General features: G+C 67.6%; 58 protein-coding genes (2 of these 58 cut by a window edge). 27 read left to right on the forward strand and 31 right to left on the reverse strand.

Annotation, left to right across the window (positions count from 1 at the left end; translation table 11 throughout):
* Positions 1-165: the 3' portion of a TerD family protein gene (locus tag BR07_RS0107310; RefSeq protein WP_027504869.1), read on the forward strand. The gene continues 1,581 nt to the left of window position 1, outside the view; only the last 165 of its 1,746 coding nucleotides appear in the window; its start codon lies off the left edge, out of view; its stop codon occupies positions 163-165.
* Between the two features lie 81 nt (positions 166-246).
* Here BR07_RS0107310 and BR07_RS0107315 read toward each other — a convergent pair whose 3' ends face one another.
* From BR07_RS0107315 to BR07_RS0107350, 8 genes are all read right to left on the reverse strand, one after another.
* Positions 247-954 (reverse strand): HD domain-containing protein, encoded by a 708-nt coding sequence (locus BR07_RS0107315; protein ID WP_037184856.1) that lies wholly within the window; start codon positions 952-954, stop codon positions 247-249.
* A gap of 20 nt (positions 955-974) precedes the next feature.
* On the reverse strand, positions 975-2,315 hold the full coding sequence (locus BR07_RS27570) for a hypothetical protein (RefSeq protein WP_231476234.1): 1,341 nt from the start codon (positions 2,313-2,315) through the stop codon (positions 975-977).
* 76 nt (positions 2,316-2,391) lie between these two features.
* On the reverse strand, positions 2,392-3,264 hold the full coding sequence (locus tag BR07_RS23730) for an HpcH/HpaI aldolase/citrate lyase family protein (protein WP_081821145.1): 873 nt from the start codon (positions 3,262-3,264) through the stop codon (positions 2,392-2,394).
* On the reverse strand, positions 3,261-4,424 hold the full coding sequence (locus tag BR07_RS0107330; RefSeq protein ID WP_027504872.1) for an acyl-CoA dehydrogenase family protein: 1,164 nt from the start codon (positions 4,422-4,424) through the stop codon (positions 3,261-3,263). Before BR07_RS0107330 ends, BR07_RS23730 begins: the two co-directional genes overlap by 4 nt.
* 26 nt (positions 4,425-4,450) lie before the next feature.
* Positions 4,451-5,821: an MmgE/PrpD family protein gene (locus tag BR07_RS0107335; protein WP_051613139.1), complete on the reverse strand. Its 1,371-nt coding sequence runs from the start codon at positions 5,819-5,821 to the stop codon at positions 4,451-4,453.
* Positions 5,818-7,032 carry a CaiB/BaiF CoA transferase family protein gene (locus BR07_RS0107340; protein ID WP_027504874.1) on the reverse strand — a complete coding sequence of 405 codons (1,215 nt, stop codon included), beginning with the start codon at positions 7,030-7,032 and terminating at the stop codon, positions 5,818-5,820. Before BR07_RS0107340 ends, BR07_RS0107335 begins: the two co-directional genes overlap by 4 nt.
* Positions 7,029-7,580: a MaoC family dehydratase gene (locus BR07_RS0107345; RefSeq protein WP_027504875.1), complete on the reverse strand. Its 552-nt coding sequence runs from the start codon at positions 7,578-7,580 to the stop codon at positions 7,029-7,031. The genes BR07_RS0107340 and BR07_RS0107345 overlap by 4 nt, the downstream gene beginning before the upstream one ends.
* Before the next feature lie 136 nt (positions 7,581-7,716).
* On the reverse strand, positions 7,717-8,451 hold the full coding sequence (locus tag BR07_RS0107350) for a FadR/GntR family transcriptional regulator (RefSeq protein WP_027504876.1): 735 nt from the start codon (positions 8,449-8,451) through the stop codon (positions 7,717-7,719).
* Between the two features lie 370 nt (positions 8,452-8,821).
* Between BR07_RS0107350 and BR07_RS0107360 the strand changes: the two genes are divergently transcribed.
* The 7 genes from BR07_RS0107360 (at position 8,822) to BR07_RS0107390 (ending at position 17,628) form a co-directional block, all read left to right on the forward strand.
* A complete protein-coding gene (locus BR07_RS0107360; RefSeq protein ID WP_027504877.1) occupies positions 8,822-10,903 on the forward strand; it encodes a hydantoinase/oxoprolinase family protein in 2,082 nt (693 codons plus the stop codon).
* The gene (locus BR07_RS0107365; protein WP_027504878.1) at positions 10,900-12,717 is read left to right on the forward strand and encodes a hydantoinase B/oxoprolinase family protein; all 1,818 of its coding nucleotides are present in this window, start codon (positions 10,900-10,902) and stop codon (positions 12,715-12,717) included. Before BR07_RS0107360 ends, BR07_RS0107365 begins: the two co-directional genes overlap by 4 nt.
* Positions 12,663-13,982 carry an amidase gene (locus BR07_RS23735; protein ID WP_231476236.1) on the forward strand — a complete coding sequence of 440 codons (1,320 nt, stop codon included), beginning with the start codon at positions 12,663-12,665 and terminating at the stop codon, positions 13,980-13,982. The genes BR07_RS0107365 and BR07_RS23735 overlap by 55 nt, the downstream gene beginning before the upstream one ends.
* A gap of 165 nt (positions 13,983-14,147) precedes the next feature.
* Positions 14,148-15,164, forward strand: coding sequence for an ABC transporter substrate-binding protein (locus tag BR07_RS0107375; protein ID WP_027504879.1), 1,017 nt, complete (start codon positions 14,148-14,150; stop codon positions 15,162-15,164).
* Positions 15,165-15,191: 27 nt separating this feature from the next.
* Entirely contained in the window at positions 15,192-16,001 is an 810-nt protein-coding gene (locus tag BR07_RS0107380; RefSeq protein ID WP_037184864.1) for an ABC transporter ATP-binding protein, read from the forward strand.
* A complete protein-coding gene (locus tag BR07_RS0107385; protein WP_027504881.1) occupies positions 15,998-16,810 on the forward strand; it encodes an ABC transporter permease in 813 nt (270 codons plus the stop codon). The genes BR07_RS0107380 and BR07_RS0107385 overlap by 4 nt, the downstream gene beginning before the upstream one ends.
* An 11-nt stretch (positions 16,811-16,821) precedes the next feature.
* Complete coding sequence (locus BR07_RS0107390) at positions 16,822-17,628, forward strand: ABC transporter permease (protein WP_231476238.1); 807 nt, start codon at positions 16,822-16,824, stop codon at positions 17,626-17,628.
* A gap of 16 nt (positions 17,629-17,644) precedes the next feature.
* On the opposite strand, the gene BR07_RS0107395 is transcribed toward BR07_RS0107390, so the two are convergent.
* From BR07_RS0107395 to BR07_RS0107435, 9 genes are all read right to left on the reverse strand, one after another.
* The gene (locus tag BR07_RS0107395; protein WP_027504883.1) at positions 17,645-18,028 is read right to left on the reverse strand and encodes a DUF1801 domain-containing protein; all 384 of its coding nucleotides are present in this window, start codon (positions 18,026-18,028) and stop codon (positions 17,645-17,647) included.
* Positions 18,029-18,101: 73 nt separating this feature from the next.
* Positions 18,102-18,566 carry a hypothetical protein gene (locus BR07_RS0107400; protein ID WP_027504884.1) on the reverse strand — a complete coding sequence of 155 codons (465 nt, stop codon included), beginning with the start codon at positions 18,564-18,566 and terminating at the stop codon, positions 18,102-18,104.
* Positions 18,567-18,761: 195 nt separating this feature from the next.
* Entirely contained in the window at positions 18,762-19,187 is a 426-nt protein-coding gene (locus tag BR07_RS23740; protein WP_056695792.1) for a DUF4262 domain-containing protein, read from the reverse strand.
* Between the two features lie 202 nt (positions 19,188-19,389).
* Complete coding sequence (locus BR07_RS0107410; protein WP_027504885.1) at positions 19,390-20,151, reverse strand: HpcH/HpaI aldolase family protein; 762 nt, start codon at positions 20,149-20,151, stop codon at positions 19,390-19,392.
* Between the two features lie 10 nt (positions 20,152-20,161).
* Positions 20,162-21,124: an aldo/keto reductase gene (locus BR07_RS0107415; RefSeq protein ID WP_231476240.1), complete on the reverse strand. Its 963-nt coding sequence runs from the start codon at positions 21,122-21,124 to the stop codon at positions 20,162-20,164.
* The gene (locus BR07_RS23745) at positions 21,121-21,954 is read right to left on the reverse strand and encodes an ATP-binding cassette domain-containing protein (protein WP_051613141.1); all 834 of its coding nucleotides are present in this window, start codon (positions 21,952-21,954) and stop codon (positions 21,121-21,123) included. Before BR07_RS23745 ends, BR07_RS0107415 begins: the two co-directional genes overlap by 4 nt.
* Positions 21,951-22,778, reverse strand: a complete 828-nt coding sequence (locus BR07_RS23750; protein WP_051613142.1) for an ABC transporter ATP-binding protein — start codon at positions 22,776-22,778, stop codon at positions 21,951-21,953. The genes BR07_RS23745 and BR07_RS23750 overlap by 4 nt, the downstream gene beginning before the upstream one ends.
* Position 22,779: 1 nt before the next feature.
* Positions 22,780-23,721 carry an ABC transporter permease gene (locus BR07_RS0107430; protein WP_027504887.1) on the reverse strand — a complete coding sequence of 314 codons (942 nt, stop codon included), beginning with the start codon at positions 23,719-23,721 and terminating at the stop codon, positions 22,780-22,782.
* Positions 23,722-24,756: an ABC transporter permease gene (locus BR07_RS0107435; protein WP_231476242.1), complete on the reverse strand. Its 1,035-nt coding sequence runs from the start codon at positions 24,754-24,756 to the stop codon at positions 23,722-23,724.
* 242 nt (positions 24,757-24,998) lie between these two features.
* Here BR07_RS0107435 and BR07_RS0107440 point away from each other — a divergent pair, with 242 nt between their 5' ends.
* From BR07_RS0107440 to BR07_RS0107460, 5 genes are all read left to right on the forward strand, one after another.
* Positions 24,999-26,576 (forward strand): ABC transporter substrate-binding protein, encoded by a 1,578-nt coding sequence (locus BR07_RS0107440; protein WP_027504889.1) that lies wholly within the window; start codon positions 24,999-25,001, stop codon positions 26,574-26,576.
* A 14-nt stretch (positions 26,577-26,590) separates the two neighbouring features.
* Positions 26,591-27,772, forward strand: a complete 1,182-nt coding sequence (locus BR07_RS0107445) for a sialidase family protein (protein ID WP_027504890.1) — start codon at positions 26,591-26,593, stop codon at positions 27,770-27,772.
* On the forward strand, positions 27,760-28,443 hold the full coding sequence (locus BR07_RS0107450; RefSeq protein ID WP_027504891.1) for an SDR family NAD(P)-dependent oxidoreductase: 684 nt from the start codon (positions 27,760-27,762) through the stop codon (positions 28,441-28,443). The genes BR07_RS0107445 and BR07_RS0107450 overlap by 13 nt, the downstream gene beginning before the upstream one ends.
* A gap of 76 nt (positions 28,444-28,519) precedes the next feature.
* Positions 28,520-30,685, forward strand: a complete 2,166-nt coding sequence (gene pdxA / locus BR07_RS0107455; RefSeq protein ID WP_027504892.1) for a 4-hydroxythreonine-4-phosphate dehydrogenase PdxA — start codon at positions 28,520-28,522, stop codon at positions 30,683-30,685.
* A gap of 9 nt (positions 30,686-30,694) precedes the next feature.
* Positions 30,695-31,462: a DeoR/GlpR family DNA-binding transcription regulator gene (locus BR07_RS0107460; RefSeq protein ID WP_027504893.1), complete on the forward strand. Its 768-nt coding sequence runs from the start codon at positions 30,695-30,697 to the stop codon at positions 31,460-31,462.
* Between the two features lie 85 nt (positions 31,463-31,547).
* Here the strand turns inward: BR07_RS0107460 and BR07_RS27575 are convergent, their stop codons facing one another.
* The 6 genes from BR07_RS27575 to BR07_RS0107490 all read right to left on the reverse strand — a co-directional run bounded on the left by BR07_RS27575 (position 31,548) and on the right by BR07_RS0107490 (position 37,807).
* Positions 31,548-31,796: a LuxR C-terminal-related transcriptional regulator gene (locus BR07_RS27575; protein WP_027504894.1), complete on the reverse strand. Its 249-nt coding sequence runs from the start codon at positions 31,794-31,796 to the stop codon at positions 31,548-31,550.
* 214 nt (positions 31,797-32,010) lie between these two features.
* Complete coding sequence (locus BR07_RS0107470; protein ID WP_027504895.1) at positions 32,011-32,820, reverse strand: alpha/beta fold hydrolase; 810 nt, start codon at positions 32,818-32,820, stop codon at positions 32,011-32,013.
* Between the two features lie 5 nt (positions 32,821-32,825).
* The gene (locus tag BR07_RS0107475) at positions 32,826-34,265 is read right to left on the reverse strand and encodes a GntP family permease (protein ID WP_027504896.1); all 1,440 of its coding nucleotides are present in this window, start codon (positions 34,263-34,265) and stop codon (positions 32,826-32,828) included.
* 28 nt (positions 34,266-34,293) lie between these two features.
* Entirely contained in the window at positions 34,294-34,926 is a 633-nt protein-coding gene (locus BR07_RS0107480) for a bifunctional 4-hydroxy-2-oxoglutarate aldolase/2-dehydro-3-deoxy-phosphogluconate aldolase (RefSeq protein ID WP_037184881.1), read from the reverse strand.
* Positions 34,923-36,533: an N-acyl-D-amino-acid deacylase family protein gene (locus BR07_RS0107485; protein ID WP_027504898.1), complete on the reverse strand. Its 1,611-nt coding sequence runs from the start codon at positions 36,531-36,533 to the stop codon at positions 34,923-34,925. Before BR07_RS0107485 ends, BR07_RS0107480 begins: the two co-directional genes overlap by 4 nt.
* 2 nt (positions 36,534-36,535) lie before the next feature.
* Positions 36,536-37,807 carry an alanine racemase gene (locus BR07_RS0107490; protein WP_027504899.1) on the reverse strand — a complete coding sequence of 424 codons (1,272 nt, stop codon included), beginning with the start codon at positions 37,805-37,807 and terminating at the stop codon, positions 36,536-36,538.
* A 127-nt stretch (positions 37,808-37,934) separates the two neighbouring features.
* Here BR07_RS0107490 and BR07_RS23755 point away from each other — a divergent pair, with 127 nt between their 5' ends.
* From BR07_RS23755 to BR07_RS23765, 5 genes are read left to right on the forward strand one after another with little or no spacing between them, the layout of a single operon-like run.
* On the forward strand, positions 37,935-38,951 hold the full coding sequence (locus BR07_RS23755; RefSeq protein ID WP_231476243.1) for a sugar kinase: 1,017 nt from the start codon (positions 37,935-37,937) through the stop codon (positions 38,949-38,951).
* Positions 38,948-39,712, forward strand: a complete 765-nt coding sequence (locus tag BR07_RS0107500; protein ID WP_027504900.1) for an IclR family transcriptional regulator — start codon at positions 38,948-38,950, stop codon at positions 39,710-39,712. The genes BR07_RS23755 and BR07_RS0107500 overlap by 4 nt, the downstream gene beginning before the upstream one ends.
* Complete coding sequence (locus BR07_RS0107505; RefSeq protein ID WP_027504901.1) at positions 39,709-40,110, forward strand: RidA family protein; 402 nt, start codon at positions 39,709-39,711, stop codon at positions 40,108-40,110. Before BR07_RS0107500 ends, BR07_RS0107505 begins: the two co-directional genes overlap by 4 nt.
* 33 nt (positions 40,111-40,143) lie before the next feature.
* Complete coding sequence (locus BR07_RS23760; protein ID WP_051613143.1) at positions 40,144-41,487, forward strand: DUF2254 domain-containing protein; 1,344 nt, start codon at positions 40,144-40,146, stop codon at positions 41,485-41,487.
* 21 nt (positions 41,488-41,508) lie between these two features.
* Positions 41,509-42,189 (forward strand): DUF998 domain-containing protein, encoded by a 681-nt coding sequence (locus BR07_RS23765; protein WP_037184888.1) that lies wholly within the window; start codon positions 41,509-41,511, stop codon positions 42,187-42,189.
* Here the strand turns inward: BR07_RS23765 and BR07_RS23770 are convergent.
* Genes BR07_RS23770 through BR07_RS0107530 form a run of 3 tightly spaced genes read right to left on the reverse strand, consistent with a single transcriptional unit; the run spans position 42,151 to position 45,380 of the window.
* Positions 42,151-43,839 carry an alpha/beta hydrolase gene (locus tag BR07_RS23770; protein WP_051613145.1) on the reverse strand — a complete coding sequence of 563 codons (1,689 nt, stop codon included), beginning with the start codon at positions 43,837-43,839 and terminating at the stop codon, positions 42,151-42,153. The two genes, BR07_RS23765 and BR07_RS23770, sit on opposite strands and share 39 nt — an antisense overlap.
* 9 nt (positions 43,840-43,848) lie before the next feature.
* Positions 43,849-44,298 (reverse strand): SRPBCC family protein, encoded by a 450-nt coding sequence (locus tag BR07_RS0107525; protein WP_051613146.1) that lies wholly within the window; start codon positions 44,296-44,298, stop codon positions 43,849-43,851.
* A gap of 41 nt (positions 44,299-44,339) precedes the next feature.
* On the reverse strand, positions 44,340-45,380 hold the full coding sequence (locus BR07_RS0107530; protein ID WP_231476244.1) for a ferredoxin--NADP reductase: 1,041 nt from the start codon (positions 45,378-45,380) through the stop codon (positions 44,340-44,342).
* 113 nt (positions 45,381-45,493) lie between these two features.
* On the opposite strand from BR07_RS0107530, the gene BR07_RS23775 reads away from it, so the two are divergent.
* The 6 genes from BR07_RS23775 to BR07_RS0107560 are packed head-to-tail and all read left to right on the forward strand — an operon-like array spanning position 45,494 to position 51,734.
* The gene (locus tag BR07_RS23775; protein ID WP_051613147.1) at positions 45,494-46,564 is read left to right on the forward strand and encodes an alpha/beta hydrolase fold domain-containing protein; all 1,071 of its coding nucleotides are present in this window, start codon (positions 45,494-45,496) and stop codon (positions 46,562-46,564) included.
* A complete protein-coding gene (locus BR07_RS0107540) occupies positions 46,564-47,433 on the forward strand; it encodes an SDR family NAD(P)-dependent oxidoreductase (RefSeq protein ID WP_037184892.1) in 870 nt (289 codons plus the stop codon). Before BR07_RS23775 ends, BR07_RS0107540 begins: the two co-directional genes overlap by 1 nt.
* A 2-nt stretch (positions 47,434-47,435) precedes the next feature.
* Positions 47,436-48,356 carry a hypothetical protein gene (locus BR07_RS0107545; protein ID WP_027504905.1) on the forward strand — a complete coding sequence of 307 codons (921 nt, stop codon included), beginning with the start codon at positions 47,436-47,438 and terminating at the stop codon, positions 48,354-48,356.
* A complete protein-coding gene (locus BR07_RS0107550; RefSeq protein ID WP_027504906.1) occupies positions 48,353-49,846 on the forward strand; it encodes a flavin-containing monooxygenase in 1,494 nt (497 codons plus the stop codon). Before BR07_RS0107545 ends, BR07_RS0107550 begins: the two co-directional genes overlap by 4 nt.
* 44 nt (positions 49,847-49,890) lie before the next feature.
* Positions 49,891-50,649, forward strand: a complete 759-nt coding sequence (locus BR07_RS0107555) for a MerR family transcriptional regulator (RefSeq protein ID WP_027504907.1) — start codon at positions 49,891-49,893, stop codon at positions 50,647-50,649.
* Between the two features lie 35 nt (positions 50,650-50,684).
* Positions 50,685-51,734, forward strand: coding sequence for an SMP-30/gluconolactonase/LRE family protein (locus BR07_RS0107560; RefSeq protein ID WP_027504908.1), 1,050 nt, complete (start codon positions 50,685-50,687; stop codon positions 51,732-51,734).
* A gap of 172 nt (positions 51,735-51,906) precedes the next feature.
* On the opposite strand, the gene BR07_RS0107565 is transcribed toward BR07_RS0107560, so the two are convergent.
* Positions 51,907-52,233: a hypothetical protein gene (locus tag BR07_RS0107565; RefSeq protein WP_027504909.1), complete on the reverse strand. Its 327-nt coding sequence runs from the start codon at positions 52,231-52,233 to the stop codon at positions 51,907-51,909.
* Positions 52,234-52,245: 12 nt separating this feature from the next.
* Entirely contained in the window at positions 52,246-52,692 is a 447-nt protein-coding gene (locus BR07_RS23780) for a DUF3558 domain-containing protein (protein WP_051613148.1), read from the reverse strand.
* Positions 52,693-52,943: 251 nt separating this feature from the next.
* On the opposite strand from BR07_RS23780, the gene BR07_RS0107575 reads away from it, so the two are divergent.
* The gene (locus BR07_RS0107575; protein WP_155956962.1) at positions 52,944-53,378 is read left to right on the forward strand and encodes a hypothetical protein; all 435 of its coding nucleotides are present in this window, start codon (positions 52,944-52,946) and stop codon (positions 53,376-53,378) included.
* A gap of 1 nt (position 53,379) precedes the next feature.
* Here BR07_RS0107575 and BR07_RS0107580 read toward each other — a convergent pair whose 3' ends face one another.
* On the reverse strand, positions 53,380-54,033 hold the full coding sequence (locus tag BR07_RS0107580; RefSeq protein ID WP_037184900.1) for an NUDIX hydrolase: 654 nt from the start codon (positions 54,031-54,033) through the stop codon (positions 53,380-53,382).
* Between the two features lie 61 nt (positions 54,034-54,094).
* Here BR07_RS0107580 and BR07_RS0107585 point away from each other — a divergent pair, with 61 nt between their 5' ends.
* Both BR07_RS0107585 and BR07_RS0107590 read left to right on the forward strand, forming a co-directional pair.
* The gene (locus tag BR07_RS0107585; RefSeq protein ID WP_027504912.1) at positions 54,095-55,018 is read left to right on the forward strand and encodes an ADP-ribosylglycohydrolase family protein; all 924 of its coding nucleotides are present in this window, start codon (positions 54,095-54,097) and stop codon (positions 55,016-55,018) included.
* Positions 55,015-55,524 carry an O-acetyl-ADP-ribose deacetylase gene (locus tag BR07_RS0107590; RefSeq protein ID WP_027504913.1) on the forward strand — a complete coding sequence of 170 codons (510 nt, stop codon included), beginning with the start codon at positions 55,015-55,017 and terminating at the stop codon, positions 55,522-55,524. Before BR07_RS0107585 ends, BR07_RS0107590 begins: the two co-directional genes overlap by 4 nt.
* A 4-nt stretch (positions 55,525-55,528) precedes the next feature.
* Here BR07_RS0107590 and BR07_RS0107595 read toward each other — a convergent pair whose 3' ends face one another.
* Entirely contained in the window at positions 55,529-55,954 is a 426-nt protein-coding gene (locus BR07_RS0107595) for a DoxX family protein (protein WP_027504914.1), read from the reverse strand.
* A 10-nt stretch (positions 55,955-55,964) separates the two neighbouring features.
* Positions 55,965-56,126: the 3' portion of a hypothetical protein gene (locus BR07_RS0107600; protein WP_027504915.1), read on the reverse strand. 84 nt of this gene lie beyond the right edge of the window; the window shows 162 of its 246 coding nt (coding positions 85-246); the start codon falls outside the window, past its right edge; the stop codon is at positions 55,965-55,967.

A 56,126-nucleotide genomic window follows, 5' to 3' on the forward strand; every position in this document is an offset into this window, starting at 1 on the left:
CGCGTCGCCACTGCAGTGTTGGACGCCGCGACCACCGAGCGGAGCCTCATTCTGACCGAGATCTACCGACGGGGCACCGCATGGAGGTGTCGAGCAGTGGGGCAGGGGTACGACGACGGCCTCGCGGATCTGGCGACTCGGTACGGGGTCGTCGTCGACGACTGATTCGCGCCCGCACCAGCCGTCCGCGCGCGGCGCAACCCTCGCGGCTGACCGGAAGTCGAGCGGATCGGGCGGGGCGGGACGTCAGCCCGCCGTCTGTTCCTTGATGGACGCCAGGTGATCGCGCAGATCTGCCATCCCATCGGCTGTGAGTCCGAGTGCCTCGCCGTGCTCGGTGGCGGCCGCCTCGAAGACGGTCACGAGGGGTGCGTACTTGCGAAGCAGCTTCGTCCGCTTCGCTTCGTCGACCAGATACTTCAGGCTGCCGGCGTTGTCGACGAAGTCGGACACCTTCACCAGAAACACCTTCGGATCGCGGATCACCGCCGTCACGTGTTCGACGTACTGCGCGGCACGGTCCTCGCCGGTGCGCGGCGGGGTGGTGACAGCCACGACGAGGCGTGCGACCTCCGCACCGAAGTGTGCCTCGAGTGCGCCGAGAGCCTGGCTCCCGCCGAGTAGATCGACGATGCGGTCGGACTGATCCTCGACGGTGTCGTGCAGGGCCGTGGCCACGAGTACGTCGAGATCAGCACATCCGTACCTCATGAGACGCAGCACGTTTCGAGACGGGTGCGTGATGTACGGATCGTTGATCTGATCGCCGCGAGTGGTGCGGCGCTGCATCAGATGGGCGTAGGACGCCACGGCGAGAGCATCCTCGAGCGGTGAGGTCTCCAGTCCTCGACCGCGCTCCTCGTACCGGATGGCGTGGGCGAGCAGTGACGGGTCCATCTCCTTCAACGGCACGTCATTCAGTGCGCGAGTGAGGGCGTCGGACGTCGATGTCATGGGGTCCTCTCGTGGGACTGTCAGGAGGTGCGGGGGAGTTCGTCGACGAACTCGTAGGAGCAGCCCAGCGCACTGCGCTCGTCGGTCACGCCGTTCTGCCGGAACCACGCGACGCACGCGTTGGCGATGAGCTGGGTATCGCGGCTGAACAGATAACCGTCCGTGCAGTCGTCGAAGTGGTCGTCGTGATGCCAGTGGTCCAGCTCCAACCCCTCGACACCATGGTCGACCAGTCGGAGTCGCTGGAGAACGGCTCGCGATCGGCGCACCATGTACACGCCGTCGTCGAGGACGTGGATCTGCGCGTTGAACACGTCCCCCTCGTCGTCGGGGTCGTAGTCGCTGGGACCGAGTTCGATGATCAGGCCGGCGGGCTTGTCGAACATCGATTCCATCAACCATGCTGCGGTGCCCTCGGAGTCGTCGACGGGCAGAACTCGGCCGTATCCGTCGGTGATGTTGTCGAGGAGTCCACCGCGGGGCAGGGGAGCGATCCATGCGTCGATGGCGTCGCCGTTCCTCCGAAGGTTCGCAACGCCGTCGTCGGTCAACCAGGCGGGGCCGTGGAAGAACTGCTCGACGCCCGACATGCCGTCGGAGTTGGTGTACTTCGCGTACCAGTTGTCCAGGTCGACATCCTTGTCGGTGACGACGACGCATCTGGTGCCGTCGATGCGGAGTGCGTACTGCCACTGCGGGATTGCCGTCGGCCGATTGTCGACGCGCGGACGAGAGTGCTCTCGTTTCCATACCGCGGTCTCGACCGTCCTGATGCGTGTGATGGACCACGCGTTGCTGATGACATGGAGGGATTTGGCGGTGAGTTGGCAGGCCCAGGAGACGTCCCAGTCGCGCCTCGACACGATGATGTGCCGACGCCCGTTGTCGGCGACGACGACGTCCGCGCGTTCCCTGGACCGGAAGTAGTCGGACAGCTCCACGTCATCGACGAGCTCGTCGTACGGCTCGATTTCGATGATGACGGTGTACCGCGTGCCCTCACTCGCCGGCAGTCGGCGAGTGCGGGGGAGGCGACTGTCGGCCATGTGAGGGCTGGTGGACCAGAGGTCCGACCGGCTCGTCTCGACACCGAGGACGCTCCACTCCTCTGCGAGCCTGTCGACAGCATGGAGAGCAGCATGTCCGGAGACCCACCATCCGCTGCCGGGTACGTCGAGGACGACGCGTGCATGACCGAGTAGGGATCGGTCGATCCTGGCCGCGTCGTCACCGACCTGGTGCAGCAGCTGGAGGTACTCGTCCGGTTCGATCTGGTCGAAGGGCCGGTCGATCTCGACGGCGACGGTGAATCCGGGGTTGCCGGCGGGGATACCGCCAAAGCCGCGACTGTCGTGGTCCATGGGGTTCTCGATTCTGTGCGAACAGCTAGCTCGACGTCGGAGAACCGAGCGTCGGTGGCAGGAATCATCCGTCTGCCTACTCACTGCTTACAGCAGGGCACCGACATGTTTCGGGCCCGACCCCACTTGCCCTATACGCGCGCTCCATCACCCGTCGTGCCCGCTTCGCGACTGCCTCGTCGATGAGGTGACCGTCCTGGTCGACCCCGGCCCCACCGGACTCGAGGGCGGAGAGCACGGCGCGTGCTCGGGTGACGTCCTCGGGCGTGGGCTCGAACACCGCGCGCGCCGCCGGGACCTGGGCCGGGTGGATGCACGCGCGGCCCACGAAGCCGAGACGCGACAGCGACTGCGTGTCCGCGGTGAACGCGTCGAGGTCGCGGAAGTTGCGGGACACGGCCCCCAGCGGGGGGAGGAGGCCTGCGGCGGCGCTGGCCGCGACCACCTGTGACCGCGCGAACAGCAGCGCGCTGGGGTCCGATTCGCCGTCGATACCGAGGTCGACGGCGAGATCGGCCTCACCGATCTGCAGGAAGCGCACGCGGGGTCCTTGCGCGATGGCGAGCGCGTCGAACAGCGCCGCACCCGTCTCGAGCAACGGCGACACCGCGGCGTGTGGACACACGTCGGCGAGCACCCGATCGGCGATCGCGATCTCCTCGGGTGACCCCACCTTGGGGAGCCACACCCCGGTCAGCCGGGCATGCGCCACCGCGCGAATGTCGGCCTCCTGCAGCGGGCCCGGGTTGACGCGCACCCACACCTCGACGTCACCGGGCTCGCACGTAGCGACCCAGGCGGCGACCTCCGCGCGTGCGGAGTCCTTGTCCCGCAGAGCGACTGCATCCTCGAGATCGAGCACGACGGCGTCCGCACCCGAGGCGAGCGCCTTGTCGAAGCGGGCCGGCATGTCGCCGGGGACGTAGAGGTAGGTGAGCGCCCCACTCACCCGATCACGCTCGATCCCGCGACCAACGACTTCGCGATGACGGTGCGCATGATGTCGTTGGTTCCCTCGCCGATGGCCATGAGCGGCGCGTCGCGGTAGAGACGCTCGACGACGAACTCGGTCGAGTAGCCGTAGCCGCCGTGAATGCGCATGGCCTCGAGGCTGGCGGTGATGGCGGCCTCCGACGCGAAGTACTTGGCCATGCCCGCCTCCATGTCGACGCGCTTGCCCGAATCTGCCTGCGATGCAGCCCAGTAGGTCATGAGTCGGGCCGCCTGCAGCTGCGTGGCGATGTCGGCGATCTTCAACTGGATCGCCTGGAACTCGGCGATGGGCTGCCCGAAGGCGGTGCGCTCCTTCGCGTACTGCAGCGCGGCGTCGTAGGCCGCCTGCGCGATTCCCACACTGCGACCCGCGATGTTGAGTCGACCGATCTCGAGTCCGGACAACGCCTGCTGCAGTCCACGGCCCTCGACGCCGCCGAGGAGTGCGTCGACCGGCACCCGAACGTTGTCGAAGCTGATCTCACACGACTCGGTGCCCTTGTAACCGAGCTTGCCCATGTCACGCTGGACCTCGAAACCCTCACTGGTGGTGTCGATGAGCAGCAGGCTCATGCCCTTGTGGGGAGGGGTGGCGGAGGTGTCGGTCTTCACCAGCACGGGCAGGACGTTCGCATGCCGCGCGTTGGTGATCCACGTCTTCGCGCCGTTCACGACGTAGTGGTCGCCGTCGCGCTTGGCGGTGGTCTTGATGCCCTGCAGGTCCGTGCCCGCACCTGGCTCGGTGAGGCCGACGCCGGTGCGCCACTCACCCGTGGCCAGCTTCGGGAGGAGAGACTGCTTCTGCTCGTCCGTGCCGTGCTTGGCGATCATCCAGCACGAGAGGTTGTGGCTGCCGACGATGCCGGCAATGCCCATCCATCCACGCGCCAACTCCTCGTAGACGAGAGTGAAGGAGACCTTGTCGAGTTCGAGGCCGCCGTACTCCTCCGGCGTCGTGATCCCGAACAGGCCCATTGCCTTCATGTGGTCGACGATCTCCGTGGGGTAGCGGCCGGTCTTCTCCCATTCGTTCGCGACCGGGACGATCTCCTTGTCCACGAAGGTGCGCAATGCCTTACGGAACGCCGTCTGCTGTTCGTCGTACGTGAAATCCATGGTGGTGTCCTTCTTCCAGGCGAGGGTCAGGGGGCGGGCGCGATGGCCGCGGCGAGATCGAGCACGGCGGAGAGGTCGTGTTCGTCGGCGAGTCCGAGAACGCGATCGGCGAGTTCGTCCGCACGAGCGTCGTGGCCGCAGTTGCCGAGAAACTTCTCCCGCAGTGCCGCGTCGTCGAGTGGGAATGCGGCACTGCCGCGACTTCCGCCGACGTCTCCCACGAGCACACGGCCGTCGGCGAGGGTGATGGTGGCGTGTCCGGGAGCGGCGGCCGCGGGCCCGTCGGTGGGACGTTCGACGACGCGGACCGTGCGCGCCGTTGTCAGCACGTCGGCTCGGGCGATCGACGCGTCGGTGTAGGTGGATACGTCGACTGCCCCGTCGCGCAGCAACGCGGCCACGCTCCACGGCAGATCGAACTTGCCGTCGTACGTGCTGCGCGGGGAGGCGACGCCCGTGTTGGGTCCGCACACGAACGGGGTGGAGTCCGGGTGGACCAGCACCTCGATGTCACGGATGTCGTCGACGTGGACGTCGTGGCCCGCGACAGCGGCGGACACCGCGTCGAGGGTGACGTGCATCAGCTGGCAACTGGGGTACGGCTTGATGCCGATCCCCAGTGCTTCCCAGCGGGTTCCGAATCCGTCGGTCAGAACGGTCAGGTCGACGGGTCGATCGGTGAGTGCCGCATAGATGCCCCGTCGCCCTTCCAACACGGAGCCCGGTCCGGTGGCGCCGGCGGCTGCGAGGCGGGTGGCCAGGATGCCGTTGAAGCTGGCCGTGCCGGGGTGCAGCGCTTTCGTGTCGGCATCGGTGTCGAGGAACTCGAGGAGACCGGAGCTCGACGATCCAGCGATGCCGAGCGCATGGACCAGGGTCTCACTGTCGAACTTTCCGAGCCGCCCGGCGACGACGGCCGCGGCGAACGGGCCCACCGCCGCGGTCGCGTGGATCCCCCGAGCGTGGAACCCGTGGGGACTGACAGCGCCCAGTCGGCAGGCCGTCTCGAGGCCGAGTGTCGCGGCTGTGAGTACCTCGGCACCGGTGGCGTGGGTCTGCTGGCCGACGGCGAAGGCTGCCGGCAGGGTGACGGCGGTGGCGTGGACGAGCGCGCCGGCGTGCGTGTCGTCGAAGTCGAGCGCGTGCACCAGAACGCCGGTGGCCAGGGCGGCGGCGGGTGCGGACAGTGCTCGGTTCCCCGTCAACGGGCGGGCCTCGGGAGGGCCGCCCAGACCGTCGGCGACGGTCCAGGCGGCGCGTCCGTGGCCCAGACGCTGCGCGGCCACCGCGGTACCCACCGAATCGAGCAGGTGACGAGCGGTCGCGTGCCGCACGGCCGGCGGCACATCGTCGAGTGTCACCCCCGTCGCCCACTCGGACAGCACGGTGGAGGTCACGCGTGTGCCTCGGCCGACACCTCGCCGAAGGCGCCGCTACGGCGCAGGGTGGCGATGGTCTCCTCGTCGTAGCCGAGTTCGGCCACGATCTCCTCGAGGTTCTCCCCGCGCTGCGGTGCACGTCGGTATTCAGGACGCTGCGGCCCGAAGTTGACGGGGGAGGCGAGTTGGCGCACCGTGTCGTACACCGGGTGCTCGGTCTCGACGATGAGATTGCGTGCGAGCGTGTGGGGTTCGGTGAGCGCGTGCGCCACGTCGTTGATCGGTCCGGACGGAACGCCTGCCGGGCCCAGCAGCGACAACCAATGTGCGACGGTGTCGGTGGCGAACACGTCCTCCAACATCGGCAGCAGAACGTCCTTGTTCTGCCCCCGCAGGGAAAAGCTCGCGAAGCGAGGATCGGCACCGAGATCGGGTCGGCCGATGGCGACGACGAGCCGTTCCCAGAACTTCTCCTTGGCGCAGCCGACGATGAGCCAGCCGTCCGTGGCCTCGAAGGCCTGGAACGGGACCAGCGACGGGTGGGCCGAATTCTTGGTTCGCACCGGCTCGAAACCCGCGTTCAGATGCCACGTCGCGGGATATGTCAACAGCGACATCGCGGTGTCGTACAGCGACACGTCGCAGTCCCCGCCGACACCGTCGCGCCGCGCGGCGTGCAGACCGGAGAGCAGGCTGATCGCGGCGACGAACCCGCCCGAGTAGTCCACCAGCGAGAGACCGGATTTGGTGGGTGGGCCGTCGGGATCACCGGTGACGCTCATCCAGCCCGCGAGTCCCTGCAGGATGTAGTCGTAGCCGGGTTCCTTCGCGCGCGGACCGGTCATACCGAACCCGGTCAGGCTGCAGCAGACGATGGCCGGGTTGAGGTGTTTGAGATCGTCGTACGTGATGCCGATCTTGGCGGGTACGTCACCGCGCAGGTTCGAATAGACTGCGTCGCTAGATTTCACGAGGTCCTCGAAGACAGAGCGCCCGGCGGGTGTGGAGAGATCGAGCGACAGACTGCGCTTGTTGCGGTTGAACGTCTCGAAGAAGAGCGAGTCCTCGCCCTCGTTGAACGGCGGCACGTACCGGCCGACGTCACCGCCGACGTTGGGGTCCTCGATCTTGATGACGTCGGCACCGAGATCAGCGAGGTGAAGACTGCCGAACGGGCCTGCGCCGTACTGTTCCAGCGAGATGATGCGGACATCCTCGAGTGGTTTCATCGTGCGTCGCCTTTCGTGTCGGACGGCAGCTGCAGCGGACCGCTCTGCGCCTCCGGGAAGTAGTTCTGGCCGATGCCGCTCTCACGCGTCGCCACCATGACGGAGCGCTTCCACGAGATCACCTCCACGCCATCCTGATTGAGGCCACGGGTGATCATCGAGACGATGCCGGCATAGGGGCGGGACTCGGAGAGTCGCAGGCCCGTGCAGATGCTCTCTGCGTACAGCGTGTCGCCCTCGTACACGGGGTGAGACATCTTGATGTCGGTGAACGCGAGATTGGAGATCGCGTTCTGGCTCATGTCGAGTACGGAGATGCCGAGAATCACCGCAACCGTGAAGCCCGAGTTCACGATGACGCGCCCCTCGGTGATCGGGTTCTGCGCCGCGAGATGTGCGTTGAAATGGTTCTGGTTCGTGTTCATCGACAGCAGCGTGATCCAAGTGTTGTCGGCCTGCGAGACGGTGCGTCCCAGAGGGTGTTGGTAGACGTCACCCACCACGTAATCCTCGAAGAAGCGCCCTAGAACGGCCGGATGGACTGCCACGGTGTCTCCCTGTGTCGGTCGGCGAAGCCTGCACCTGAACCATAAACATCAGATGATTAGACCGTCAAGGGGGAGTTCTGACCGGATCTGCGAGAACCGATGCGGTCGATTCTCACGAAAGAGCAGATGTTTGGTGCTACTGAGTGCGCAGCTTGTCCATCTGTCGGTAGGAGCCGCCCAGATGGTCGAGGTGGCGACGCATCATGTCCATCGCGGACATCGAGTCGCCCGCGGCGACGACGTCGAGAATCGCCCGATGGTCGTGGTCGACGCACTGCCAGAAGCCCTCCGGCGCGTGATCGCGACCGAAACGCTTCGACAGCACCCGGAACACCGGTGCCGTGATGAGTTCGAGCAGGGGATTCTGCGCAGCGCGCAGCAGGACGAGGTGGAACTCCTGGTTCTTGACGAAGGTCTCCGGCCCCTGGGCGTCGGTGGGATCGAAGATCGAGGCGCGCAGTTGATCGAGGTGGTCCTCGGTGCGGCGGAAGGCGGCCATGCCCGCCGCAGGCACCTCCATGAGGTTGCGTACCTCCATCAGCTGGTCGACAGTGACGGCATCGGCCGTGGTCATGAGCGCGACACCGGTTTCGAGGTGCTCGCTGATATGGCCGACGCTGGGCACCGCCACGAAGCTGCCGCCCGTGACGCCGCGAGTGGTGAGGATCAAATTCTGGCTAGCCAACGACCGTAGGGCTTCGCGGATGGTGCTCCGGCCGACGCCGAACTCCGCCGTCAGTTCCGTGTCGCTGGGGAGGCGCTCACCCGGCTGCAGTTCGCCCGACAGGATGCGGTCGCGCAGTCGTGTCGCGAGTGCGGCGTAGGCCGGCGTGCTCTTGGCGCTCGGATCGGCGGTCGAGGATTCGGGCACTGAGGCGGGCCTCTCGGTCGGTCGTCCGGCTCGTGACGACGGGCGATCACGTGGGGCGACGGTGGCGGAACAGCACGAGCGTAGCGCGAGCGACTGCGGCGAGCAGCGGCATCCGAAGATCGGGCACCATGGCAATACATCGGCTGTTTAGGGTGTCGAATACCGTCGAGTGGGACTGAAGGGCACCTGACGAGGCGTCACCTGCCCAAAACATCAGAGGTATTGCATTCGGGCACAGGGTGGCGCACTATGACTCGGGTCACCTTCGCAGGGTGCACAGAGACCCCGCACGGACTCCCGGACTGCAGCGACGCGTCCCGGTCGTCCCACTCCTGCTCCCCACGTGAGAGCCGACAGAATTGGATGGCACATGAAACGAATCGGAGTCGACGTCGGTGGAACCTTCACCGACCTCGTGTTGTGGGACGACGACGGCACCGTGGTGGTGCACAAGACGCCGTCGACCAACCACGATCCCTCGATCGGCACGATGGACGGCATCGCTGTCCTGGCCGAGCGGGCGGGAATCGACCCGGCCGAGATCGACATGTTCTTCCACGGCACGACGGTGGCCACCAACATCGTCCTCGAGCACAACGGGTGCGACGTCGGAATGATCACGACGGAGGGGTTCCGCGACCTCCTGCACATCGCGCGCAAGAAGCGACCCCTGAACTACTCCAACTACCAGGATCTGCCGTGGCAGAAGTGGCAACTGGTACCGCGGCGGAACCGGCGCGTCGTTCCGGAGCGTATCGACGCCTCCGGCGCCGTCCTGACACCCCTGGACGAAGATGCTGTGCGGGAACAGGTTCGGCTCCTGCGCGAGCGAGGTGTCGACGCCATCGCCGTCGCTTTTCTGCACTCCTACCGCAACCCGACCCACGAGCAGCGGGTCAAGGCGATCATCGCCGAGGAGTTCCCCGGCGTCTTCGTGTCGCTGTCCAGTGAGGTCGCTCCGCAGTACCGCGAGTACGAGCGCTTCTCCACCGCCGCGCTCAATGCGTTCATCGGGCCCAAGACGTCGCAGTACATCGAGAACCTCGCACAGAAGGCGAGCGCGGCACAAGTCGGCGAGGACGTGCACCTCATGACCTCCGCCGGCGGACTGGTCACCTCCCGGAGCGCCAGTGAGATTCCCGTGTCACTGCTGACCAGCGGTGTGGTCGCCGGTCTCCTCGGCGGCTGCGCCATCGGCAAGGCGTCGGGCTTCCCCAGCGTCATCACCCTCGACGTCGGCGGCACCTCGGCGGACGTGGGAGTGGCGCCCGACGGCGCACTGCGGATGAAGCACCTCCTGGACACCCGCATCGGCGACTACCACGCGATGGTGCCGATGGCGGAGGTCGACACCATCGGCGCCGGCGGTGGCTCCATCGCGGTGGTCGACGACGGCGGCATGTTCCGCGTCGGACCGCGCAGCGCCGGTGCCGTTCCCGGACCTGCGTGCTACGGCCACGGCGGTACCGAGCCGACCTCGACCGACGCGATGGTCATGATGGGGTGGCTGCGCGAGAACAGTTTCCTGTCCGGCACCATGCGGGTTCAGCCGGAACTCGCCCGCACCGCCATCCAGACCCACATCGCCGACAAGCTGGACGCGCCTCTCGACGAGGCGGCGATGGGCATCTTCAAGATCCTCGCGCACTCCATGACGGAAGCCATCAGCCTGCACTCGGTGCGCAAGGGGTACGACCCCCGCGACTTCTCCCTCATCGCGGAAGGTGGAGCAGGGCCGCTGTTCGCGTGGCAGATCGCCGATCAGCTCGGTATCCCGCGCGTAATCGTGCCCGGCCACCCCGGCATCACGTCCGCGGTCGGTCTGCTCACCACCGACATCCGCTACGAGGAGCCCACCACGGTGTGGACCTCGTCGGCCGACCCGGACATCGAGCTGCTGCGTCAGCAGGTCGAGCGGCTGTCCGAGCAGGCAGTGGCCCAGTTGCGGGCGGACGGGGTTGCACCGGAGAACATCTCGCTCGAGCGCAGCGTCGACTGCCGATACGTGGGGCAAGGGTACGAGCTCCGCGTGCAGGCACCCGACGGCGAGATCGACGACGTCTGGGTTAAGACGACGGCCGAGGCCTTCCACGAGGCGCACGGGCGCACGTACTCCCAGCGCTTCGACGACAAACCCGTGCAGCTGATCAACGTCCGTGTCACGGGCGTCGGTGCGGTGCCTCACGTGCGCATCGCCGACATCGAGAAGGGCACCGCCGACGCTTCCGCCGCGATCAAGACCACGGCCCGCGCGCTCTTCTGGAAGGACGACACCGCGAAGCCCGAATGGGTCGAGACCCCGGTGTACGAGCGATCGCTCCTGCTGGCGGGCAACAGGTTCGACGGACCCGCGATCGTCGAGCAGTTCGACTCGACCACCATCGTCGGAATGAATCAGCATGCCACCGTCGACGCCGTCGGCCACATCATCATCGAGAGGAACCTCGCATGAGCAAGACGCTGATGCCCATCACCGGAGTCTCGTTGGCGGGTGACTCCACGCGCACGTGGAACGACGTGGAGGTCGATCCGATCACGCTCCGGGTGATCGGCGGTGCTCTGCAGTCGATGGCCAAGGAGATGGCTCAGGTGCTCTACCGGATGGCGTACTCGAGCCTCATCCGCGAGTCGGAGGACCTCGGCGCCGGCATCTTCGACATCAACGGTCGTGAGCTGTGCGAGTCGGATTCCACACCGATGCACTGCGGTTCGATCCCCGCCTACATCCGGGGTGTCAACCGTAGGCTCGCGGGAACGTACGAGCCGGGTGACGTGATCCTGCACAACCATCCGTACCACGGCGCCGCACACTCGCCGGACTACGGCGTCATCATTCCGATCTTCTGGCAGGGCGAACACATCGGCTTCGCGGGCTGCACCGGCCACGTCTCCGACGTGGGCGGCAACTTCCCCGGACTGTGCATGGACGTCGTCGACGTGTGGGCCGAGGGCAAGCTCATGGACTCGATGAAGATCTACCAGGCGGGCGTCCGCAACGACTACCTCATCCAGCACATTCTCGACAACGTCCGCACCCCCGAGCAGAACCGTGGCGACCTCGAGGCCCTCATCGCGTGCTCGCGGATCGGCGAGAAGCGCTTCACGGAGCTGCTCGAGAAGTACGGTCTCGACACCGTCATGAGTGCGGGCGAACGGTGGATGGACTACTCGGAGTCCATGCTGCGTGCCAAGATCCGCGAGATCCCCGACGGCAGCTACGAGGCACCGATCGGCTACCTCGACGACGACGGCAAAAACCGCGACGAGCCGCTGAAGGTGGCCGTACGCGTGCAGGTCGAGGGAGAGGACATCCTGATCGACCTCACCGGCTCGAACAGTCAGGTCCCCACCGCGTTCAACGTCCCCTTCGAGGGGTCGGTCCTCCCGGTCGCGGTCTCGGCCATCCGTACCATCCTCTTGGACGAGGACCTCACCGAGGACTTCGTTCCGCAGAACGACGGCTGCTTCCGACCCGTCAAGGCCTATGCACCCGAGGGCACCATCTTCAACCCGGACTTTCCGGCGTCGTGCTTCGCGCGGTTCTCTCAGGTGAACCGGGTGTTCGACTCGATCAATCTCGCTCTCGCACCGGTCCTTCCGGACCATGCGATCGCAGGATCGTCCGCGGCGCTGTGTGCCATCGCGTACTCCGGAATCGCGCCCGACGGCGAGTCGTACTGGGTGTACATCGAGATCAACGAGGGGTCGTACGGCGGCCGCAACGGCAAGGACGGAATGGACGCCGTCGACGCGCTGATGGCCAACACCCGCAACAACCCCATCGAGGAGCTCGAGCTCAACCATGCCATGCGGGCGCTGCGATACGAGCTGCGCGACGAGGCACCGGCTCCCGGCAAGTGGCGTGGCGGTATCGGCAGTGTGCGCAAGTGGTTGATGGAGACCGACACGTTCCTGGGCTCCGAGGCGGACAACCGCTCGGATCCGCCGGCGGGAGCTCTCGGTGGGCACCAGGGCGTCTCGGGTGCGTTCACTCGTAACGCCGGGACCGACCGCGAGGAGGTGCTCTACTCCAAGGTGACCCAGGAGACCATTCGTGCCGGGGAGACCCTGGAGATCAAGCTCCCGTCCGGTGGCGGCTTCGGCGATCCCTTCGAGCGCGACCCGTTCCAGGTGCTGAGCGACGTCTGGGACGAGTACCTCACCGAGGAGGACGCGCGACGCGATTACGGTGTGGTCGTGAACACCGCATCGTGGACCGTCGACGAGGACGCGACGGCGGAGCTGCGAGCGCGGAGCGCAGCCTGACCGAGAGTGGGGGACAGGCCGGTGAGACACCGGACCTGTCCCCGCTCGCTCTCGACCGTCGGTTGGGGAGCGTCATCCGGTGGATCGATGCACCCCCGGCCGGCGAGGGGCCTCTCGCGGGTAAGACCGTCGGGGTCAAGGACAACATCGACGTCGCCGGCATCGAGACCACCTGTGCCTCGGCCTACTTCACCGACCACCGGGCGGACCACGACGCTGACGTGGTGACACGCCTGCGTGCGGCCGGCGCTCGGGTGACCGCGAAACTGAACATGGCCGAGTTCGCCGTCGGCGTGACGTCGCAGAACTCGGCCGCGGGGCCGTCCCGCAACCCGTGGGACCTCGGCCGGGTTCCGGGTGGCTCCAGCGGAGGCTCCGGTATCGCCGTCGCGGCGGGAATCGTGGACGCTGCGCTGGGTACCGACACCGGCGGTTCGGTCCGACTGCCCGCCGCTGCGTGCGGTGTCACCGGCCTGCGTCCGAGTAGAGGGTCGATCAGCACGGCCGGTGTTCACCCCGTCAGCGAGGAGTTCGACACGGTGGGCCCGATGGCGCGCACGGTCGGGGAGGTGGCCGCCCTGTTCGACGCACTGTCCTCCCGCTCGACCGAGAACGCTACGGGCACAGTCCGTGTCGGAGTGCCGGACGTGTTCATCGCCTCCGACGTGGACGAGGGTGTGGCCCGTACCGTCCGAAACGCCGTGAGCCTGTTCGCCGAGCTGGACGTGACGATCGTTCCCGTGTCGCTGCCCTTCGCGGCCGACGCCCAGGACATCGTCTACACGATCGTTTACAGCGATCTCGCGCGTCACCATCGAGCGAGGCTGCGTACGCAACCGTCCCTGTTCCAGGCGGTAACCAGAGAACGAATCATGCTGGGGCTCGGCATCACCGACGAGGATCGCGCCGCGGCGCACGAGGCGGGCGAACGGTTCCGAGCCCTGCTGCGTCCGGTCCTCGAGGACGTCGACCTGGTGCTGACCCCGACGATGCCCGTGGACGTGCCGCCCCTCGCCGGCGGAGACGGCGTGGTCGCCCTGTCTCGACGGATGGGTCAGTTCACCTATCCGTGGTCGTTGCACGACGGACCGACTCTCGCGCTGCCGGTGGGGTTCCACCCACTGTCGGGGATGCCGGTCGGTGCTCAGCTCACCGCTGCGCGAGGTCGAGAGGGTGTGCTCTTCGAGGCCGGGGTGCGGTATCAGGGCGCGACCGATTGGCACGAGCGACGTCCTGCCGCCATACATCAGATGATTGAGCGGTAATTGTCGGAATCGCGGTGATAAATCACCACGAACGCTGTCAATCATCGTATGTATCCCGTAAAGTCGGTGTTGCGTGGATCACCAACCGCACTGCAGCCGAACGGATCAGGCGTCGGAGACGCCTCTCGTGGTCCGTCACCACATCGACCAGCCAGCGAGGAACAGATGTACAGACGCAGAGTCGCGCCGCTCCTGGCGGTACTCGGACTGACCGTCGGACTGACCGCCTGCAGTTCGGGACCGGGCCGCGACGCAGACCCCGCGAACCCCGTCACCATCGACGTGACGGTGTCGGCTGCCGCCGAGATCTACAGCATCCCGTGGCTCGTTGCACAGAAGCAGGGACTGTTCGAGAAGTACGGCGTCATCGTCGAGAACATCGTTCCGGGCAAGGGCGGCAGCGCGACCATGCGCACCCTCCTCGACGGCAACATCCCCATCGGTGAGGTCAGCTACCCCTCCATCGTGCAGGCCGACGCCGGTGGGTCCGAGCTGCGTATCGTGGGTGGCGGTACCCAGGGTCCGTATCCGATGAATTTCTATGCGCTGGCGTCGAACTCGGCGGTCGACTCGATCGATGACGTCCGCCGGTGGGCGTACACGCGACCGAACTCCGCGTCGGACGCGCTCACCCGATTATTGCCCTCCCTCGCCGGCGCAGATCCTGCGCGGATCGAGCGCGTGTCGTCGGGTGGAATCGGGGAGGGGTTGGCCCTGCTCGAAGCGGGTTCCGTCGACATCGCCCTGATTCCGTCCATCGTCGCCGAACAGCGGCCGGAGGACTTCAAGCTCATCGTCAGCAGCCCCGACTACATGAAGAGATTCCTGCAGTCGACCATCACCACGACCAAGGACTATGCCGCGAGCAACCCCGGCGTCGTCCGCGCCATCAACCACGGGTACACCGACGCGGTCGCCTCGATCAAGGCAGACCCCGTCGCAGCCGCCCGAATCTATGCGGACTACACAGGATTCGACGTCGAGTCGGCCACCGCCGTCGTCGAACGTGCCTCGTCCGTGGACACCTGGGGCGGCGGATTCGACGCGGCATCCGTCGAGGCCGCCCAGTCGGGTGTGGACGCGTCGGGCAGCGACCGTGTGCCCGATTTCTGCACCCTGTTCGATCCCGAGTTCCTCGCCCCCGACGTCGACGCCGACGTTCCCGGCAACTGCCCCGCCTGACCTGCTCCTCGAGAAGAAGGTATCGACGTGACCCACGCTGCGACCAGACCCCGACCCGAGACGTCGTCGGCCATAGCCATCGCCTCCTCGGTCTCCCGACACTTCGGTGACGTGACCGCCCTGCACGAGATCGACCTGACCATCGGGCGCGGTGAGTTCGTGTCGATCGTCGGTCCGAGTGGATGCGGGAAGTCGACACTTCTCGAGATCTTCGCAGGCCTGCAGGATCATGACAGCGGTACGGTGACCATCGACGACCAGCCGATGAGTGGACCGCGCACCAAGACGGCAGTGATCTTCCAGGAGTCCGCGACGTTGCCGTGGCGCACCATTCGCGACAACGTCGCCTTCGCACTCGAAGTGCGGGGAGTCGGCAAGAAGGAGCGCCGCGAGCGCGCGGACGAGTTGCTCGCGACCGTCGGGCTCGCGCGATTCGGCGACCACTACCCGACGCAGCTGTCGGGCGGTATGCGACAGCGCGTCGCCATCGCACGGTGCCTGTCGATGGAGCCCGATCTCGTTCTCGCCGACGAGCCCTTCGGCGCTCTCGACGAGCAGACCCGGCTCGTGATGTCCTACGAGTTGTTGAAGATCGTCGAGAAGCTCACCTGCGGAGTCCTGTTCATCACGCACAGCATCCAGGAGGCCGTGCTGCTCTCAGACCGCGTGCTCGTGATGAGCGCCCGCCCGGGCCGATTCATCGACGAGGTACCGATCGATCTGCCGCGGCCCCGGTCCGAGGACGTGCTGGCCAGTCCCGATGCCGTCGCGTTGCACGAGCGCATCTGGTCGACGCTGCGGGACGAGGCCAAGAAGACGATGAGCATCGAGCCGTGAGCACCACCGAACGCAGCTCCGTCGTTCCCGGTTATCTGCGGCCGGCACCCGCCACGTCACTGGGGTTACCGGCGTGGGGGTGGACCGTGGTCATCCTGGTCGCTGCATTGGTGGCCGTCGACATCGCGGCACGATTCTTCGCGTCCCCCCTCGACATCGTTCCGGTGTCCGACATGTTCTTCACCGCCCTCCGACTGTTGACCGACACGGACTTCCTCGTCGACGCTCTCGGGCGGACGCTCGGCATCATCGTGGTCGCGTTCGTGCTCAGTTCCGTGTCCGGGGTGGCCGCGGCCTACGTCCTGTGGCGATTCGAGCTGTGGGACAGAGCGTTCCAGCCGTACCTGAACGTGTACTACGCGGTGCCCACCTTCGCGCTCTACCCGATCATGGTGGTGCTGTTCGGTGCCGGCGTCGCACCCATCGCCATCCTGTCGACCATCTTCGCGTTCGGTGTGGTGGCCCTCAACGCGCGCACTGGCTTCAACGCCGTGTCGCCCATCGTCACCAAACTGGGCACCACGCTGATGCTCAGCCGCTGGCAGTACTTTCGGTCGATTCTCTTACCGTACGCGTTGCCCAACATCGTGACAGGCCTCAAGCTGGGGCTCTCCTACGCGATCATCTCGGTGCTCGCCAGCGAGTTCATCCTGTCCACACAGGGTCTCGGGCATTTCATCTCCATCGCGTACGACAGCTTCGACATCGCCGACATGTACGCAGGCATCCTCGTGGTCGCGGCCATCGCCCTGATCGCGACGTTCGGCATCTCCGCCGCCCTCAACCGATTCGATTGGAGGCGTCGCTGATGAGTCGCTCCGTGGCCACTCTGCCCCCGACCATCGCCGCGCCGGCCGTAGCGCCCCGGCGTCGAGGTGTGCACACCGCACGTCGTGCGGTGCCGCCGCTCGTGGTGGCAGTGCTCGCCGTGGTGATCTGGTGGGTGTCGGCTGTCGTCGCCGACAGTCTGATTTTCCCGACGCCGCTCGAGGCGATGCGATCCTTGGTCGCCGATCTCGGGAATCCGGACTTCCGTGCCAACGTGCTCGATTCGCTCCGCATCCTGGTGCTCGCCTTCCTGGGCAGCACGATCGTCGGGTCGCTCCTCGGCCTCGCGCTCGGGCTCACCCCGTTCTGGGCCCGCACGGTGGTCCCGATCTTCTATGCGATCAACAGCATCCCGAAGATCGTGCTCTACCCGATCTTCCTGTCGTTCCTGGGTATCGGGGAGCTGAGCCGCGCGGGCTTCGCGTTCTACGCGGCCTTCATTCCCATGTTCCTGGTCGCCGTGGAGAGCGCGGCGTCCGTGCAGCGGATCCACCTGAAGATGGCCGCGTCCCTGCAGGTGAGTTGGCCACGGCTGGTGCGGCAGATCGTCGTTCCGTCGGTGCTGCCCTCGCTCGCGACCGGTATGCGCATGACGTTCGGTCTGGCGTTCCTGGGTCTACTTCTCGCTGAGATGTTCTCGGCATCGAGCGGCATCGGGTACGAACTGTTGCGCAACGTCAGCCTGATCCGCATGGAGAACATCATGGGAACCGTGGTGCTGATCCTGGTGATGGCGCTGCCGCCCACCATGGCGTTGCAGTGGTTAGAGAACCGGGTGACGTCCAAGTACGGAGGCTGAGTGTAGGGCTGCGGGGCTATCTCTTGCGCGACACAGCCTTCGTGTTCCGATTCCGCTCGATCGCCGCACGGACCAGTCCGGCTAATGCCTCCGTGTCGACGACGTCACCTTCGAAGAGTTCGTACGAGCGCCGCTGCTTCCCGCCGAGCTCACCGTTGACGATGCCCTTCGGGTCGTCCAGCGCCGCCCCGTACTGGAAGCCGAGCTTCACTTTCGCTTTGAAGGTGTCGCCGACGATGAGCGGCCCGTCGAGATCCCGGGCGGGGGAGCCCATGTACTTCCAGCCCTCGACGATGCCGTCGTCCATTGACAGAATCACCCGTCGTGCTTCCGCCTGGGCGTCACCGCGCCAGTCGGGGTGTCGGGCGATCAGGCCGTCGATCTCGGCACTCGGTTCCATGGCTGCTCCTCCGTCCACTGCGCGATCACAGCAGTACGGCGGCTCCGATCCGAAGTGACTCGCTGCGTTCAGGTCAGCTCAACGTCATGTACGGCGTCCACACCGTGAACGAGTGACCCATCGAGGAACAGTTCAGCGATCCCTTGAAGCCGATGTAGCAGGTGGCCCCGCCGTAGCTGAGCGAGCCACCGAGGGGAGTGCTCCCGGCACGCCCACGCGGGCCGCCGATCCCGAAGGTCGGGTGAGCCGGGAACCACGGCACGTCGATCGCCACGTCGTAGACCACGGGGGCGAAGGGGATCTGGGTGAGGTACTCGCCGCCCGGAAGATCGCAACCCACGACCCCCGCCGGGGTGATGGAACAGTTGGCGGCGCCGGTGGAGAAGTACGCGACATCGCCCTGCAGGAAGGCCGCCGGATCGACGGGCACCGGTGCGGGGTAGTCGACCGCGGACGCGGTGCCGGCACCGACGACGGACATCGTCGCGGCGGTGATGCCGACGAACGCAGCTCCGGCGAGCTTCGTGAGCGAGCGCATGAGGATCCTCTCGGGTGGTCTGGTGTCCTCAGTGTGTCTGCATCTCCGGGCGACTCGTTACTCGGCCGAATGGTTTGTGACCATTTCGTTGTTCTTCCGCGCTGGGCGTGGTGTCCCTTTCCTCCGATGTCGGACGCGGGAACCCGCTCGACAGGGCGGACAGTGGAACACCACGCCCGGGTCAGGCCCGAACCGTCATACCCACCCCACGCCCATCAGTGGCTGGTGGTGGGCACAGATGGAGTACTCGGGCTCCCACGGGAAGTGGCCGTCGACGTCCGGCCACACCAGTTGCAGCGCAGTGAAGTCCGAGTACAGCGCACCGGTGACCACCATGTCCGCGGTATTGACGGCCTGAATGACCACGATGTCCGGTTCGTCGCCGGTCGCACTGCGGATCGTGATCCCGGACGACAGTGCGAGACCGGCGACCATCTGCGACGCCATGTCGTGGAGCAGGCTCCCCGACAGATGGAACGGCAGTCCGTAGACGATCAGTTCGGGCAACGACCTGCTGGTGAGGCCCGTCGTGTACGCGACGTCGGGTACCTCGTGATCCGACCCGGCCACGGCGGTCACCGCCCACCCGTGGCGCGCGATCTTCCTCTTGATGTCCGGCACTGAGACGCACCCTCTGCACATAGTTTCCCCCCGGAAGTCGATGCGGAGGAGGAAGGTAACGCGGCGGTACGACAGGCGGTGCAGCTCTGGTCGTGGTGTTCCACGTGCGTGTCCTGCGCGCGGGATCCCGCCCGCACGGCTCACGAGTGGAACACCAGGCCCACTCGCGCTCCTCTCGGCGCGAATCGCTCGACCGGAACCCCTACCCCCGCGCAGCCTTCAGGTGCCCCTCGGACACAGCTTTGAGGTGGGTGAGGTCCGAGGCCACGGTCGCGAAGGTGTAGCCCTGCGCCAGGCGCTGCGCCGCGACCTCGCCGGAGGGGGTGTGGATGCCGGCCGCGATCCCTGCCGCGGCGGCTGCTTCCTGCACTCGCACCACAGCAGCGTCGAACACGTCGTCCACGGAGCTGTCCGAGGGGGAGGCGCCACCGACGGCGATGCGCAGGTCCGACGGCCCGACGTACACGCCGTCGAGTCCCGGCACGGCGCAGATGGCCTCGACGTTCTCGAGACCGTCGGGGGTCTCGATCATCGCGAGCACGACGACGCTGTCGTTCGCCTCGGCGGGCAGCGGGCCGACGCGTAGCTGTGAGCGCATCGGACCGTACGAGCGCACGCCGGCAGGGGGATAGCGCACGTAGGAGACGGCGCGGGCGGCGTCTTCGGCGGTGTCGATCAGCGGCACGATGACGCCGCGCGCACCGGCGTCGAGTGCTTTGCCGATGTAGGTCTGGTCGTTGGACTCGACCCGCACGAGTCCGGCCGGGCCCTGAGCCGCGTCGATGGCGGTGAGGCCGCGCAGCATCCCGTCGTAACCGATGAGGCCGTGCTGCAGATCGAGGCAGATGTAGTCCCACCCGACGTGGGCGAGCCACTCGGTGGAGACGGGGGAGTCGATGACGGACCAGTAGCCCAGTGCCCGTTCACGGGAACGGATGCGACGGGCGAAATCGGCGGCAGACATGAAAGGTTTCCTATCGGTTGTAGGCAGGCATCGGACCGCGCAGTGCCGCACCGACCTCGTCGCACGCGGCGACGACGTCGTCGGACAACGGACCGCGGCCCAGTGCGTCGATGTTGGCCTGCAGGTGGCTGGTCTTGGAGCCGCCCAACAGAATCGGTCCGGTGAGGGGCTTCGATCGCAACCAGCGCAGGGCGAGCTCGGTGAGCGGCATGCCGGCGTCCGACGCCACCGCGGACAAGCGCGTGATCGCGTCGAAGATCTGGGTGTTCCAGTACCGCTCGCGGTACATCTCGGCCAGCCGCGAATCGCCGAACCGTCCCTCGCCGGGAGCTTCGTCGAACGAGTGCTTGCCGGTGAGGAGGCCGCCGCCCAACGGGTTGTAGACCATCGTGGTGATACCGCTGACGGCGGCGAACTCGGCGTACTCCTCCTCGACGCGGCGGGCCAGCAGGTTGTAGAGCTGCTGCGCGACGACGGGTCGCGGCGCACCCACCTCGTCGCACACGCGGTTCACCTCGGCAATCTGCCAGGCGGCGAAATTCGAGACGCCGAGCGCTCCCACCTTGCCTTCGGCCACCAATTTGGCGACGGTCCCGAGGGTGTCCTCGAGCGACGACGCGCGGTCGGGCTGGTGCAGGTAGAAGAGGTCGACGTGGTCGGTGCCGAGCCTGCGGAGGCTGGCCTCGAGTCCGAGCCGAAGCCCCTCGGGTGACAGGGGCGAGTGGCCGTCGGCGTCGCCGAGGAACATGCCGCCCTTGGTGGCGAGGGTGACCTCGTCGCGCCGACCGGCGAGCAACTGCGCCAGGATGCGTTCGGACTCGCCGCCCGCGTACCCGTTGGCGGTGTCGATATGGGTGATGCCGGCCTCGAGTGCCGTGTCGAGCAGAGCGCGCGACCCCTCGAGATCGACCGTGTCACCGAAGGTCATGGTGCCCAGCACCATCGGGCCGAAAGACAGGGAGCCGAACATCATGCGGGTACTCCAGAGGTAGGTGCCGGTCGACCCGACAGAACGTAGCGCGGCTTGACGCCCTCCATCGTGGAGGGGTCGAGTGCCGCGGCGCGCAGTGCTGCCGTGTACGGGTGCTGCGGGTTGGTCAGAACGTCTGTGGTGGGGCCGCTCTCGACCACGCCGCCCTTGCGCATCACGACGACGTTGTCGCTGATCTCCCGCACCACGCCGAGGTTGTGCGAGATGAAGACGTACGTGATGCCGGTGTCGTGCTGGATGGTGCGCAGCAGGTCGAGCACCTGCGCCTGCACCGACACGTCGAGCGCACTGGTGGCCTCGTCGCACACGAGGATCTCGGGTTCGGACGCCAGTGCCCGCGCGATGCCGATGCGTTGACGCTGACCACCCGAGAACTCGCCGGGACGGCGGTGCAGCGACGACGCCGGCAGCTGGACCTGGTCGATCAGCTCGGCGGCACGTCGAGCCCGGTCCGCCTTGGAGCGAACACCCTTGAGGCGCAGCGGCTCACCGACGATGTCGACGGCCGTGAGGTGGGGATCCAGCGAGCCGTACGGGTCCTGGAAGACCATCTGCACGCGCGAGCGGAAGGGCTTAAGGGCTCGCTCCTTCATCCCGGCGATATCCACACCGTCGACGAGGATGCGTCCCGACGTCGGTGTCAGGAGCCGGACGATGGCCTTGGCTATGGTGGATTTGCCGCAGCCGGACTCGCCGACGATGGCAAGGGTCCGGCCCTTGTCGACGCTGAAGCTGACACCGTCGACGGCGCGGAAGGTGCCGGTGGCGACGGGATACTCGACGACCAGGTCGTCGACGGTCAACAGGCTCATGCCGGGACTCCTTGATCGGCGGGTGCGCCCGACCAGGTGCCCAGCTGGGGGACCGCGTCGAGAAGCTTCTTGGTGTAGGCGTTCTGGGGATTGCGGACCATCGACTGGGCGTCGCCGCTCTCGACGAACCGGCCCGACTTCATGACGTGGATCCGGTCGGACATCAGCCGGGCAACACCCAGGTCGTGGGTGATGAGCAGCATGCCGATGCCGGTGCGCTCCTGCAGTTCGAGCATGAGGTCGAGGATGCTGGCCTGAACGGTGACGTCGAGTGCGCTGGTGGGCTCGTCGGCGACGATGAGGTCGGGATCGGCGGCCAGGGCGCATGCGATGAGGACACGCTGCAACATGCCGCCCGACAACTGGTGTGGGTACCTGTTCAGCTGGTCCGCCGGGTTGACGATGTGGACTTGATCGAGCAACTCGACGGCGCGGGTGGTCTGCGCGGACTTGCCGCGAACACCGCTGTGGTGGATGGCCTCTCGCAGCTGCGATCCCACCGTGTGGACGGGGGAGAGGGCCGTCATCGGGTCCTGGGGAATGAGGGCGATGTCCGCGCCCCGGATCTTCCGCAGCGCCTTGTCGTCACCGAGGATGTCGGTGCCCTTCCAGCGTGCGCGGCCGGAGAGAACGGCCAGATCGTCCGGTAGCAGCCCGAGTATCCCCATCGCGGTGGTCGACTTGCCGGAGCCGGATTCGCCGATGATGCAGACGGTCTCACCCGGCGCGATGTCGAAGGAGACCCCGTCGACGGCGCGGACGATGCCGTTGTCGGTGACCAGCTCGATCTGCAGTTCGTCGACGGTGAGCAGTGACTCGGTCATGTCAGGCCTTCTTTCCCGAGATGGCGAAGCGCCCCAGCAGAGCCTTGAGGCCCGAGCCGGCGGGACGGTCGCGCAGACCGTCGCCGAGGAGGTTGACGCCGATGACGAGGAGCACGATGACGAGGCCCGGCAGGGTGACCAGCCACCACGACGTCGTGATGTAGTCCTGGCCGTCGGAGATGATGCGGCCCCACGTGGCGAACGGTCGCTGCGGTCCGGCGCCGAGGTAGCTCAGCGCGGACTCGAGGAGCACCGCCTGGGCGAGCAGGAGCAGCACCACCAGCGAGGTCTGCTTGATGACGTTCGGGATGATGTGGCGCGTGAGGATGGCGACCTTGCCGAGTCCGAGTACCCGCGACGCGGCGACGTAGGGCTTCTCTCGCTCCACGAGCACCAGAGAGCGTGTCAGACGGGCGATCTCGGGCCACTGGGCGATCGCGATGACGAACGTGATGACCGGGATGGACGGCCCGAAGAGGGCGACGACGAGGAGCAGCATCATGAGCAGCGGCAGGGACAGCTGCGCTTCGAGCAACCGGCTGATGACGGTGTCGACCCAGCCGCCGAAGTAGCCGGCCATGGAGCCGAGGGTCAGGCCGATGAGGCCGGAGACCAGCACGGCGAGGATGCCGACGAGCAGTGACACCTGACCGCCGTAGAGAACGCGGGCGAGAAGGTCGCGTCCGAGCTGGTCGGTTCCGAACAGGTGGCCGTCGGTGAGCGGTGCGAGACGGCGAGCACCGAGATCGGTGGCGTCCGGATCCTGCAGCGGCAGTATGCGAGCGAACGCGACGGGGAGGATCACGACGAGTGCGCAGACGCTGCCCACCCAGATCTTCAGTCGGCTGTCGCGGGCGCGCCGAGTGGAGCCTGCCTTGGCGATGTCCTTCGCGGTGACCGCCGACGGGCGCTCCGCCTGCGGGGGCTCGAGTGTTGTGGTCATCTAGGACGTTCCCTTCCCCAGGCGGACACGGGGGTCCAGAAGCGGGTAGCAGAGGTCGACGAGGAGCTGGACGAGGACGGCGAGCACCGCGGTGACGAGCACGGTGGCCTGGATGAGGGGGTAGTCGCGGGTCTCGAGCGCGCGGACGACGAGTGATCCGACACCGGGCCAGGCGAATACGACCTCGACCACCACGACACCGTTGAGCATCGACGCGAAGCGTGTGCCGAGGGCAGTGAGAACGGGGATGGACGAGTTGCGCAGGGCGTAGCGCCAGATGAGTTTCCGCTCCGACACACCGCGTGCGCGCGCCACCGTCGCGTACTGGGACCCGAAGGCGCCGACCATCTCCCGACGCACCATGCGGGAGATCAGGGCGATCTGCAGGATGGCGACGGTGACCATGGGCAGGACGAGCGACGACCACGTGGCGAAGCCGGCGGCCGGGAAGATCGGGATCACCACGGCGAAGATGGTGATGAGCATCAGGCCCGTCCAGAAGTCGGGCATCGACTGTCCGGCGATCGTGACGACGTTGGCGCCCAGTTCGCGGCGGGTGTCCGCGCGGCGTGCCATCCAGACGCCGAGGGGGATGGCGAGCAGTGTCGTCAGTCCGATCGAGGCGACGGTGAGCGTCAGTGTGTAGGGGAGGCGATCGAGCACCACGTCGAAGGCGGGCGCCTGGAACGAGTACGACGTTCCCAGGTCGAGCTGCAGCAATCCCTGCAGGTACTTCAGGTACTGCGTGATGATCGACTGGTCCAGCCCCATGCTCTGACGGATCCGCTCGATGTCCTCGCTGGAAGCCAGCGGGCCCGCCATCGCGTAGGCGGGGTCGCCGGGTGCGAGACGGATCAGCACGAACACCGTGGTGAGCGTCAGGAAGATCGCGAGCGCGCTCTGACCGAGCCGCTTGACGATGTAGCGCGCCGTGCCCGCGGACTTCGACTTCGTCTTCGTGGGTTCGGCGGCCGGCGCGTCGGCGGGCGTGATCATGCCGGCGGTCACCGGGTCACCGTCCGTCGGACCGCGCATGTGTTCGTGGTGTGCATCGAACGACCTTTCGGGAGATGCCTCTGCGCTGGCGGGTCACGAGCGCGGGCTTCGATGTAACTCAGCTCACAATGGCACCTGTGCGCGAATCACGCAAGTAGCAATTCATAGTTGCGTGTTGTGTGCAGACCTGCGTACAGTCCAGGTGTGCTTGCGGTCACAGTGCAGCTCCGCTCCTGACCCGCAGCCCCTCATGACGCTCGAAGTTCGAAGAGAGGTCGACGATGACCAGATCGCCGTTCAACCAGCAGTTCTCCCGTCGCAATCTCCTGCGCGGCGGGATGCTGCTCGGTGGTGGCGTGGTGTTGGGCGCGGGTGCCAGTGCGTGCGCCACGCCTACCGGCACACCGGGCCCGACCACGGTGAGCCTGGCGCTCAACCGATCGCTGGTGAGCCTGGACAACAAGCTCAACCAGTTCGACGCCGCCCTCACCGTGCAGCGCGGCGTGCGTCAGGCCCTCACCGAGATCGACGCGAACCTGAAGCCGCAGCTCGTCCTCGCCGACCGCTTCGATCTGGTCGAGCCCACCCGCTGGTTCGTGCACCTGCGTCAGGGCGCCGTGTACTCAGACGGCTCGCCCGTGCAGGTGCAGGACGTCGCGACGGCCATCCGGATGTACAGCGAGGTCGACGGTTCGTTCGTCGGCGGCTTCTTCCCCGAATGGCCGACGGTCGAGCAGATGGACGACACCAGCTTCTCGTTGCTGACCACCAAGCCCGTTCCGGTGCTCGACTACTTGATGTCCAACATCCTCATCACGCCGGCGGCCGACAACAAGCCCGAGGAACTGCAGACCGGTCTCGGCTCCGGCCCGTACGTCGTCACGTCGGCCGATCGCGGTACCGGCAACTACACGCTCGAACGCAACACCTCCTACTGGGGCCCGGCGCCGAACATCGAGACGGTGCGCGTGCGCTTCGTCCCCGAGGAGTCCTCGCGCGTCGTCACGCTGCGTAGCGGCGAGGTGGACGTCATCGACTCCATCACGCCCGACGCGGCGGACCAGCTCGAGGGCCTGTCGAACGTCGTGGTCGATCGTGTCGACGGCGTGCGGCTCAATCAGCTCTTCTACAACTTCCGCAAGCCCGCCGACCATCCGCTCGCCGATGCTCGGGTGCGACGCGCGCTGACGTACGCCATCAACGGGCCGGCGCTGATCGACCAGGTGATGCAGGGATCGGCGACAGCGTCCAAGGGCGTCATCCCCGCGATCCTCGACGGCGCCATCGAGACCGGCGAGTACACGTACGACCCGGCGCGGGCGCGTGGCGAGCTCGACGCTCTCGGCATCTCCGATCTGGAACTCAAGATCATCTGGGAGTCGGGCGAGTTCGCTGCCGACACCGACATCATGGAGTCGGTCGTCCAGATGTTCTCGGCGATCGGCGTCCGCACCACATTGCAGCAGTTCGAGCCGGGCGGCGACATCATGCAGTGGCGTCAGGGCAAGGCGGGCGACTGGGACATCCTGGGTAACGGATTCCCGAGTCCGACCGGACTGGCGATCACCATCATGCAGGGCATGTACGCCGGCACCCCGGAGAAGGAACGGACCCGAGACACGTACCACGGGTACATGTTCCCCGAGATCGCCGCGGCCATCGCGCGTGCGTCCGAGGAGGTCGACGAGACCCGACGCACTCAGCTTCTCGCCGACGCGCAGCGCCAGATCTGGGACACCGTGCCCTGCCTGTGGTCCTTCGTTCCCAAGTCGGTGATGGCGCGTCGCGAACGCATCCAGGACGTGACCCTGCGTCCCACCAACTCCTACAACCTGTCCGCCGCGACACTCGTCAGTTGATCGAGGAGATCCCCGTGACCACCACACTGGATGCCGACGGCATCGTGCGCCCCACCGCCGAGCCCGGGCGCCGTGATGCGCTGTTGACCCCGCCCGAGGTGCAGAACCACGCGGCCAATCTGGCTGTGCTGCCCGACGGTTCGCTTGCATGCGTCTGGTTCGCCGGCACACAGGAAGGTGTTCCGGACATCAGCGTGTGGTTCTCCCGACGGGACGGCGACGAGTGGTCGCAGCCGATTCGTCTGTCGGACGACGGGACGCGGTCGGAGCAGAATCCCGTGCTGAACGTGCGTGAGTCCGGCGAGATCTGGCTGCTGTGGACCTCGCAACACGCCGGCAACCAGGACACCGCACGGGTGCTTCGGCGGATCTCGCCCGACGGCGGGCGCACCTGGGGTGACACCGACGTCCTCATCCCGGAGACCGAGGCGGGTGGCGTGTTCGTACGCCAGCCCATGGTCACGCTGCCCTCCGGCCGGATCCTGTTGCCTGTCTTCCACTGCGTCCGCATCGAAGGCCGCAAGTGGGTGGGCGACCGCGACTACTCCGGCGTCATGGTGTCGGACGACGACGGCGTCACCTGGCGCGAGGTAGTCGTTCCCGACAGCATCGGGTGCGTCCACATGAACATCGGCCGGGTGTCCGACGATCAGCTCGTCGCCCTCTACCGCAGCCGCTGGGCGGACCACGTCTACCGTTCTGTCTCGGACGACGACGGTGACACGTGGAGCGCTCCCGTCCCCACCGAGCTGCCCAACAACAATTCGTCGGTGCAGTTCGTCGTGCTGGCCGACGATCGACTCGCCCTGGTGTACAACGAGTCCAGTCGTGAGGACGCCACGGCGCGCCGACTGTCGCTGTACGACGAGATCGACGATCACGGCATCGCGGACAAGCAGGAAACGGTCGAGGAGGACTCGCCCCTGGACGACGGCGACCCGCGGCACGCCTTCTGGGGCGCACCCCGAGCGCCGATGGCCCTGGCGATCTCATCCGATCGCGGTGTCACCTGGCCGGTGCGCCGAAACCTGGAGGAGGGCGACGGGTACTGCCTGTCGAACAACTCCCGCGACGGATTGAACCGCGAGTTCTCGTACCCGTCCATCGTGGCCGACGGTCCGACGCTGCACGTGGCCTTCACGCGCTTCCGTCAGGCCATCGAGTACTGCGAGGTGCAGCCGGAGTGGCTGTCGTGAAGCACGCCGTCGTCACGGGCGTCAGCTCGGGAATCGGTGCGGCCACGGCAACCTCGCTTCTCGACGACGGGTGGCGTGTCACCGGGCTGAGTCGTCGGAAACCGGAGATCGAGCACGAGAACCTGACGTGGGTCGAGTCCGACCTGAGTGATCTGGACTCGGTGGCGGAGATCGCGTCGGGTCTGTCCGCGGTCGACGCCGTCGTTCACGCTGCGGGACTGCAGCGTTCGGCTCCGCTCGGGTCGTTGAACGTCGACGACCTCCGCGACATGTGGCAGGTCCATGTCGCGGCGGCCGAGGTCCTGGTGAACGGCGTGGTCGATGCTCTGGAGCCCGGTGCCCGCGTCGTCCTCGTCGGAAGTCGCACCATGACCGGTAATGCCGGCAAGAGCCAGTACGTCGCCACGAAGTCCGCGCTGACGGGCATGGCACGGTCGTGGGCCATGGAACTGGTGTCCCGCGGCATCACCGTCAACGTCGTTGCGCCCGGACCCACGGACACCGCCATGCTGGGGGACCCGTCGCGCTCGCACACTCCGCCCAAGCTCCCGCCCCTCGGAGCCTTCATCGACCCGTCTGAGGTCGCGGGGCTCATCGGCTTCCTGCTCGGCCCTCTCGGTCGCAACATCACCGGCCAGGCGATCGTGCAGTGTGCGGGAGCGTCGTTGTGAATCTACTGCGCGAAACACGCAACTCCGCTACAGTTGTGTGCGTGGTTCGCGCAAAAGAGGGAAGGGCGGTGCAGCGATGACCTCACTCGTCGTACTGGCCGACGACCTCTCCGGCGCCGCCGAGGTGGCCGGGGTGTTCCTCGACCGCACGCCCGACGTGTCTTTGACTCTCGACGCCGTGATCGGTTCCGCGGCAGTCTCCGTCGTGGATCTCGACACCCGAGCGATGGCCGCCGAGCAGACGGAACTGCTGGTGTCGTCCGCGCTGCGCTCCGTCCCGTCGGGCGGCCGGGTTCTCGCAAAAATCGACTCGTTGCTGCGCGGCAACGTCGCAGCCACGGTGCGCGCCCTGTCCGAGCGCGGGCCGGTGATAGTCGCCGGCGGCCTCCCGCTGCTGAACCGGCTCGTCCGCGACGGCGTACTCCACGTCGACGGTGTGCCGCTCGCTTACACCGACCTGTGGCATGCCGAACCCGAGGCGCCGCCGGAGTCGTTGCCGCACATGCTCGATGCTCCGCTCGTCACCATCGACGCGCTCTCCGCCGCGACCGGGGTCGTCGTGTGCGACATCGAGTCCGACGCCGATCTCGACGCGGTGGTGGCGGCAGTGGCGGAGCGACCTGACATGATCCTGGTGGGTACCTCGGCCCTCGCTGCCGCCGTCGCCCGCGGTCTCGACGGGTCGGCCGAGCCTCGGACCGTCTCGCGCACAGGCGATCCCGTCCTCGTCGTCGTGGGCACCGCCTCTTCGGTCGCCGTCGAGCAGGTTCGTCGTCTCGCCGAGGACGGCGTGCGACTTCTGGCCGTGGGCGCGGGTGACCTGCTCGCCGAACGGGCCGATCCTCACACGCTCTCCTCCGCCCTGCGCGACGGCTCGGTCGCGCTCACCGTGACCGGCTCCGTGGACGTCGCTCGAACCCGCGACCTGTCCGTCGCCCTGGCCGAGTACGTCCGAGCCGGCGCCGACGGACTGTCGGTCGACCTCGCCCTCACCGGCGGTGAGACGGCACGCGCCGTCATCACCGCGCTCGGCATCGACACCCTGCGCCCGCTCGGGCACGTGCACTACGGCGCTGTCGTGTCCGTCGACCCGCGGGGCCGACGCGTCGTCACGCGGCCGGGCAGTTTCGGTGATCGAGACAGCCTGTCCGCCATCCACTCCTACCTCACCGGCGACTCGCCGGACACCACGCTCCGACCGAAGGACTCAGCCATGACATCGACCGATCTCCAGACTCTCGACCTGCCCGTCGTGGCCCTGACGATGGGCGACGGCGCGGGCATCGGCCCCGAGGTCATCGTCCCCGCCGTGCTCGACGCGAAGGTGGCGGGGTGGTGCAAGCCCGTCGTCGTCGGTGACGCCGCGCGTCTGCGACTCGCGGCCGACGTGCTGGGTGTGCAGTGCGACATCGTCTCGATCGAGCGCATCGCTGATGCCGAGTTCACCAGCGGGCGCATCAACGTCATCGACCTCGGGTTGCTGCCCGCGGATCTGGCCTGGGGCGAGCTGTCCGCAGTGGCGGGACATGCTGCCTACGAATACATCCGTGTCGCAGCCGAACTGGCTGTCGCCGGTGACGTCCAGGCGATCTGCACCGCGCCGCTCAACAAGGAGGCGCTGCACGCCGCCGGACACATCTTCCCCGGTCACACCGAGCTGCTCGCGCACCTCACCGGTACCGAGGAGGTGTCGATGATGCTCTCGACGCCCAAGCTCAAGGTCATCCACGTGACCACCCACATCGGACTGCTCGACGCCGTCGCGAAGATCGAGCCGGGCCTCGTCGAGCGGACAGTCCGCCGTGGGTACGAGGCGCTGGTGCGATCGGGCAACAGCAACCCGAAGATCGGCCTGTGCGGTATCAACCCGCATGCCGGCGAGAACGGCCTGTTCGGGTACGGCGAGGAGGATCAGAAGATCGTGCCGGCCGTCGAGAAGCTGCAGGCCGACGGAATCGACGCCGTCGGACCGCTGCCCGCCGACACCGCCTTCTTCCTCGCGGGTCGCGGTGACTACGACCTCATCGTCGCTATGTACCACGACCAGGGCCACGGACCGGTCAAGGTTCTCGGCATCGAGGCCGGCGTGAACATCACCGTGGGACTCCCCGTCATCCGTACCTCCGTGGATCACGGCACCGCGTTCGACATCGCGGGCAAGGGCATCGCCGAGGCCGGCAGCATGGTGGAAGCCCTGCGACAGGCCGCCGAACTGGCGACCAGCACCGCCGACGTCGGCTAGGTTTCGGGTATGGCGCTCAGGGAGTCACAAGCGCGGCGCGCGGAGATCGTCCGCCTGGCCAAGACGAGTGGTCTGGCGAGTGTGGAAGACCTGTCCGTGCAGTTCGGCGTGACGGCCTCGACCATTCGTCGGGATCTGTCGCAGCTGACCGCCGAGGGGCTTCTCGCGCGCACCTACGGTGGCGCGATCGCGCTCGACCCACACCCCGAGTCGTCGCTGCGACAGCGTGCGGTCGAGGGCTTCGACGCCAAGCGTTCGATCGCGAAGTGGGCTGCGGGAGAGGTGCGCCCGGGCGAGACGGTGCTTCTCGACGCCGGCACCACCGTCGGTGCCATGGGGGAGTACCTCCGTGACTCGACGGGCCTCACGGTCATCGCCGCGGGTCTCACTGCGCTCGAGGCGCTGGCGGATGCCGACGACGTCCGCGTCGAGTGCCTGGGCGGTACGTTGCGTCACCTGTCGCAGGGTTTCGTCGGGCCGCTCGCCGAGGCGTCGTTGGCACGGGTGTCCTTCGACCGCGCCTTCCTCGGTGCGGACGCGGTCACCGCCGACCGCGGCATCTGCGAGGCCGAGCTGGAGCAGACGCGGCTCAAGGAGTTGATGATCGAACGCGCCGGCACGGTCTACGTGCTCGCGCACGCGGCGAAGCTGGGGCAGCGCCCGTTCCACGCCTGGGCACCCCTCCCCGAGGGCGTCACCCTGGTCACGGATGCCGGCGCGACCGAGGAACAGGTGCAGCCCTTCCGCGACGCCGGGGTCACGATCGTCGTGGTCTGAGCGGTGGAGTTTCTGCTCCTCTCGGCGCCCTGTCGCGCAGGATCCCGCCGATAGGTGGCGTGAGCGGAGCGAAAGCACCAGCGGTTTACAGCTCGTCCAACCCCACGTGACCGTCCTGCAGTGCTCGGGCGACCAGCGAGGCCTTGGACCCGGCGGAGCGGCCTACCGCCTCGTACTTCTCGCGAATGCGCGCGATGTGGGTGTTGACCGTGGCGGGGGAGATGAAGAGCGACCGTGCGACGGTGCCCTTCGAGTCGCTGATGATCCACGCCCGCAGGACCTCCACCTCCCGCACGCTGAGGGCCGGTCTCACGATGTCGTCGTCGGTCATCATTGCCTGCATCTGTATCGGTCCCCCTGCTCGGCGCAGCAGCGCTGCGCTGCTGTTCTGGGAGGACCGTACGTTTTGTTCCGGGCAGCTCGGTAGCCACGACTTCGGGGGACCCCGACGTCGGGGGCATGCTTCGCAGAGCTCACCATCTGCGGACTGTGACCGGTCCATGCAATCAGACGACGGGCATCTCCACTGTCCGTCGGGCAGACGACAGTCAGTACCCGATGCCGCGCAGGAAGGTCAGCACGGCCTCGTTCACCTCACGTGGACGGTCCATGTTCGCGGCGTGGCCGCTGTCGATCAGCGCGACCTGACCCTGCGCGGTGTCGCGCGCGGTTACCACTGCGTGATCCGAGGGCCAGAACTGACTGTTCCGTCCCGCGATCATGAGGATCGGTACGTCCGCGGCCCGGATGTCCGCGCGCCAGTCCTGGCGGGCGTGGTCGTCGAGAAGTGCTCTCATGGGCGGTGTCTCGGACGACACCATTCTGGGCATCGACCGCAGGCGCAGAATCAGTTTCGCGACGGGGAGGAGCGAGGCGAATGTCGAGGGTCCGTGTCCCGTGGCGGGAATGCCCTTCGCGAAGAACCCGTCGACGGTGGCGTCGGTCAGACCGTAGAAGCCGTGCGGCCACGAGGCGTCGTTGATCATCTTCGGCGTCTGATCGACCGAGACGACACCGCGGACCCTCGACGTCCCGGTCGTACGGATGTAGGACCAGACGGTGCTCGCGCCCATGGAGCCACCCATCAGCACGGCAGTCTCGACGCCCACCGCGGTGAGGAAGTTGTCGAGGTCCCGGCCGTGCCGCGCCATGGTGGCGCCGTGATCGGGTGCCTCGGAGTCGCCGTGGCCGCGCCGGTCGAGCGCGAGCACGCGATACCCGGCCCGCACGAGCGCATCCTGTTGGAACACCCACGTGGTCGCCGGAGCGCCGAACCCGGCGACCAGGACGACGACGGGACCGCTGCCCTCGTCGAGGTAGCTCAGGGTCACGTCGTCGTCCGTCACGAAAGTGGGCATGATCGTCAGCTTACGATCGCGAACAACACCCCTGCCACGGCGAAGCTGACGACCGACAGCACGGTCTCCAACACGGTCCACGTCTGCAGCGTCTGCTTGACGGTGAGGTTGAAGAACTTGGCGATGATCCAGAACCCGCCGTCGTTGACGTGGCTCAGGATGATGGATCCGGCAGCGATGGCCATGGCGATGAGCGCGACGGACATCTGCGAGTAGTCCTGCGCCGCGACGAGCGGTCCGACGATGCCACCGGTCGTGACGATGGCGACGGTCGCCGATCCCTGAGCAATACGCAGCGCACAGCTGATGATGTAGGCGAGCACGATGATCGGCAGTCCCGCGGCGGACATGGTGTCCGCGAGTGCGGTACCGATGCCGGTGGCCGAGATGACCTTGCCGAAGAACGCGCCCGCTCCGACGACGAGGAGCAGCATGCCGACCGGGCGGAGCGATTCGCCGGTGAGAGTGGACAATTCCTGCACCGTCGAACCGCGCCGGATGCCCAGGACGTAGAACGCGATGAGCACCGCGATGAGCAGAGCGACCGCGGGGGTGCCGAAGAACGTGAGGACCTGGAGCAGGTTGCCCTCGTCGAGCAGGATGGTGCCGAACGTGGCGCCGAGGATGAGCACCAGGGGCACGGCGATGATGGCGCCGATGGTCGCGACGGATGGGGGAGTGGTGACCACGGGTCGCTTCGTCTCGACGGCGGTGCCGCCCGACGTGTGCGGTCCGTCGTCGTCGGCATCGTTGACGAAGTCCTCGGGAACCTCGACGATGATGCGCTTGCCGATGTAGCTTCCCCACACGAGACCGGCCGCGATGAAGCCGGGGATTCCGCAGATGAAGCCCATGAGGATGAGCCAGCCCAGGTTGACCTCGAGCAGGCCGCCCAGCGCGACGGGGCCGGGGTGCGGCGGGAGGAACGCGTGCGTCATCGACAGGCCCGCGAGCATGGGAAGTGCGTACAGCACCAGTGACTTCCCGCCCTGTCGCGCCGCGACGTAGACGAGCGGGGCGAGAACGAAGATGCCGATGTCGAAGAAGACGGGGATGCCGAAGATGAGGCCGAGCAGACCCATAGCGATGGGTGCGCCGCGATCACCGAAGACGCCGAGAAGCTTGGCGGTGAGTGCCTGCGCACCACCGGACCTCTCGAGGATAGCACCGAGAACGGTGCCCAGTCCGATGATGACGGCGATGTGGCCGAGGATGCCGCCGAAGCCCGTCTCGAGAATCGAGTCGCCGCTCTTGATGGCGGTTCCCACGATCTGCGACACCGGAAGTCCGGCTGCGACAGCGAGTCCCAGACCGACGATGAGGAGGGCGATGAACGGTTCGAGCTTGACCTTGATGATGACGACGAGCAGGACCGCGATCGCGATACCGCACAGAACGAGGAGTCCGGGAGTGGACGTCCTCAACCAGTCGACGACGGAACCCATGAGGTTGCCTTTCGAAGTATGTGGAGAGTCAGCGGGAGAGTGAGTGGACGAACGAGGTGGCGCGTGCGGTGATGTCGTCCCAGAGCCCGGCCGCCACCGCGGCCGGTGGAACGACGTCGGTGCCCGCGGTGACGGCGACAGCGCCGCGGGCGAGGTAGTCGGCGGCATTGTCGGCATTGACGCCGCCGGACGGAACGAGGGGGACGTCGGGGAACGGTCCGCGGAGATCACCGAAGTAGCTGGGGCCGAACAGCTTCGCGGGGAACACCTTCACCGCGGCGGCGCCCAGATCGAGCGCCGCCATGATCTCGGTGGGCGTGAGCGCGCCCATCATGACGGGCACGTCCCGTTCGTGCGCCACCGCGGCGACGTCGGGACGAAGACCGGGAGTGACGAGGAAGCGTGCACCTGCGTCGATCGCGGCGCGCGCCTGGTCACCCGTCATCACGGTGCCCGCGCCCATCACGGCGCCGGACGACGCCGCGGCGCGCAGGCAGTCCAGCACGTTGGGTGTGGTGAAGGTCAGCTCGACGGCGCGTAGTCCGCCGGCCACGAGGGCATCCGCCAACGCCGCGGGATCGGGGATGGACGGGGCGCGGACCACCACCAGCGCGCGGTCCTCGAGAATCGTCGCAAGTGCGTCATCGAAACGGGTCGTCATGAGGTTCTTCCGTGAGAGGTGCGGCGGAGGGAACGGCCGGCGAGTGTCCCGGTGGGGACGCCGTCGCGCACGGCGAAGGAGCCGTTGACGAGAACGTGCGCGATGCCGACGGCCTGCTGCTTGGGGTGGTCGAAAGTGGCGGTGTCCCGGACGGTGGCCGGATCGAAGACCACGAGATCCGCAGCGTGGCCCTCGCGGACGAGACCACGATCGGTGAGACCGAGTCGTGCACTGGGCCGACCCGTGAGGTGATGGACGCAGTCCTCCAAGGACATCAGGCCCTCGTCCCGCACGTAGTGGCCGAGGTAGCGGGGGAACGTCCCCCAGGCCCGCGGATGGGGACGCTCGCCCACCAGAATGGCGTCGCTGCCACCCATGTGGTGGGGATGCACCATGATGGCGCGCACGTTCTCCTCGTGCCCGACGTGTTGCAGGATGGTGGTGCTCAACGCATCTCGCTGGAGCACGTCGAAGAACACGTCGACGGGTGCGCGGCCCTCCTCGGTCGCTATGTCGAGGACGGTCTTCCCGACGTAGCGGTCGAGATCCGCGTTCGCGACGCCGCTGAGCTGGATCGTCTCCCATTCCACCGTGACGCCGTGGCAGCCGTCCGAGCCGTAGCGGTTCACGTCGTCGGTGATGCGGCGCCGCACGTCGGGGTCGTCGAGACGGCCCAGCGCCGCGTCGGGTCCGCCGGACATCGCCCAGCTCGGTAGCAGTGCGGACAGGGTGGTGGCGCCGGGGAGGTAGGGGTAGGTGTCCAGCGTGATGTCGCACCCGTCGGCGATCGCGGCGTCGACCATGTCGAGGAACTCGCCGGCGCGGCCCTTGTTCTCGCCGAAGTTCATGGTGGCGTGGGTCAGGTGCAGGGCGCAGCCGGTCTCACGGGAGAGGTCGATCATCTCCCGGTACGCGCCGAGAGCGTTCTTGCCGTAGGAGCGAGTGTGCGGAGCGTAGAAGCCCCCGAACTCGGCGACGACCTCGCACAGCGCGCGCAGTTCGCCCGTGTCGGCGTACATCCCGGGCGTGTAGGTCAGTCCGCTCGACATGCCGACGGCGCCCTCGGACATGCCTTGTGCCACCAGCTCTCGCATCTGGTCGACCTCGGCGGCGGTGGCAGGACGCTGATCCGCTCCGACGGCCAGATAGCGCAACGTTCCCTGCGGCACCAGGTACGCGGCGTTGGGGGTGATGCCCCGGTCGAGCCGGTCCAGATACTCGGCGACCGAGCGCCACGTGATGTCGAGATCGGTGGGATTGCCGTTCCATCCGGAGATCTGACGGCGGATGACCGCGAGCGTCTCGTCGGTGACGGGTGCGTAGGAGAGCCCGTCCTGACCCAGCACCTCGGTGGTGACGCCCTGGGTGATCTTCGGAACGTGTCCGGGCGCGGTCAGCAGTCCGAGGTCGGAGTGGGCGTGCATGTCGATGAAACCCGGTGCGACGACGTGGCCCCGAGGCACGTCGACGACGATCCGCGCGTCGGCGACGGTGCCCGGTGCCGCGACCCGCGTGATGCGTCCGTCGTCGACGAGAACGTCGGCGCGGACTCGGTCGGACCCGGTGCCGTCGACGACGTCACCGCCGCGAAAGAGGATGTCCGCCATGATCAGAAGAAGGTGTGGATCAGGTCGACGATGCGCGGGTTCGCCGCGTCGGCGTCGTCGACGACCGGAAGCAGACGCCACTTGTCGAACGCCGTGCAGGGATGCGACAGGCCGAGCCGTGCGACCGTCCCGACGGGAACGTCGTCGCGGGCCGTGCCCGGCGTCCGGAGGAAGGCGTGCTGATCGTTGAGCGCCGAGATGTGGTGCCCCGCCTCCGCGTCCCGGCCGCCGATGCGCTGCGGTGTCGGCAGCCCCTCGTCGAACGGGAAGTCACGCTTGCCCGCATCGAGCAGTGCGAGTTCGGGTTCCGGACGCGACACCACCCGCGCCCAGCCGTGCATCGCGGAGGACAGGTGCTCCTCGCCGACGCGGGAGGCGATGAGCGGGGAGATGTCGGCGTAGAAGCCGTCGTCGTGCACCACGTAGGCGCCCGAGCGCAGCACGACGGCTGTGTGCTCGTCGACGACCGACGAGAGCCGCTCGACCACCAGGTCCTGGTAGGCGCTCCCGCCCGCGGTGACGATCGCCCGTCCCTCGTACAGGCCGTCGGCGGCGAGACCGGCGTGCAGGGCGGCGACCTCGTCGAGGTAGGCGCGCACGGCGTCCAGACCGGCGGGTGTGCGGTCGTGGGCCAGCGCGCCCTCGTATCCGCCCACGCCCGCGAGGGTCACCGACGGCGACGAGGAGATCGCGGCCGCGACGCGTCGCGCCTCGTCCACGCTGCGTGCCCCGGTGCGGCCGTGCGGCCCACCGAGTTCGACGATCACCGGGATCGGTCGTGTCACGGCGCCCAGGATCTCCGTCATGCGTGCCACGGTGTCGACACTGTCTGCCCAGCAGACGAACTCGACGTCGTCGTGAGCGTCGAGATCCGCCGAGATCCAACGGAGCGTCACCGGGTCGATCAGGGCATTGGCGAGAAGGATGCGCTGCACGCCGAACGCGCGAGCAAGTTGTACCTGCCACCCGGTGGCGAGGGTGATTCCCCAGCTGCCCGCCTCGAGCTGCTCGGCCCAGAGCTGCGGCGCCATCGTGGTCTTGCCGTGCGGTGCCAGACGCATGCCGGCCGCATCGGCCCACCGCGCCATCACATCGATGTTCGACGTGAGGTGGCGGCGATCCAGCGTGACGACCGGGGTCGCGAACTCGGCGAGAGTGGGCGCCGTCGCCAGATAGTCGCGCACGGTGAGGCCCCACGCGGCGGGTGGGACGGACTTGTACTCGGGGCCGAGAGTGCGGTCGTGCAGCGCCTCGACGGCAGCCTTGTCGATCATCGAATCCTCCTGCGCCGCATATGGCGCTGTAGCGTTGCGTATTTTGCAACGCTGATTGCAAACTGTGTTCGGTGTCGTTAGTCTGCAACGAACAGGGACAACTCGCAAGACATCGAAGGGAATTGATGTGAGATCACCCGGCGCGGCGACTCCACGGGTGGTGTGTGTCGGTGAGGGACTCGTGGTCATGGTCGCTCAGCCCGGCCCCCTCGAACACTCGGACACGTTCGAGCGGTCGGCCGGGGGAGCCGAGGCCAACGTCGCGCGGGTCCTCGCCCAGTTGGACGTCGAGGCGTCCTGGCTCTCGCGCGTCGGTGACGACGGCTTCGGCCGCTACCTGACGGAAACGCTGCGCGCGAGTGGGGTGGACACGTCGGCGGTGATCGTCGACCAGACCCGCACCACCGGGATGTACGTCAAGGAGCGTGGTTCGGGCAGCGGTCACGCGTCCGACCTACCCGCCGGGGAGAGCCGAATGACCTACTTCCGCAGCGGTTCCGCCGCCAGTGCGCTGTGTGTCGACGATGTCGTCGGTGCGACGCAGATGCTCGCGGCGGCCGACCTCGTGCACGTCAGCGGCATCACGCTCGCCCTGTCGGACACCGCGCGCGACGCTGCGGCCGCGCTGGCGTCGTCGCCCGGTCTGCTGAGTTTCGACCTCAACCACCGTCCCCGACTCTGGACCGCCGAGAGCGCCGATGTGGTTCTTGCAGAGCAGGTCCGACGCAGTGACATCGTGCTGATGGGCGCCGACGAAGCACACGCGGTGTTCGGCACCGGAGACCCCGACGCGCTGCGTGGCCTGTTCCCCGAGCCGCGCCGCCTGGTGATCAAGAACGACGCCCACGTGGTCGTAGGATTCGACGGCGCCGAGCGTGTCGACGTCCCGGCCCTGCGGTTGTCGGTGGTCGAGAAGATCGGTGCGGGAGACGCGTTCGCCGGTGGCTACCTGGCCGGTGTCCTCCGCGGCGACGATCAGCAGCGTGCGATCAGGCTGGGGCACCTGTGCGCGGCCGGCGCTCTCACCGCGCACGGCGACGCGGCCCATCTGCTTCCGCTGCACCGTCTCGACGCACTGGTGACATCCTCGGACGAGGAGTGGTCGAGCATCGACTACGACGCCGAGAGGGGAATCGCCGTATGAGTCAGAGTGTGTCCCGCGCGCTCACCCTGCTCCGGGTGCTGGCCGACGGTCCGCGATCGCTGGACGAGTTGGCTGCCCACCTCGACGTGCACAAGACCACGGTCCTACGACTGCTGCGGGCGATGGAGGCGGAGCGGTTCGTCCAGCACGACCACGAACACCGGTATCGCCTGGGGTCGACGCTCTTCGAACTGTCCAACCGGTCGTTGGAGCAGCGCGACATCCGGACGTTGGCGCGGCCGCATCTGGCTGCGTTGAACGCCGACACCAGGCAGACGATCCACCTCGCCACCTACGAGTCCGGGGAAGCCGTCTACATCGACAAGTTCGACGCCACCCAGAGCGTGCGGATGTACTCGCGTGTCGGACGCCCGGCACCGTTGCACTGCACCGCCGTCGGCAAGATCCTGATCTCCGGGCTGCCTGCGGACGAGCAGCTCCGCGTCGCCCATCGCATCGAGTACACCCGCTTCACCGACCGCACCATCGACACGCCCGAGCGCTACCTCGAGGAACTGGCCCTCGTGACCCGTCAGGGATACGCCGAGGACCACGAGGAACACGAGTCGTTCGTCAACTGCATCGGCGTGCCGGTGCGCGACGGAACCGGCTCGATCGTCGCCGCGGTGTCGATGTCCGTGCCCGACATGCTGCTCGACCACGCCCGCGTCCTCGGCACCCTGCCGCAGGTGCGCGCGGTGGCCGAGACCATCTCCGCCGAACTCGGCTGGAGTCCGACCCCGACGAAGGAACCCGCATGACCGACAAGATCGCCGTCCTCACGACCGACGCGCCTGCACCCGCCCACACCTTCTCGCAGGGCGTGCGCAAGGGCCCGTTCGTCCAGGTGTCCGGGCAGGGACCCGTCGACCCGGCGACCAACGAGTACCTGTACCCCGGCGACGTCGCGGCGCAGACCACGCGGACGCTGACCAACGTCAAGGCCATCGTCGAGGCGAGTGGTGCGACCTTCGACGACGTCGTGATGCTGCGGGTGTACCTGACGAAGCGTGAGGACTTCGCCGTCATGAACGAGGCGTACGGCGCCTTCGTCCTCGAACACACGAAGGGTGACGTCCTGCCCAGTCGCACAACGGTCTTCACGGGACTCCCGCGCGAGGAGATGCTCGTCGAGATCGACGCGATCGCGGTGGTCTGACACGTCGACCCACCGTCAGGGCACCATGAACCCATGAGACGACGGTGGGTACGGCTGCAGGGCACGTTCTGGTTCGTTCCCGCGGTCCTGGGCGTCGTCGCCGTCGTCCTGGCTCAACTCCTGGTCGCCCTGGACCGGTGGCTCCTCGATCGGGGCATCGGGATCGGTGGGTCGCTGCTCTACCACGTGGGCGCCAGTGGCAGCCGGGACATCCTCGGCGCCATCGGCGGGTCGATGCTCGGAGTCGCGGCGACGTCCTTCTCCATCACCATCTCGGTCCTCGCGACGGCCAGTTCGACCTACGGCCCGCGACTGGTGCGTAACTTCATGGCGGACCGCGGGAACCAGGTGGTGCTCGGCATCTTCGGGGCGACCTTCCTCTACGCACTGATGGTGCTGCGCTCGATCCGGTCGCTCGACTCGGACGGCGACGTCTTCGTACCCGACATCGCGGTGAACGTCGCCGTGCTCCTCGCGGTGCTCGACGTCGGCGTCCTGGTGTACTTCATCCACCACATCGCCCAGTCGATCCAGGTGGCGACGCTGTCCTCGCGCGTGCGGGACGAACTCTCCGCCGCTGTCGACGAGCTCTACCCGACGGAGCCGCCGGCCGACGCGGCGTCGGATTCCGAGGTGACGCTGCCCGACCACGTCGACACAGTGCGTGCTCCGCGTTCCGGAGTCGTCGTCGACGTGGACGAGGACGCGGCGTTGTCCTCGGCCGTCGACGCCGATGCCGTCGTGGTGCTGCTCTGCAGACCGGGCGAGCACGTGATCGAGGGAGACGCCGTCGCGGAGTCACGACGGTGGAGCGGATCCGCCTCCGCGTCGCACCTGCGCGAGATCGAGTCCGCGGTCGAGGTCGGCGACGAGCGGACTCCGCAGCACGACATCGAGTTCGCCGTCGAGCAGCTGGCCGAGATGGCGGTGCGGGCTCTGTCCTCGGGTACCAACGACCCGTACACGGCTCGCAACGCCCTGGACGATCTGTCCGTCGGGATGGCGACTCTCGTCGGCCGTCCGCCGCCGTGCGGTGCCCGGACCGACGATGCCGGAACGGTACGGATCGTTCTGCGTCGGGTGCCCGTGGTCGACCTGATCGACCACGCACTCGGCGCGGTACGGATCTACGCGATGGCGAGCCCCATGGTGGTCGCTGCCGGTATCCGGATGGCGGAGCGGCTCGGTGCGGCAGCGACCGCGACCGCGTCGATCGACCGCGTCCGGTACCACCTCGACCTCCTCGACGAGGCGTGCCGACGGGAGATGACGGATCCGGCAGGGCGGGCCTCGTGCCTGGACCAGATCGACCGCGCGCGTGGGCGTCTCCTGACAGTCGCCGTGTCCGGCTCACCGTCAGGCACAGTGGAGTCGTAGATCCGCTGCCGAAAGGACCCTGTGCAGACCCGCCTCGCCTCCCTCGGGCTTCTCTTCATCCTGCTCGGCGCCGCGACGGTCGTCGTCCTCGACGTCGTCACCGCACTCGGGTCGCCCGCCCATCTGCGCCGCACCATCAGCGAGTACGGGCTGGGCGCGCAGCAATGGGTGTTCACGGCCGGGGTGCTGCTCCTCGCCGTCGGATCCGGCGCCGTTCTCGTCGCTGCCGTCCGGCAGTCGTTGCTGCGCGCGTCGTCGGTCGCCGCGGTGGCGATGACACTGTGGACGGTGGGACTCGTCGCCGTGGTCGCGGTTCCCAAGCAGGACTGGAGCAACGACGCGACGCTCGGACTCGGCGGCGCGGTGCACCGCGCGGGCGCCGCGGTCGCGTTCGTCAGTATCCCGGTGGCAGTGATCGCCCTCGCCGCGCCGTGGATCCGGTCGAGCGAGTGGGCCCGTCACGCCCGACGGACGTTCGTGCTGGGTGTGCTGTCCGTCGTGGCCATCACGCCCATCGGGTACGCGTTGCTCGTCGGCATGACCACCTCGACACCGTGGTACCGCGTCGTCACCCTCGGCCACGTCGAACGGATCCTCGTCGTCGTGGAGGTGATCGCGCTGATCTCGCTCGCGTGGTGGGTCCGCGCGAGCGCGCTCAGGGAGTCACCGCATCGCGTCGGTGACGCGGTCCACCAGCTCTGAGTCGTCGACGTTCAGAATGGGCGCCCACATGGAGGCCGCATCGGCGCCGTAGGCGTGACCGTGGCCTTCCGGCACCTCGGCGGCGAGCGCCATGTCGAGCGTCACCTGCCAGAAGGTGACCAGAGGGATCCACGTCATCCCCTTGTCGACGTCGACGCCGCGCGGTTCCCGGAGCCAGTCCGGCTTGCCGAACAGCAGGTCGAACGACCACCAGACGATCGGATCGCTGGGGTGCTGCCAGTACACGATGCGCGGGCTCTCCCAGTCCACCAGACCGGGTGCGTCGAGATCGGACGGCTCCGCGGCGAAGCGGACGTTCTGCCCGCCGTAGATCACGGGCAGGATCTCGGGGCTGCCCGGGTCCCGTGAGTCGGTGACACGCGACCACTGCTCGGAGAAGTTGGGCGTCCCCACCCACAGCGCGCCGTCGGTGCGAGCCAGCATGTCCTGCACTCCGGAGAAGGCGTCCTGGCCGCCGTACGACCCGAGCGATTCACCGAAGGTGAGGAGCTTCGGGCGATCGCTCTCGGGACGGTCCTGCACGCGCTGGTAGACGGCCTCGAAGACGGCGCGGCCCGCGATGAGCGGGGTGTCGCGATCGGCGAGGAACGCCAACGGACTGGGCAGGTACGAGTACTGGACCGCCGCGATCGCCGTGTCGCCGCCGGCGAGGTACTCGAGTGAGGACGCGACGGACGCGTTGACCCACCCTCGACCGGTGGTCGTCGCGATCGCCAGGTACTCGCGATCGAAGGCGCCGGTTCGGTCCAGTTCGGCGACGAGTCGGTCGGCGAGCGAGTCGACGGTGTCCCGGCCGAGGCCGAGCCCGTCGGCGTCGACGGACTTGCGTCCCGCATAGACCCGGATCGGGGTGAGGGCGGGCCGTCCCGTCACGGATGCGATCTCGCCCGACGTCGGGCCGCCCGCGACGAAGGTGCGCCCCTCGCGGCCCAAGGTGTCCCACTCCTCCTTCGACTCGGGCGAGCCCGAGCGTTCGGGAGCCGACGGTCGTTCCACGCCCTCGGCGCTCCCGGTGTCGGCCGCAGCGGCGGACCCGTTGGAGATGCGTGAGATCCCGGTGGCAAGGAGCCCCTCGACGGCGAACACCAGCACCACACCGACGGCGACGACGGCGAGACCGCGCGAGACGGGCGGCGGGAGAACACGACCGATCAGTGCGATGAGAAGGTCGGTGACGCGGCGGATCCCACGAGCCAGCGTGATCACCAGGACGACGACGATCGCGGCGACGACGAAGACTCCGGCGTAGTCCCACGACTGGCTGGGTTCGATGCCCACGAGTTCGCGGGAGATGTTCTGCCACCACGCCCCGAGGACGAGGAACAGCGGGAGCACGACGACTGCGGCGGCGGCGATCGCGTACCAGCCCCACCGCCTCGGTCGTTCGGGCCACTCGCGAGTGAGCTCCATCCGCCGGACGCCCCACACGACGAGAACGCCGACGCCGTAACCGCACGCGACCGAGAGGCCCGTGGCGACGGCCTGCAGGTACCACGGTCGGGGGAGAAGCGACGGGGACATCGACCAGCAGTAGAAGACCAGTCCGACGACGAGGCCGATCGGCTCGAAGCGGGAACACCACCGCCACAGTGCGGTGGCGATGCGTCCTCGCTGGTCCTTCGTGGTCACCGGGTGAGTCTAGGTGCTGCGCGGCGACTCCAACCGGGAGCGCAGGGTCCGATCGGTGACGGAGATCCCCTGGTTGATGAAGGGTTCGACTACCTTCGCGAGTGCCTTGCCCGTGAACCCGCCGGGGAACTCGTAGCGGAACTCGACGTCGGCGACGCAGTGTCCGTCGTCCACGGGGGTGACCACCCAGCGAGAACTGGTCTCGAAACCCTTCACCGACGACAACGCGATGACGGAACCGTCGACCCACTCGACGATGTCCACCGTGGAGTGCAGAGCTTTGGGTCCCAGCTTCATCTCGGCGTCGAAGCGGTCACCGGTGCCGCGCGACACCGGTCCGACGGGGACGAACGAGGTGACGCCGAACATCCAGTCCGGCACGTTCTCGTACGAGGACAGGTAGTCGAAGGTCGCCGACGCCGGTGCGGCGATCTCGACGTGCTTGGTGATGACGGGCATGAGGTCTCCTGGTGCGGCTGTGGTGTCAGGGATTCGGTCGGTCAGTCGATGCGGATGGTGAGAGCGTCGGACACGGGCACCGACTGGCAGGCCAGGCGCACTCCCCGGTCGAGCTCGTACTGATCCAGCGTGTCGTTGACGCGCATGTGCACGTCACCGCTGACGAGAGTGAACGCGCAGGCGCCGCAGTTGCCCTCGCGGCACACGAACGGGGCGTCGATTCCCTCGGCGAGCATGGCGTCGAGCAGCACGGTGCCGGGTGCGCAGTGGAACGAGTGATCGTCGCCCTCGACCTCCGCGGACACGGGAACGCCCGTGGCCGAGGACGTCTCGACGAGGGTGGTGTGGAACGGGTCGGTGGTGATCGACGTGAACACCTCACGGTGGATGTTCTCGGGCGACACCCCCGCCGCGAGGAGCCCCTGCTGCGCCACCTCCATGAACGGCCCCGGCCCGCAGAGGTACGCGTCGGCGTCGGCGATGCCGGAGACGGCGTCGGTGAGACCGGTGGCAGTGGGCAGGCCCGACGCCGACTCGTGCCAGTGCCGCACCGTGAGGCGGTCCGGATGCTGCTGCTGCAGATCGTCGAGGGTGGCGGCGAACATGACCGAGTCCGGATCTCTGTTCGCGTAGAACAACACGACCCGTCCGTCGTGCGACGCTAACGCGGTCTTCAGGATGGACATCACGGGCGTGATGCCGCTGCCGGCGGCGACCAGGACGAGCGGGCGATCCCATCGCGCGGGAACGAAGGTGCCCGCGGGAGCCAGTGTCGTCAGTGCGGATCCTGCCGTCGCGGTGTCGCACAACCAGGTGGACCCGAGGCCGCCCGCGGTGCGCTTGACGGAGATCGCGGGGCGCTCGCCGGTGTCGGGACTGCTCGACAACGAGTAGCACCGTGCGGCGGAACCGCCGTCGCTCAGAGGAATTTCGACCGTGAGGAACTGGCCCGGGCGGTAGCGCAGAGCCTCGCCGTCGGCGGTGGACAGGACCAACGTCACCGCGTCCGCCGTCTCGCGGATCACCTCGTCGACCTGCAGTCGGAGTGTGCGGACGGCGGTGTCCGCGGAGTCGATCGCCACGATGTCTTCCCCTCGTCGGCCGGGTGTGTCCGGCACTCCGGACTACACCGAAGATTGTTTCATTGAACTATAGGCCATTGACAAATGGCACAGTCATCCGTGACGCTTCCGGCATGACATCGACGCGTCCGATCCCCGAGCGGGGGTCCCTGCGGTCCCGCGCCGCGGCCCGAGCCACGCAGTCGACGTTGCGACCCATCGCGTCCCGGCTGCCGTTCGGACGCGGCGGCGAACGCGTCGCCCGCGTCCTCGTCGAGGTGGCCATGCGTGCCTGCGGCGGAATCGCACCCGGCACGGTCGTCCGCACCGTGCGCGAGGACGGTGTGGTCGGGGAGTGGGTCGACGCCCGGGCAGGCCGGAGGCCGGTCGAAGATGGGGCAGGCCGGAGGCCGGTCGAGGGTGGGGACGGCCGGAGGCCGGTCGAGGGTGGGGCGGATCGCACGCCGGTCGAGGGTGGGGACGGTTCCGTGGACACCGCCGGCCCGATCCTCTATCTGCACGGCAGCGCGTACGCGATCTGTTCCGCACGGACGCACCGCGGCCTGGCGTCGCGTCTCTCCCGCGCGACGCAGCGTCCGGTCTTCGTGGTCGACTACCGACTCGCCCCCGAGTTCCCTTTCCCCGCCGCAGCCGACGACGTCGAGCGGGCGTACCGCTGGCTGCTGTCGAGCGGCCACGCACCCGAGTCGGTCGTCGTGGCCGGTGACTCGGCGGGCGGTCACCTCGCGCTGGACCTGGTGCTGGACAACGCCCGACGATCGGTTCCGCAGCCTGGTGCGGTCCTCCTGTTCTCGCCGTTGATCGATCTGACCTTCACCCTCGCGCAGAACCGGGAGCGCATCCGTCGCGACCCGATGATCTCCGCAGCGGCGGCGCGGGCACTCACCGCGCTCTACACACGCGGCGAGGATCCCGACGGGCGGCGCCTACGACTCGCGGTCGAGGCGGGAACGGCACTGCCGCACTTCGTGGTTCAGGCCGGCGGTGCGGAGATGCTCGTTGCCGACGCCGAGCACCTGCGCGATCTGGTGGTCGATGCCGGTGGCACCTGCTCGCTCGAGATCTGGCCCGACCAGATGCACGTGTTCCAGGCTCTGCCGCGCATCAGCCCGGAAGCGGACCGGGCACTCGCCCGCGCCGCACATGCCCTGACAGCCCTCCATCGAACAGAGACGAGACACTGATGTTCTCTCGATCCAGACCACGCCTGACCCACGGGGCGGACGCCGTGGTCACCGGCGCCGGCAGTGGCATCGGCCGCGCCTTCGCGCTCGAGATCGCCCGCCGCGGTGGCCGCGTCGTCTGCGCGGACATCTCGCTCGAACGCGCCGAGGAGACGGTGCGGATGCTCGACGGCCCCGGCTTCGCCGTCCAGTGCGACGTCGCCGTGCAGTCGCAGGTCGAGGATCTCGCGCTGTTCGCCGAACTCGAGTTCGGTGGCGCGCCGACGCTCGTGATCAACAACGCCGGCGTCGGTATCGGTGGCAAGCCGGTGGGCGACATCGGGTTCGAGGACTGGAACTGGGCGCTCGGCATCAACCTGTGGGGAGTGGTCCACGGCTGCGAGACGTTCGTTCCGCTGCTCCGTACCGCGGGTCGCGGCGGCATCATCAACGTGGCTTCCGCCGCGGGATTCGCGGCGGCACCGACGATGGGGCCGTACAACGTCGGCAAGGCGGGCGTCATGTCGCTGTCCGAGACTCTGGCGGCGGAACTGTCCGGGTCGGGTGTCCACGTGACCGTGCTGTGCCCGACCTTCGTCAAGACCAACGTCGCGGTCGACGGTCGCATCACCGAGCGCTCCACGGAACTCGCGCAGAAGTTGATGCGGTGGACCGGCTTCTCACCCGAGCGGATCGCCGCCACCACGCTCGACGCGCACGACAGGAACCGCCTCTACGTCGTGCCCCAGCTCGACGCGAAAGCCATCTGGCTGACGAAACGGCTCCTCCCCACCCTCTATACCCGCGGAGCAGGGCTGCTCGACCGCCTGCTCCCCGGCGAGCCCGCCCCACAGTCCCTTCCCGCTGTTTCCGCCTCGACAGGAGTATGACGATGGCCTTCGACTTCGACGCCATGCTGGACAAGATCAAGGACCGCCAGTGGTCCCTCGCGGACATCGACTGGGACGCCCCCGGCGCCGAGATGATCCCGCCCGAGCAGCATGCCAAGCTCAAGCCGTTCCTGTCCGACCTCATGTGGATCGAGAACGTCGGTGCGCGCGGATTCGCCGCGATGGCACGCAAGGCGCCCACCGAGACGCTGCGCGAGATCTACCGTTACTTCCACGCGGAGGAGCAGAAGCACGCGAATGCCGAACTGGCACTGATGCGTCGGTGGGGCATGCTCGAGAACGACGAGATCCCGCAGCCGAACGTCAACGTCAAGCTGATCATCGACTGGCTCGACAAGTACTCGGATCAGACGCCGCTCGCCGTGCTGGGCACCGTCATCCCGATGCTCGAGGTCGCGCTCGACGGTGCGCTGGTCAAGTTCATCGTCGACGAGATCGACGACCCGGTCTGCCAGGAAGTGTTCAAGCGCATCAACGCCGACGAGTCGCGGCACCTCGCCGTCGACTTCGAGGTCATCGATCTGCTGGGGCACGCGAAGATGCGCCGCATTCTCGTCGAGACGATCGGCGCCTGGATGCATCCGTCGCTCATCATCGGCACCCTGCGGTACATCCCACTGCTGAACAAGATGCGGGACAACATCGTCGAGATGGGTGTCGACGAGGAGCGCCTCTACACCGCGATGAAGCGCTTCAAGAAGGTGGGCGAACGCAGCGAGTTCCCGAAGCGTCTGCCGATGTACCGCTTCATCAGCTGGCACGGGAGCGTCGTCATCAACCGCGACCACCCGTACCACAAGTTCGCCGACTCGATGGTGACGCTGACGGCCAAGTACCCGAAGCGGCTGCTGCGCCCGCAGCCCACGTGGTCCAAGGAACTCACGTACGAGCCCGTCGCATGACCGAGATTCTCTCCACCGCCGTCATCGGAGGCGGATTTGCCGGCATCGGTGCCGCGATCCGGCTGCAGCAACGGGGGATTCGCGACATCGCCATCCTCGAACGCGGCACACGTGCCGGTGGGACCTGGCGTGACAACACGTATCCCGGTGCAGCCTGCGACATTCCGTCCCGCCTGTACTCGTACAGCTTCGCCCCCAATCCGGACTGGTCGCACACCTACTCCGGGAGTGCGGAGATCCTGGGCTACATCGACTCGATGGTCGAGAAGTTCGAGCTGAGCCGCTACCTCCGGTTCGGTCACACCGTCGTGGACGTCACCTGGCACGAGTCCCGGTCGCTCTGGGAGATCTCGGTCCAGGATCGGGAACCCGTCCTCGCCCGCACCGTCGTGATGGCGTCGGGACCGCTGGCGAACGTCAGCCTGCCCAAGATCCGCGGCGTCGAGACCTTCGCGGGAGCGAAGATCCACAGCGCCCGGTGGGACCACGACTACGACTTCGCCGGCAAGAAGGTCGCCGTCGTCGGCACCGGAGCCAGCGGCGTGCAGATCGTTCCCGAGCTGGTGAAGGTCGCCGAGTCGGTCAAGGTCTTTCAGCGCACGCCGGGATGGGTGCTGCCCCGCACCAACTTCCGCACCCGCGGACTGACTCGCGAGATCTACCGCCGCGTGCCCTTCAGTCAGAGCGTCGCGCGCAAGGCCTGGTTCTGGGGCCACGAGTCGGTCGCCCTCGGGGTCGTCTGGAACTCGCCGCTCACCCGCGTGGTGGAGGGAGTGTCGAAGCTGCACCTCCGCAGTCAGGTTCCGGATCCGTGGTTGCGGCGCCAGCTCACGCCGGAGTTCCGCGCCGGGTGCAAGCGCCTGCTGATGACCAGCAAGTACTACCCGGCGCTGCAGAAGGACAACTGCACGCTCGTCACCTGGCCCATCGCACAGATCTCCGAGAAGGGAATCCGCACGGTCGAGGGAGTCGAGCATCAGTTCGACGCGATCGTCTTCGCCACCGGGTTCGACGTCTCCAAGACCGGGTCGCCGATCCCCATCACCGGGCGCGACGGGCGCGTCCTCGCCGACGAGTGGAGCCGGGGAGCGCACGCCTACAAGTCGATCGCGGTGTCCGGGTACCCGAACATGTACTTCACGTTCGGGCCCAACTCCGGACCCGGCCACAGCTCCGCCCTGGTCTACATGGAGGCGCAGATCGACTACCTGGTCGATGCCATCGCCACCGCCGTGAACCAGAACTTCGTGCTCGACGTCCGCGCCTCGGTGCAGGCCGAGTACAACGCGGACCTGCAGCAGCGGCTGACCAAGACGACGTGGAACTCGGGGTGCTCGAGCTGGTACCTGACGGAGGACGGTTTCAACGCCACGATGTTCCCGGGCTTCGCCACGCAGTACGTCAAGCAGCTCGAGACGGTGCTGTTGCCGGACTACTCGGTGACGGCGGCAGCGACGGCACCGGTCGACGAGGTCGTCGCCGCGGTGTGACCGAGCGTTAGTCTGGAGGTCCGGCCGAGTAGAGGAGTGAGTCGATGACCGAGTACCGCATCGACGAACTGGCTCATGCCGCGGGTACGACCTCGCGCAACGTCCGGGCCTACCGTGAACGTGGACTGCTCCCGCCCCCGCGCAAGCGGGGGCGGGTCGGCATTTACGACGACTCGCACCTCGCCCGGCTGCGACTGATCGACATCCTGCTCCAGCGCGGCTACACGACCACACACATCAGCGACTTCATCGACGGCTGGGAGAGCGGCAAGGACCTCACCGAGGTTCTCGGTCTGCAGCGCGCCCTCACCGAGCCGTGGTCGACGACCGGCGAGGTGCAGTCGGTCTCCGTCGACGAGGCGCGGGAGATGCTCGGCGACCCCGACGGCGTCCAGCTGTCCAGGCTCGTGGAGTACGGACTCGCCCGCATCGACGGCGACCGATGCACGTTCACCGATCCGAAGCTGTTGCAGGGCTTCACCTCCCTCGCGACCTACGGCTTCGGAATCCGCGAGGTCATGGACATCCACGAACGGCTCCATGCGGCCGTCGACGGAATGTCCAAGGACATGATCTCGACTGTGAAGAGTCACATCGTCGACCGCTACGGCGAGGGCTGGATTCCCGAGGGTGACGACGTCCTCCGGGCCACCGAGATGTTGCAGATCATGCGCACTCTCGCAGTCGATTCCGTGCATTCGTTGCTCGGCCGCACACTCGACCGCAACCTGCAGGAGCAGCTCGGCGAGTACCTCGAGGTCGCCATCGACAACACCTCTCGTTCGGACCGTCACACAGCCTGACCTCGCTTTTCGGACCAATGGGGCATGGTGGAGTCATGAACCGCACCAGACTGTCCGCCGCTGTCGCCCTCGCCGGCGCCACCGCCCTCGTTCTGACCAGTTGCTCGTCGTCGAGCGAGGAGGGGCAGGCGACGCCGGCGTCCTCCAGCGCTGCTCCGTCGTCGTCCAGCACTGCTCCGTCGTCGTCGGCGTCGAGTACGTCCTCGGGCGCCGCCTCGAACGCCACCGTCTACACGTTGCCGGGAACCGGCGTGTTCCCCGAGGGCATCACCGCCGACGACGACACCTTCTACGTCTCGTCGACCTCCGACGGCGCCATCTTCCGCGGCACGGTCGGCAACACCACCGTCGAACCGTTCCTGCCCGGTGGACAGGACGGTCGCACCGGCGCGGCGGGACTGGACGTCGACGGGGACGACGACGACGAGAACACCCTTGTCGTGGCGGGCGGTGCGACCGGCACCGTCTGGATCTACGACGCCGAGTCCGGCGCACTGCGCGGGAAGTTCACCAACGGGCTCGGGCAGGACGCCACCTTCCTCAACGACGTCGTCATCGCCGACAACGGCGACGCCTTCATCACCGACTCGCGCAACCCCACGCTGTGGCGCATCCCGGCGAACGCCACCGGTGAGGGCCAGTTGGAGCCGTTCGTCGACTTCACCGGATCCCCGTTCGCGTACGGCGAGGGCTTCAACGCCAACGGCATCGTCGAGGCGGACGACGACAACGCATTGGTGATCGTGCAGTCCAGCACCGGCAACCTGTACCGCGTGGCCCGCGACTCGAAGGCCGTCACGCAGGTGGACCTCGGCGGCGCGACACTTCAGAACGGCGACGGCATGGAGATGGAGGACGACACGCTCTACGTGGTTCGCAACCGCGACAGCCTCATCGCCACAGTCGATCTCGACGACGACGGCAACCGTGGGCGGGTGACCGGTGAGATCACCGACCCCAGCTTCGCCTACCCCACCACCGTCGCCAACGTCGACGATCAGCTGCTGGTGGTCAACAGCCAATTCGACAAGCGCGGTGGCACTCCGGTGGAGCCCTTCACCGTGGTCGGTGTGCCTGAGCGGTAGGGGTCGGGCTTGGGGTGTGCGCTGGTTGCGTGTGGTGCGGTCGGTCGGTCGGTCGGTGCGTGCACGCCGGTGGTTGGCGGCTCGTGGCGGTGGTGTGCACGGGTTGTGTGGTGCTCACACCCCTTTCCGCCGGCGGAGCGTGGTGTGGGCTGCTGGAAGTAGTGCGGGTCGGTCAGCGAGGGCCGGTGTTGGCGATGCGGGACGTCGAGTCGTCCTCCGTTTCCTGGTACCCGCGACCCGTTTCGAGGAAGGCCTCGCGGAGTTTGGTGACGGCGTTAATGTGGGCCGCGAGCAGGGAGCTCAGTGAACCCTCCGGGCCGTGGGTGAGGTCGGAGTACTTGCGCTCCAACGCGAGTCCGGAGGGCAGAGTTCCAAAACCACCGCGGACGTTCATACTGCTCGCAAGATGCGCGACGGAAGTCAGACCGTCGATGTAGTCGTCACACGCTGACGCGCACCGTGCCGCTTGCTCTGGCGTTGTCTCGAGCTCAGCCGTCATGGCTAGTCCTTGTCATGTCGGTAGATAAGAGGACAACACGTTGCTCGACCCGAGTGCGGCAACGCATGGATCGGTCTCCGCTGCGTGGGTGAGCTTCGTGTCGATGAGGATCGCGATTGTGCCGCGTTTCCAGTCGAATGCCACCACGCAACTGCGCGACGGGTCAGCATTCTCGGCGAGTCGGAAAGACACGGCGGCGGTGCGACCCGCGACGTCGACCTCACGGAGTTCTGTGTAGGTCGGATTGCTCCGGAACTCGTCGAGCGTGCGGGTTGTGGCTTGAACGTCCAGGAAGAATGAATCGCCCGCCCACGCGCAGGACTTCCATTGGCCCGAATTCAGTGGGCCACCGTCGTCCTTCGTCGCCGGATCTGCCCCCGCCGCCCGGATGGCCTCGTCGGGTACCACGGTGCAGGGGTCGAAGAGTTCCATCGCGACCGGCTCGGCGGTGCCGCTCACCCCACCGCACCCGGTGAGTGACGCGACGACTGCCGCGACAGCGAGTACCCCACAGTTCCTGCGCACACGTCGTTGGACGCACGCTCCGCTCCTGCGGTTCCGTGCTCCCACTGCACACAACGGTGTCCCCACGGGCACATCCGACCATCCGGAACCGTTCTGTGTGCAGAAATGCGCGCCGGGAACCGAGCGGGTGGTTGCGGCGTCGAACGCTGTACCGCGCCACGGCGGACGATCGGAAGGCCTTCACCATGCACTCGACCACTCTGCCCGTTCCTTCCAGCGGTATCGGAAGTCTGACCAACGCAACATCATTGGCCGTGCTCGTCGCGTTCGCGACCCAGTGTGCGGTGGCGTGTGTCGCCGCGATCGCGGGATTCGGCGCCGTCGTCGTCAGTGCCCTCGCTGCCTTCGCGAGTGCGGACGAGTCGCCTGGCGCGATGTTCGTGGGCTCACTCGCCGATGCGTGGGCGTTCGTTCTCGTCGTCGCTGCGGTGGGGCACGGGGTGCTCGCGACGATGATCGTGCAACGCCGACGTTCGGCACGCGTCGTCGTGACGGCAGTGGCCCTCGTGTGGGCGGTGGCGCTGGTGCACTCCCCGATGGTGTGGCCGTTGGTGGTGGTGCAGGCGGGTTCTGCGCTGGCGTGGTGGATCCCGACGCCACGGCGCCCGACCCCCAACTGACTCACACGAGCAGCGCGGCGATGGACCCGGCAAACGTCTCGTCGGGCCTGCGTTCGTAGAGCTCGGCGGGGCGTCCGCCCGCAGCCGACGTGGTGGCGCCCGTACCGACCAGCGCCCCGATCACATGACGGCGGAAGGTGTCCTTGCGCAGCGAGCGGTCGAACACGGTCTCGTACAGGGTGCGCAGATCGAGCAGCGTGAAGGTGGTCCCCAGCAGGTGCGACGGATCAGGACGGGTGAGGTAGCGAGACCGCAGGTCGCCCACGGCGGCCGACACCATGTCGGCATGGTCGAAGGCCATCGGTTCCACAGGCCGATCCGCCTCGACGGCCAGGAGATCGGTGCCGGAAGGCAGGGAGTCGGTGGGCGCCTCCGCGCAGTGCGCCATCGACAGGACCCATCCTCGATCGTCGCGGTCGGGAGCGTCGAACATCCGGATCTGATGGAACTCGACGCCGTCGATGCCGGCCTTGGTGCTCAACGCGCGCCTCGCCGCATCGGCGAGTGTCTCGCCCGGATGCAGGAATGTGCCGGGAAGTGCAGCTCCCCAGGGTGATTCCACCGTCACCACGTTCAGCGTTCCGCCGTGGACGGTGAGAACGGCGACGTCGACAGCGACGGACGGTCGTGGGTACGTCGTCAGATCGGAGGGCATGGGTTGCAGCTTAGCGCAGTGGTGCGTTATGGTTAGCGCACAAACGAGCAAAGGGGACGACATGAAGCTGACCGACGAACAGAAGAACCGCGCCGAGGGCGTCGTGCTCGGCACCGCAGCCGGTGACGCACTGGGCGCCGGATACGAGTTCGGCTACCCGACGCCCGAGACGGTGATCGACATGATCGGCGGCGGCACCTTCGACTGGGCGCCCGGCGAGTGGACGGACGACACGTCGATGGCCCTCTGCATCGCCGAGGCGCTGGTGGAGGGCCGGGGACTCGACGGCGTCGCGGCGAACTTCGTGGCCTGGATCGACACGAACCCGGCGGACGTCGGTATCCAGACGCGCACGGTGTTGTCCCGGCGCAGCAGGTCGGCTACCGAGATGACCGCCGTCGCCGCAGGACTGTCCGGCAGGACAGGTGGCAACGGTTCGCTGATGAGAACTGCCCCGGTGGCGCTGGCGTATCTCGACGACCCGGATCAGCTCTCGGTGGCCGCTGCGCAGATCAGCGCCCTGACGCACAGTGATCCGCAGGCGGGGGAGGCATGCCAGATCTGGAGTGCCGGCATCCGGCACGCCGTCCTGCACGGCACCTACGACGGCATCTCGCTGTACCTCGACGCGGCGGAGCCGTCGGTGCGCGACACCTGGGCGCCGTTGCTCGACGCCGCGGAGAAGGGGCGCCCGTCGGACTTCGACAGGAACGGGTGGGTGGTGCACGCGCTGCAGACGGCCTGGTCGGCCATCACGGCCACCGAGGAGAACGAGGACCAGCTGACAGCGGCGCTGGAGGCGTGTGTCCGCGCGGGCGGCGACACCGACACCACCGCGGCCATCGCCGGTGGGCTTCTCGGCGCACGCTGGGGCGCCTCGGTGATCCCCGAGGCGTGGACCACGATCCTGCACGGGTACCCCGGACGACGAGCCGCGGACCTCGCGGATCTGGGACGTCGCCTCGCAGAAGGAGCAGCAGCATGAGTGTCATCGATGTGGTCACCGGAGACATCACCACCGTGCGCGCGGACGTGATCGTCAATGCCGCCAACTCGACCCTCCTCGGTGGAGGTGGGGTGGACGGCGCCATCCACCGCGCAGGCGGACGAGAGATCCTCGACGCCTGCAAGATTCTGCGGGCGACGACCCTCCCGAACGGACTCGACACGGGTGCCGCCGTCGCGACGCCCGCAGGCCGTCTGCCGGCGAGGTGGGTCGTCCACACAGTGGGGCCGCGGTACTCGGCCCGCGAGGACCGCTCGCCGATCCTGCGCGCAGCGTACGAGCGCTCCCTTCTCCTGGCTCACTCGCTCGGAGCATCCTCGATCGCGTTCCCGCTCATCTCGGGCGGTGCGTACGGATGGCCGGTGGAGCTGGCGGTCGCCGAACAGGTGCGCGCGGTGACGTCGGCGCCCATGTCCGTTGATCTCGTGACCCTGGTCGCCTACTCGGCCGAGGTGCACCGCATGACGACGCGGGCCGTCGGCTGACCGGTCATCGCCGACGTGCTCGCCACGCCGACCAGGCGCCGGTGGCCCACAGAGCCCAGATCACCAGCGATGGCTGGAACAGCAGCCGGATACCTCGTGCCCGATCGGTGTCCAGCCCGAAAGCGTCTGTGTGCGTGACGAACTGAGAGATGTTGCCCGGGAACACGGCGACGAAGAACAGCGCCGTGACCCACCCCACCGCCACCCGGTACCGCGTCAGGGCGACGAGAGCCAGGCCCAGCACCACCTCGACGACACCCGATGCGACCACCACGAGATCGGTGTCGAGCGGCATCCACGTCGGTACCTGCGCGGCGAACTCCTGCCGGGCCCAGAACAGGTGGCTCAGTCCGGCGAACACCAGGAACGCGCCGAGGACGAGCCGCCCGACGATACGAGGCACGGTCGCAGGGGCAGGGCGCGTGGTCATGCCTGCCACCCTACGAGGCGCCGCGCTGCCGGTCCGGTCGGCCGAGAACGCGGCCCAGCTCCTCGTGGGCGTAGACCCTGTTCTCGCAGTAGACGGCGCCGCCGACGCACTCCTCGTCGTCGCAGTCGCAGAACCTGTACGGCTCCGCGTTCCAGCGGCTGCCGTACTGCGA

The organism is Rhodococcus sp. UNC23MFCrub1.1, from assembly GCF_000686025.1.
In the GTDB taxonomy this organism is placed as follows: Bacteria; Actinomycetota; Actinomycetes; order Mycobacteriales; family Mycobacteriaceae; genus Rhodococcoides.

Excerpts from the sequence above, each read along its gene's own strand:
- BR07_RS0107585 (WP_027504912.1), top strand. The coding sequence starts at position 54,095 with ATGAAGCTGACCGACGAACAGAAGAACCGCGCCGAGGGCGTCGTGCTC.
- BR07_RS0107525 (WP_051613146.1), bottom strand. The coding sequence starts at position 44,298 with ATGCCCGTCATCACCAAGCACGTCGAGATCGCCGCACCGGCGTCGGCG.
- BR07_RS0107475 (WP_027504896.1), bottom strand. The coding sequence starts at position 34,265 with ATGGGTTCCGTCGTCGACTGGTTGAGGACGTCCACTCCCGGACTCCTC.
- BR07_RS0107540 (WP_037184892.1), top strand. The coding sequence starts at position 46,564 with ATGTTCTCTCGATCCAGACCACGCCTGACCCACGGGGCGGACGCCGTG.
- BR07_RS0107330 (WP_027504872.1), bottom strand. The coding sequence starts at position 4,424 with ATGGATTTCACGTACGACGAACAGCAGACGGCGTTCCGTAAGGCATTG.
- BR07_RS0107550 (WP_027504906.1), top strand. The coding sequence starts at position 48,353 with ATGACCGAGATTCTCTCCACCGCCGTCATCGGAGGCGGATTTGCCGGC.
- BR07_RS23775 (WP_051613147.1), top strand. The coding sequence starts at position 45,494 with ATGACATCGACGCGTCCGATCCCCGAGCGGGGGTCCCTGCGGTCCCGC.
- BR07_RS0107575 (WP_155956962.1), top strand. The coding sequence starts at position 52,944 with ATGCACTCGACCACTCTGCCCGTTCCTTCCAGCGGTATCGGAAGTCTG.
- BR07_RS0107440 (WP_027504889.1), top strand. The coding sequence starts at position 24,999 with ATGACCAGATCGCCGTTCAACCAGCAGTTCTCCCGTCGCAATCTCCTG.
- BR07_RS23760 (WP_051613143.1), top strand. The coding sequence starts at position 40,144 with ATGAGACGACGGTGGGTACGGCTGCAGGGCACGTTCTGGTTCGTTCCC.
- BR07_RS0107480 (WP_037184881.1), bottom strand. The coding sequence starts at position 34,926 with ATGACGACCCGTTTCGATGACGCACTTGCGACGATTCTCGAGGACCGC.
- BR07_RS0107375 (WP_027504879.1), top strand. The coding sequence starts at position 14,148 with ATGTACAGACGCAGAGTCGCGCCGCTCCTGGCGGTACTCGGACTGACC.
- BR07_RS0107485 (WP_027504898.1), bottom strand. The coding sequence starts at position 36,533 with ATGGCGGACATCCTCTTTCGCGGCGGTGACGTCGTCGACGGCACCGGG.
- BR07_RS0107470 (WP_027504895.1), bottom strand. The coding sequence starts at position 32,820 with ATGCCCACTTTCGTGACGGACGACGACGTGACCCTGAGCTACCTCGAC.
- BR07_RS27575 (WP_027504894.1), bottom strand. The coding sequence starts at position 31,796 with ATGATGACCGACGACGACATCGTGAGACCGGCCCTCAGCGTGCGGGAG.
- BR07_RS0107430 (WP_027504887.1), bottom strand. The coding sequence starts at position 23,721 with ATGACCACAACACTCGAGCCCCCGCAGGCGGAGCGCCCGTCGGCGGTC.
- BR07_RS0107460 (WP_027504893.1), top strand. The coding sequence starts at position 30,695 with ATGGCGCTCAGGGAGTCACAAGCGCGGCGCGCGGAGATCGTCCGCCTG.
- BR07_RS0107395 (WP_027504883.1), bottom strand. The coding sequence starts at position 18,028 with ATGGAACCGAGTGCCGAGATCGACGGCCTGATCGCCCGACACCCCGAC.
- BR07_RS23750 (WP_051613142.1), bottom strand. The coding sequence starts at position 22,778 with ATGACCGAGTCACTGCTCACCGTCGACGAACTGCAGATCGAGCTGGTC.
- BR07_RS23745 (WP_051613141.1), bottom strand. The coding sequence starts at position 21,954 with ATGAGCCTGTTGACCGTCGACGACCTGGTCGTCGAGTATCCCGTCGCC.
- BR07_RS0107315 (WP_037184856.1), bottom strand. The coding sequence starts at position 954 with ATGACATCGACGTCCGACGCCCTCACTCGCGCACTGAATGACGTGCCG.
- BR07_RS0107590 (WP_027504913.1), top strand. The coding sequence starts at position 55,015 with ATGAGTGTCATCGATGTGGTCACCGGAGACATCACCACCGTGCGCGCG.
- BR07_RS0107555 (WP_027504907.1), top strand. The coding sequence starts at position 49,891 with ATGACCGAGTACCGCATCGACGAACTGGCTCATGCCGCGGGTACGACC.
- BR07_RS0107360 (WP_027504877.1), top strand. The coding sequence starts at position 8,822 with ATGAAACGAATCGGAGTCGACGTCGGTGGAACCTTCACCGACCTCGTG.
- BR07_RS0107505 (WP_027504901.1), top strand. The coding sequence starts at position 39,709 with ATGACCGACAAGATCGCCGTCCTCACGACCGACGCGCCTGCACCCGCC.
- BR07_RS27570 (WP_231476234.1), bottom strand. The coding sequence starts at position 2,315 with ATGGACCACGACAGTCGCGGCTTTGGCGGTATCCCCGCCGGCAACCCC.
- BR07_RS0107545 (WP_027504905.1), top strand. The coding sequence starts at position 47,436 with ATGGCCTTCGACTTCGACGCCATGCTGGACAAGATCAAGGACCGCCAG.
- BR07_RS0107365 (WP_027504878.1), top strand. The coding sequence starts at position 10,900 with ATGAGCAAGACGCTGATGCCCATCACCGGAGTCTCGTTGGCGGGTGAC.
- BR07_RS0107490 (WP_027504899.1), bottom strand. The coding sequence starts at position 37,807 with ATGATCGACAAGGCTGCCGTCGAGGCGCTGCACGACCGCACTCTCGGC.
- BR07_RS0107415 (WP_231476240.1), bottom strand. The coding sequence starts at position 21,124 with ATGATGTTCGGCTCCCTGTCTTTCGGCCCGATGGTGCTGGGCACCATG.
- BR07_RS0107400 (WP_027504884.1), bottom strand. The coding sequence starts at position 18,566 with ATGCGCTCGCTCACGAAGCTCGCCGGAGCTGCGTTCGTCGGCATCACC.
- BR07_RS0107410 (WP_027504885.1), bottom strand. The coding sequence starts at position 20,151 with ATGTCTGCCGCCGATTTCGCCCGTCGCATCCGTTCCCGTGAACGGGCA.
- BR07_RS0107580 (WP_037184900.1), bottom strand. The coding sequence starts at position 54,033 with ATGCCCTCCGATCTGACGACGTACCCACGACCGTCCGTCGCTGTCGAC.
- pdxA (WP_027504892.1), top strand. The coding sequence starts at position 28,520 with ATGACCTCACTCGTCGTACTGGCCGACGACCTCTCCGGCGCCGCCGAG.
- BR07_RS0107435 (WP_231476242.1), bottom strand. The coding sequence starts at position 24,756 with ATGCGCGGTCCGACGGACGGTGACCCGGTGACCGCCGGCATGATCACG.
- BR07_RS0107565 (WP_027504909.1), bottom strand. The coding sequence starts at position 52,233 with ATGACGGCTGAGCTCGAGACAACGCCAGAGCAAGCGGCACGGTGCGCG.
- BR07_RS0107595 (WP_027504914.1), bottom strand. The coding sequence starts at position 55,954 with ATGACCACGCGCCCTGCCCCTGCGACCGTGCCTCGTATCGTCGGGCGG.
- BR07_RS0107560 (WP_027504908.1), top strand. The coding sequence starts at position 50,685 with ATGAACCGCACCAGACTGTCCGCCGCTGTCGCCCTCGCCGGCGCCACC.
- BR07_RS0107500 (WP_027504900.1), top strand. The coding sequence starts at position 38,948 with ATGAGTCAGAGTGTGTCCCGCGCGCTCACCCTGCTCCGGGTGCTGGCC.
- BR07_RS0107340 (WP_027504874.1), bottom strand. The coding sequence starts at position 7,032 with ATGAAACCACTCGAGGATGTCCGCATCATCTCGCTGGAACAGTACGGC.